General features: G+C 60.5%; 58 protein-coding genes and 1 tRNA gene (1 of these 59 only partly in view). 22 read left to right on the top strand and 37 right to left on the bottom strand.

Annotated features, from left to right (window positions below; genetic code table 11):
• From AC4IHP_RS04020 to AC4IHP_RS04010, 3 genes are all read right to left on the bottom strand, one after another.
• Positions 1–511 carry the 5' portion of a 5-oxoprolinase subunit B family protein gene (locus AC4IHP_RS04020; RefSeq protein WP_490830926.1) on the bottom strand. The gene continues 194 nt to the left of window position 1, outside the view, so only the first 511 of its 705 coding nucleotides appear in the window; its start codon is at positions 509–511; its stop codon lies off the left edge, out of view.
• Positions 508–1,260, bottom strand: coding sequence for a 5-oxoprolinase subunit PxpA (locus AC4IHP_RS04015; protein ID WP_490830925.1), 753 nt, complete (start codon positions 1,258–1,260; stop codon positions 508–510). Before AC4IHP_RS04015 ends, AC4IHP_RS04020 begins: the two co-directional genes overlap by 4 nt.
• Positions 1,261–1,322: 62 nt before the next feature.
• Positions 1,323–2,609, bottom strand: coding sequence for an MFS transporter (locus tag AC4IHP_RS04010; protein ID WP_460124998.1), 1,287 nt, complete (start codon positions 2,607–2,609; stop codon positions 1,323–1,325).
• Between the two features lie 159 nt (positions 2,610–2,768).
• Between AC4IHP_RS04010 and AC4IHP_RS04005 the strand changes: the two genes are divergently transcribed.
• Positions 2,769–3,683: a LysR family transcriptional regulator gene (locus tag AC4IHP_RS04005; protein WP_490830924.1), complete on the top strand. Its 915-nt coding sequence runs from the start codon at positions 2,769–2,771 to the stop codon at positions 3,681–3,683.
• A gap of 83 nt (positions 3,684–3,766) precedes the next feature.
• Here AC4IHP_RS04005 and AC4IHP_RS04000 read toward each other — a convergent pair whose 3' ends face one another.
• Genes AC4IHP_RS04000 through AC4IHP_RS03990 form a run of 3 tightly spaced genes read right to left on the bottom strand, consistent with a single transcriptional unit; the run spans position 3,767 to position 5,611 of the window.
• Positions 3,767–4,309 (bottom strand): DUF2937 family protein, encoded by a 543-nt coding sequence (locus AC4IHP_RS04000; RefSeq protein WP_490830923.1) that lies wholly within the window; start codon positions 4,307–4,309, stop codon positions 3,767–3,769.
• Positions 4,310–4,321: 12 nt separating this feature from the next.
• Positions 4,322–5,098 carry a class II glutamine amidotransferase gene (locus AC4IHP_RS03995; RefSeq protein ID WP_490830922.1) on the bottom strand — a complete coding sequence of 259 codons (777 nt, stop codon included), beginning with the start codon at positions 5,096–5,098 and terminating at the stop codon, positions 4,322–4,324.
• 15 nt (positions 5,099–5,113) lie between these two features.
• The gene (locus tag AC4IHP_RS03990) at positions 5,114–5,611 is read right to left on the bottom strand and encodes an MFS transporter (protein ID WP_490830921.1); all 498 of its coding nucleotides are present in this window, start codon (positions 5,609–5,611) and stop codon (positions 5,114–5,116) included.
• 236 nt (positions 5,612–5,847) lie between these two features.
• Here AC4IHP_RS03990 and AC4IHP_RS03985 point away from each other — a divergent pair, with 236 nt between their 5' ends.
• Positions 5,848–7,902, top strand: coding sequence for a S9 family peptidase (locus AC4IHP_RS03985; RefSeq protein ID WP_460124985.1), 2,055 nt, complete (start codon positions 5,848–5,850; stop codon positions 7,900–7,902).
• A gap of 195 nt (positions 7,903–8,097) precedes the next feature.
• Positions 8,098–8,571, top strand: a complete 474-nt coding sequence (locus tag AC4IHP_RS03980; RefSeq protein WP_016771227.1) for a cyclic nucleotide-binding domain-containing protein — start codon at positions 8,098–8,100, stop codon at positions 8,569–8,571.
• Here AC4IHP_RS03980 and AC4IHP_RS03975 read toward each other — a convergent pair.
• Positions 8,568–8,852: a hypothetical protein gene (locus tag AC4IHP_RS03975; RefSeq protein WP_490830920.1), complete on the bottom strand. Its 285-nt coding sequence runs from the start codon at positions 8,850–8,852 to the stop codon at positions 8,568–8,570. The two genes, AC4IHP_RS03980 and AC4IHP_RS03975, sit on opposite strands and share 4 nt — an antisense overlap.
• Positions 8,853–8,932: 80 nt before the next feature.
• On the opposite strand from AC4IHP_RS03975, the gene AC4IHP_RS03970 reads away from it, so the two are divergent.
• From AC4IHP_RS03970 to AC4IHP_RS03955, 4 genes are all read left to right on the top strand, one after another.
• A complete protein-coding gene (locus tag AC4IHP_RS03970; protein WP_016771229.1) occupies positions 8,933–9,619 on the top strand; it encodes a spermidine synthase in 687 nt (228 codons plus the stop codon).
• A gap of 49 nt (positions 9,620–9,668) precedes the next feature.
• A complete protein-coding gene (locus AC4IHP_RS03965) occupies positions 9,669–10,040 on the top strand; it encodes a YajD family HNH nuclease (protein ID WP_003222612.1) in 372 nt (123 codons plus the stop codon).
• A gap of 132 nt (positions 10,041–10,172) precedes the next feature.
• On the top strand, positions 10,173–10,643 hold the full coding sequence (locus tag AC4IHP_RS03960) for an RNA methyltransferase (RefSeq protein WP_007911337.1): 471 nt from the start codon (positions 10,173–10,175) through the stop codon (positions 10,641–10,643).
• A gap of 81 nt (positions 10,644–10,724) precedes the next feature.
• Positions 10,725–11,102 carry a YgaP family membrane protein gene (locus AC4IHP_RS03955; RefSeq protein WP_101158542.1) on the top strand — a complete coding sequence of 126 codons (378 nt, stop codon included), beginning with the start codon at positions 10,725–10,727 and terminating at the stop codon, positions 11,100–11,102.
• Positions 11,103–11,223: 121 nt separating this feature from the next.
• Here AC4IHP_RS03955 and AC4IHP_RS03950 read toward each other — a convergent pair whose 3' ends face one another.
• Entirely contained in the window at positions 11,224–11,673 is a 450-nt protein-coding gene (locus AC4IHP_RS03950) for a YcgN family cysteine cluster protein (RefSeq protein WP_016771232.1), read from the bottom strand.
• Positions 11,674–11,838: 165 nt separating this feature from the next.
• Here AC4IHP_RS03950 and AC4IHP_RS03945 point away from each other — a divergent pair, with 165 nt between their 5' ends.
• Positions 11,839–12,432 carry a nitroreductase family protein gene (locus AC4IHP_RS03945; protein WP_460124976.1) on the top strand — a complete coding sequence of 198 codons (594 nt, stop codon included), beginning with the start codon at positions 11,839–11,841 and terminating at the stop codon, positions 12,430–12,432.
• Between the two features lie 123 nt (positions 12,433–12,555).
• On the opposite strand, the gene AC4IHP_RS03940 is transcribed toward AC4IHP_RS03945, so the two are convergent.
• From AC4IHP_RS03940 to AC4IHP_RS03925, 4 genes are all read right to left on the bottom strand, one after another.
• On the bottom strand, positions 12,556–13,488 hold the full coding sequence (locus AC4IHP_RS03940; RefSeq protein ID WP_490830919.1) for a D-2-hydroxyacid dehydrogenase: 933 nt from the start codon (positions 13,486–13,488) through the stop codon (positions 12,556–12,558).
• A 105-nt stretch (positions 13,489–13,593) separates the two neighbouring features.
• Entirely contained in the window at positions 13,594–13,887 is a 294-nt protein-coding gene (locus AC4IHP_RS03935) for a YcgL domain-containing protein (protein WP_016771234.1), read from the bottom strand.
• Entirely contained in the window at positions 13,884–15,017 is a 1,134-nt protein-coding gene (gene rnd, locus AC4IHP_RS03930; RefSeq protein WP_460124969.1) for a ribonuclease D, read from the bottom strand. The genes AC4IHP_RS03935 and rnd overlap by 4 nt, the downstream gene beginning before the upstream one ends.
• 163 nt (positions 15,018–15,180) lie before the next feature.
• On the bottom strand, positions 15,181–16,830 hold the full coding sequence (locus AC4IHP_RS03925; RefSeq protein ID WP_490830918.1) for a phosphoethanolamine transferase: 1,650 nt from the start codon (positions 16,828–16,830) through the stop codon (positions 15,181–15,183).
• A gap of 403 nt (positions 16,831–17,233) precedes the next feature.
• Here AC4IHP_RS03925 and AC4IHP_RS03920 point away from each other — a divergent pair, with 403 nt between their 5' ends.
• Positions 17,234–18,406: a cyanate transporter gene (locus AC4IHP_RS03920; protein ID WP_490830917.1), complete on the top strand. Its 1,173-nt coding sequence runs from the start codon at positions 17,234–17,236 to the stop codon at positions 18,404–18,406.
• A 176-nt stretch (positions 18,407–18,582) separates the two neighbouring features.
• Entirely contained in the window at positions 18,583–19,518 is a 936-nt protein-coding gene (locus AC4IHP_RS03915; protein WP_024012014.1) for a LysR family transcriptional regulator, read from the top strand.
• A 3-nt stretch (positions 19,519–19,521) separates the two neighbouring features.
• On the opposite strand, the gene AC4IHP_RS03910 is transcribed toward AC4IHP_RS03915, so the two are convergent.
• From AC4IHP_RS03910 to AC4IHP_RS03885, 6 genes are all read right to left on the bottom strand, one after another.
• Positions 19,522–19,887, bottom strand: a complete 366-nt coding sequence (locus tag AC4IHP_RS03910; protein ID WP_041478855.1) for a 5-carboxymethyl-2-hydroxymuconate Delta-isomerase — start codon at positions 19,885–19,887, stop codon at positions 19,522–19,524.
• A 153-nt stretch (positions 19,888–20,040) separates the two neighbouring features.
• A complete protein-coding gene (locus tag AC4IHP_RS03905; protein ID WP_460124959.1) occupies positions 20,041–20,970 on the bottom strand; it encodes a LysR substrate-binding domain-containing protein in 930 nt (309 codons plus the stop codon).
• Between the two features lie 90 nt (positions 20,971–21,060).
• Positions 21,061–23,166, bottom strand: a complete 2,106-nt coding sequence (locus tag AC4IHP_RS03900; RefSeq protein ID WP_490830916.1) for a DUF6311 domain-containing protein — start codon at positions 23,164–23,166, stop codon at positions 21,061–21,063.
• Entirely contained in the window at positions 23,163–23,549 is a 387-nt protein-coding gene (locus AC4IHP_RS03895; protein ID WP_460124953.1) for a GtrA family protein, read from the bottom strand. The genes AC4IHP_RS03900 and AC4IHP_RS03895 overlap by 4 nt, the downstream gene beginning before the upstream one ends.
• A complete protein-coding gene (locus AC4IHP_RS03890) occupies positions 23,546–24,256 on the bottom strand; it encodes a class I SAM-dependent methyltransferase (RefSeq protein WP_490830915.1) in 711 nt (236 codons plus the stop codon). The genes AC4IHP_RS03895 and AC4IHP_RS03890 overlap by 4 nt, the downstream gene beginning before the upstream one ends.
• A gap of 3 nt (positions 24,257–24,259) precedes the next feature.
• A complete protein-coding gene (locus AC4IHP_RS03885; RefSeq protein WP_460124947.1) occupies positions 24,260–25,225 on the bottom strand; it encodes a glycosyltransferase family 2 protein in 966 nt (321 codons plus the stop codon).
• A 274-nt stretch (positions 25,226–25,499) separates the two neighbouring features.
• On the opposite strand from AC4IHP_RS03885, the gene AC4IHP_RS03880 reads away from it, so the two are divergent.
• The gene (locus tag AC4IHP_RS03880) at positions 25,500–25,691 is read left to right on the top strand and encodes a YegP family protein (protein WP_016771242.1); all 192 of its coding nucleotides are present in this window, start codon (positions 25,500–25,502) and stop codon (positions 25,689–25,691) included.
• A gap of 115 nt (positions 25,692–25,806) precedes the next feature.
• On the opposite strand, the gene AC4IHP_RS03875 is transcribed toward AC4IHP_RS03880, so the two are convergent.
• The 3 genes from AC4IHP_RS03875 to AC4IHP_RS03865 form a co-directional block, all read right to left on the bottom strand.
• Complete coding sequence (locus AC4IHP_RS03875) at positions 25,807–26,784, bottom strand: SDR family oxidoreductase (RefSeq protein WP_490830914.1); 978 nt, start codon at positions 26,782–26,784, stop codon at positions 25,807–25,809.
• A 19-nt stretch (positions 26,785–26,803) separates the two neighbouring features.
• Positions 26,804–27,034, bottom strand: coding sequence for a hypothetical protein (locus tag AC4IHP_RS03870; protein ID WP_460124941.1), 231 nt, complete (start codon positions 27,032–27,034; stop codon positions 26,804–26,806).
• Between the two features lie 91 nt (positions 27,035–27,125).
• Positions 27,126–28,703: a histidine kinase famiy protein gene (locus AC4IHP_RS03865; RefSeq protein ID WP_490830913.1), complete on the bottom strand. Its 1,578-nt coding sequence runs from the start codon at positions 28,701–28,703 to the stop codon at positions 27,126–27,128.
• A gap of 217 nt (positions 28,704–28,920) precedes the next feature.
• Between AC4IHP_RS03865 and AC4IHP_RS03860 the strand changes: the two genes are divergently transcribed.
• Positions 28,921–29,892 (top strand): ribonuclease Z, encoded by a 972-nt coding sequence (locus tag AC4IHP_RS03860; protein ID WP_490830912.1) that lies wholly within the window; start codon positions 28,921–28,923, stop codon positions 29,890–29,892.
• On the opposite strand, the gene chrA is transcribed toward AC4IHP_RS03860, so the two are convergent.
• The 6 genes from chrA to dapA all read right to left on the bottom strand — a co-directional run bounded on the left by chrA (position 29,889) and on the right by dapA (position 35,059).
• Positions 29,889–31,244 carry a chromate efflux transporter gene (gene chrA, locus AC4IHP_RS03855; protein WP_490830911.1) on the bottom strand — a complete coding sequence of 452 codons (1,356 nt, stop codon included), beginning with the start codon at positions 31,242–31,244 and terminating at the stop codon, positions 29,889–29,891. The two genes, AC4IHP_RS03860 and chrA, sit on opposite strands and share 4 nt — an antisense overlap.
• 119 nt (positions 31,245–31,363) lie before the next feature.
• Positions 31,364–31,453 (bottom strand) — tRNA-Ser (locus AC4IHP_RS03850).
• 84 nt (positions 31,454–31,537) lie between these two features.
• Positions 31,538–32,251, bottom strand: coding sequence for a phosphoribosylaminoimidazolesuccinocarboxamide synthase (purC, locus tag AC4IHP_RS03845; RefSeq protein ID WP_016771262.1), 714 nt, complete (start codon positions 32,249–32,251; stop codon positions 31,538–31,540).
• Positions 32,252–32,279: 28 nt separating this feature from the next.
• Positions 32,280–33,041, bottom strand: coding sequence for an MBL fold metallo-hydrolase (locus AC4IHP_RS03840; protein ID WP_024012002.1), 762 nt, complete (start codon positions 33,039–33,041; stop codon positions 32,280–32,282).
• Positions 33,042–33,047: 6 nt separating this feature from the next.
• Positions 33,048–34,163 (bottom strand): NlpB/DapX family lipoprotein, encoded by a 1,116-nt coding sequence (gene bamC, locus AC4IHP_RS03835; protein ID WP_460124929.1) that lies wholly within the window; start codon positions 34,161–34,163, stop codon positions 33,048–33,050.
• A 17-nt stretch (positions 34,164–34,180) separates the two neighbouring features.
• Entirely contained in the window at positions 34,181–35,059 is an 879-nt protein-coding gene (gene dapA / locus AC4IHP_RS03830; protein ID WP_490830910.1) for a 4-hydroxy-tetrahydrodipicolinate synthase, read from the bottom strand.
• A gap of 327 nt (positions 35,060–35,386) precedes the next feature.
• Here dapA and AC4IHP_RS03825 point away from each other — a divergent pair, with 327 nt between their 5' ends.
• Positions 35,387–35,947, top strand: a complete 561-nt coding sequence (locus AC4IHP_RS03825) for a glycine cleavage system transcriptional repressor (protein ID WP_042607411.1) — start codon at positions 35,387–35,389, stop codon at positions 35,945–35,947.
• 10 nt (positions 35,948–35,957) lie between these two features.
• Positions 35,958–36,431: a peroxiredoxin gene (locus tag AC4IHP_RS03820; RefSeq protein WP_041478861.1), complete on the top strand. Its 474-nt coding sequence runs from the start codon at positions 35,958–35,960 to the stop codon at positions 36,429–36,431.
• Positions 36,432–36,551: 120 nt separating this feature from the next.
• Here AC4IHP_RS03820 and AC4IHP_RS03815 read toward each other — a convergent pair whose 3' ends face one another.
• Together AC4IHP_RS03815 and AC4IHP_RS03810 are read right to left on the bottom strand one after the other, a co-directional pair.
• On the bottom strand, positions 36,552–37,622 hold the full coding sequence (locus AC4IHP_RS03815) for an AI-2E family transporter (protein ID WP_016771268.1): 1,071 nt from the start codon (positions 37,620–37,622) through the stop codon (positions 36,552–36,554).
• Between the two features lie 32 nt (positions 37,623–37,654).
• On the bottom strand, positions 37,655–37,894 hold the full coding sequence (locus AC4IHP_RS03810) for a sulfurtransferase TusA family protein (protein ID WP_041478863.1): 240 nt from the start codon (positions 37,892–37,894) through the stop codon (positions 37,655–37,657).
• Positions 37,895–37,992: 98 nt separating this feature from the next.
• Between AC4IHP_RS03810 and AC4IHP_RS03805 the strand changes: the two genes are divergently transcribed.
• Entirely contained in the window at positions 37,993–39,426 is a 1,434-nt protein-coding gene (locus AC4IHP_RS03805) for a M48 family metalloprotease (RefSeq protein WP_024011999.1), read from the top strand.
• Positions 39,427–39,505: 79 nt separating this feature from the next.
• Here the strand turns inward: AC4IHP_RS03805 and AC4IHP_RS03800 are convergent, their stop codons facing one another.
• The 4 genes from AC4IHP_RS03800 to rpoE all read right to left on the bottom strand — a co-directional run bounded on the left by AC4IHP_RS03800 (position 39,506) and on the right by rpoE (position 43,321).
• Positions 39,506–40,939 (bottom strand): DegQ family serine endoprotease, encoded by a 1,434-nt coding sequence (locus AC4IHP_RS03800; RefSeq protein ID WP_039760902.1) that lies wholly within the window; start codon positions 40,937–40,939, stop codon positions 39,506–39,508.
• Positions 40,940–41,147: 208 nt separating this feature from the next.
• Positions 41,148–42,113 (bottom strand): MucB/RseB C-terminal domain-containing protein, encoded by a 966-nt coding sequence (locus tag AC4IHP_RS03795; protein ID WP_490830909.1) that lies wholly within the window; start codon positions 42,111–42,113, stop codon positions 41,148–41,150.
• A gap of 8 nt (positions 42,114–42,121) precedes the next feature.
• The gene (locus tag AC4IHP_RS03790; RefSeq protein WP_008077804.1) at positions 42,122–42,709 is read right to left on the bottom strand and encodes a sigma-E factor negative regulatory protein; all 588 of its coding nucleotides are present in this window, start codon (positions 42,707–42,709) and stop codon (positions 42,122–42,124) included.
• A gap of 30 nt (positions 42,710–42,739) precedes the next feature.
• Complete coding sequence (rpoE, locus tag AC4IHP_RS03785; RefSeq protein WP_003172477.1) at positions 42,740–43,321, bottom strand: RNA polymerase sigma factor RpoE/AlgU; 582 nt, start codon at positions 43,319–43,321, stop codon at positions 42,740–42,742.
• A 557-nt stretch (positions 43,322–43,878) separates the two neighbouring features.
• Between rpoE and nadB the strand changes: the two genes are divergently transcribed.
• On the top strand, positions 43,879–45,495 hold the full coding sequence (gene nadB / locus AC4IHP_RS03780) for an L-aspartate oxidase (protein WP_490830908.1): 1,617 nt from the start codon (positions 43,879–43,881) through the stop codon (positions 45,493–45,495).
• Here nadB and AC4IHP_RS03775 read toward each other — a convergent pair.
• Both AC4IHP_RS03775 and AC4IHP_RS03770 read right to left on the bottom strand, forming a co-directional pair.
• On the bottom strand, positions 45,464–45,916 hold the full coding sequence (locus AC4IHP_RS03775) for a protein YgfX (RefSeq protein ID WP_490830907.1): 453 nt from the start codon (positions 45,914–45,916) through the stop codon (positions 45,464–45,466). The genes nadB and AC4IHP_RS03775 overlap by 32 nt on opposite strands.
• Positions 45,900–46,154, bottom strand: coding sequence for an FAD assembly factor SdhE (locus AC4IHP_RS03770; protein WP_007911418.1), 255 nt, complete (start codon positions 46,152–46,154; stop codon positions 45,900–45,902). The genes AC4IHP_RS03775 and AC4IHP_RS03770 overlap by 17 nt, the downstream gene beginning before the upstream one ends.
• Positions 46,155–46,304: 150 nt before the next feature.
• Between AC4IHP_RS03770 and ygfZ the strand changes: the two genes are divergently transcribed.
• Both ygfZ and AC4IHP_RS03760 read left to right on the top strand, forming a co-directional pair.
• On the top strand, positions 46,305–47,246 hold the full coding sequence (gene ygfZ, locus AC4IHP_RS03765; protein ID WP_490830906.1) for a CAF17-like 4Fe-4S cluster assembly/insertion protein YgfZ: 942 nt from the start codon (positions 46,305–46,307) through the stop codon (positions 47,244–47,246).
• A 34-nt stretch (positions 47,247–47,280) separates the two neighbouring features.
• Positions 47,281–48,102, top strand: a complete 822-nt coding sequence (locus AC4IHP_RS03760; protein WP_460124904.1) for an HDOD domain-containing protein — start codon at positions 47,281–47,283, stop codon at positions 48,100–48,102.
• A gap of 99 nt (positions 48,103–48,201) precedes the next feature.
• On the opposite strand, the gene AC4IHP_RS03755 is transcribed toward AC4IHP_RS03760, so the two are convergent.
• Together AC4IHP_RS03755 and AC4IHP_RS03750 are read right to left on the bottom strand one after the other, a co-directional pair.
• On the bottom strand, positions 48,202–49,587 hold the full coding sequence (locus AC4IHP_RS03755; RefSeq protein WP_460124901.1) for a sensor histidine kinase: 1,386 nt from the start codon (positions 49,585–49,587) through the stop codon (positions 48,202–48,204).
• On the bottom strand, positions 49,580–50,251 hold the full coding sequence (locus tag AC4IHP_RS03750; protein WP_034153139.1) for a response regulator: 672 nt from the start codon (positions 50,249–50,251) through the stop codon (positions 49,580–49,582). The genes AC4IHP_RS03755 and AC4IHP_RS03750 overlap by 8 nt, the downstream gene beginning before the upstream one ends.
• 444 nt (positions 50,252–50,695) lie before the next feature.
• Between AC4IHP_RS03750 and AC4IHP_RS03745 the strand changes: the two genes are divergently transcribed.
• Genes AC4IHP_RS03745 through AC4IHP_RS03730 form a run of 4 tightly spaced genes read left to right on the top strand, consistent with a single transcriptional unit; the run spans position 50,696 to position 54,730 of the window.
• Positions 50,696–51,673 (top strand): Bug family tripartite tricarboxylate transporter substrate binding protein, encoded by a 978-nt coding sequence (locus tag AC4IHP_RS03745; protein WP_129998891.1) that lies wholly within the window; start codon positions 50,696–50,698, stop codon positions 51,671–51,673.
• Between the two features lie 55 nt (positions 51,674–51,728).
• On the top strand, positions 51,729–52,187 hold the full coding sequence (locus tag AC4IHP_RS03740) for a tripartite tricarboxylate transporter TctB family protein (RefSeq protein WP_415763400.1): 459 nt from the start codon (positions 51,729–51,731) through the stop codon (positions 52,185–52,187).
• 1 nt (position 52,188) lies between these two features.
• Positions 52,189–53,703, top strand: a complete 1,515-nt coding sequence (locus AC4IHP_RS03735) for a tripartite tricarboxylate transporter permease (RefSeq protein WP_016771277.1) — start codon at positions 52,189–52,191, stop codon at positions 53,701–53,703.
• Positions 53,696–54,730, top strand: a complete 1,035-nt coding sequence (locus AC4IHP_RS03730; RefSeq protein WP_460124893.1) for an AbrB family transcriptional regulator — start codon at positions 53,696–53,698, stop codon at positions 54,728–54,730. Before AC4IHP_RS03735 ends, AC4IHP_RS03730 begins: the two co-directional genes overlap by 8 nt.
• Positions 54,731–54,803 lie beyond the last annotated feature (73 nt).

Raw genomic sequence — 54,803 nt, 5'->3', positions numbered from 1 at the left:
GCCGCTCGGCGATACCGACGCTGCCGGCGGCGACTTTCTTGCGCGGTGTGTTCAAGCGCGGCGCGGCGAGCATTTCTTCGACCAGGCCCATGAAGGCAAAACCCGGCGCAAAGCCAAGGGCGAACACCTGATATTCCCGTGCGCTGTGGCGACGAATCACCTCCTTCACCGCCAGCCCGCTGCGTTCGGCCAACAGGCTCAGTTCCGGGCCGACACTCAAGTCGTACCAGACCGGCAAGACGTGACACTGCCCAGCGCTTCGCGCATTCGGCGCCAGATCGACCAGCGCTGCGGCGATCAATTCCCGCGCCTGCGCCGGACTCAACAGCGTCAGATCATAATGCACCATCAGCGTCGTATAGGACGGCACCAGATCGATCAGCTGTGCACCAAACACCTTACGCAAACGCTCGCTGGCGGCGAGCATCCACGGCATGTTGGTTTCGGCGATTTCATCGAACAGACGCAGCATCAGGCAATCCAGCGCCACCACTTCTACCCGTGGATTCATGACGCACTCGACGGCTGCAAGGCCTGGCGAATGCGCTGCACGGCAGCCACCGAACTGGCGTTGTCGCCGTGGACGCACAAGGTGTTGGCGCGCAGGATCAGGGCGCTGCCATCGCTGGCGGTGAGCGCGCCGCCATTGGCGATGGTCAGCGCTTGCTCGACGATTGTCTCGGCATCGTGATGCACCGCACCCGGCAGTTGCCGCGAGACCAGCCGGCCAGCACTGTCGTAGGCGCGATCGGCGAAAGCTTCGAACCACAGCGTCACGCCATATTCAGCGCCGATCTGCTGCGCTGCGGCGTTGTCTCGGGTCGCCATCAACATCAGCGGCAGGCTGCGGTCATAAGCGGCCACGGCCTGCACTACCGCGCGCAATTGCGCCGGGTTGGCCATCATGTCGTTGTACATCGCGCCGTGAGGTTTGACGTAACTCACGCGCCCGCCCTGCGCCTTGCAGATGCCATCGAGGGCGCCGATCTGGTAATGCAGGATGTCTTGCAGTTCCTGCGCGGAATAGGCCATGGAGCGCCGGCCGAATCCGACCAGATCCTGATAGGCCGGGTGCGCGCCAATCTGCACGCCGTGCTCAAGGGCCAGCGCCACGGTTTTGCGCATGATGCTCGGGTCGCCGGCATGGAAACCACAGGCAACGTTGGCGCAATCGATGAAGGGCATGACCTCGGCGTCCAGACCCATGGTCCAGCTGCCGAAGCTCTCGCCAATGTCGCAATTCAATAGCAGGCGGCTCACGGTGAACACTCCTGTAGCTGCTGGTCTTTTTATCTGTAGGACATTGCTGCGCAGGTTATCAGTTACTGCGCGTCGAGTTGCTTGCCACGGGTTTCCGGCAGGCTCAGCGCCGCCAGAATCACCACACCGTAGGACACCGCTGCGAAGGCACCGATGCCCATGCTCAGCGGGACTTTCTGGCTGAGCAGGCCGATCAGCAGCGGGAACAACGCCGCCAGCGCGCGGCCGATGTTGTAGCAGAAACCCTGACCCGAGCCGCGAATCCGCGTGGGAAACAGTTCGGTGAGAAACGCGCCCATGCCGCTGAAAATTCCCGAGGCGAAGAAGCCCAGCGGAAAGCCCAGCCACAGCATCACGCCATTGCTGACCGGCATCTGCGTGTAGAGCAGGACGATGGTGAACGAGCCGACCGCGAACAAAATGAAGTTCCTTTTCCGCCCGAGCAGGTCGGTCAGATAAGCGCTGATCACATAACCGACATAGGAACCGACGATCACCATCGCCAGATAACCGCCGGTGCCGAGCACGCTCAAACCGCGTTCGTTCTTGAGGAAGGTTGGCAGCCAGGAGGTAATTGCGTAGTAACCGCCCAGCGCACCGGTGGTCAGCAATGACGCCCGGAACGTGGTGAAGAGCATGCCGGGGGCAAAGATCTCGTAGAACTTCGCCGGGTTCTCCGGGGTTTGCGCGGCTTTGGCTTGGCGATAGATTTCCGGATCTTTCACCAGACGGCGGACAAAAATCACAAATATCGCCGGCACGATGCCGAGAATGAACAGCGCCCGCCAGGCATCTTCCGCTGGCAACACCGAGAACAACAGCGCATATAGAATCGCCGTCAGGCCCCAGCCCAGCGCCCAGCCGGATTGCACCATGCCCACTGCTTTGCCGCGATCCTTGGCGCGGATCACTTCGCCGATCAACACCGCGCCGGCGGTCCATTCACCGCCGAAACCGAAGCCCATCAACGTGCGGGCGATCAGCAGTTGTTCGTAATTTTGCGCGAAGCCGCAGAGGAAGGTGAAGAAGGCGAACCACAGCACCGTCAGTTGCAGGGTGCGCACTCGGCCGATGCGGTCGGAGAGAATCCCGGCGACCCAACCGCCGATGGCCGAGGCGATCAGGGTGCTGGTGTGAATCAGCCCCGCTTCGCCCGTGGTGATGCCCCACATCGCGATCAGCGTCGGCACTACGAAGCTGAGCATCTGCGTGTCCATGCCATCCAGGCCGTAGCCGATCTTGCAGCTCCAGAACGTGCGGCGCTCCTGCTGGTTGATGTTGCGATACCAGTCGAAAGGCCCGGGGCGCGCCGCAGGCTTGGATAAAGGAAGGGTGTCGGGAGCACTCATGGCAAATCTCCGCAGGGCTTTTATTGGTCTTGTTCGAAGCTCCGACGACGCCTATCGTGGGAACCGGATGCGCCGATTTTTCGTCGCCCTGCCCTGCGCCGTCCAACGAATAAAAACCCGCCTTAGGCATAAGAAAAATTTGTCAGCCGAGCCTTGCCCATGAATCTGAAGTTTCTCGAGACCTTTGTCTGGGTCGCGCGCCTGAAGAGTTTTCGCCTGACCGCCGACAAGCTGTTCACCACCCAGGCGTCGATTTCCAGCCGCATCGCCGTGCTCGAAGGCGAGCTCGGCGTGAAGCTGTTTCTGCGCGATTCACGCGGCGTCAGCCTGACCCCGGAAGGCTTGAAGGTGCTCGATTACGCTGAACAGATGCTCGACACCATGGCGGCGCTGAAACAGTCGATCGAGACCCGCTCGAGCAAGGTCGGGCGGGTGCGTATCGGCGTGATGGACACGGTGATCCATACCTGGCTGAGCCCGCTGGTGGCGCAGATGACCGATCTGTATCCGCGCGTGGAAATCGAATTGGTCGCCGATACTGCGCTCAACCTCTGCGATCAGTTGCAAAAAGGATTTCTCGATCTGGTGTTGCAAACCGACCTGATCCGCCACGAAAGCGTGCGCAGCCTCGAGCTGGCCAGCCATCCGCTGGGCTGGATCGTCGCCAGCAATTCGATCTACAACCGCGACTACGCCGACCTTGCCGAACTGGCGCAGGAGCGGATCATCACCTACTCGAAAAACTCACGACCGCATCAGGATATCGTCGCGCTGATGCAGGCCAGCGGCGTCATGGCGCCACGCTTGAATTGCGTGAACTCGGTGTCGGCGATTACGCGTTTGTTGCGCGACGGCTTTGGGATCGGCGCGCTGCCACCGGTTCTGGTGGCCGAGGAACTGGCGCGCGGCGAATTGACTTTGCTCGACATCGAGCAGCGCCCGGCGAATCTGCCGGTGGTGGTGTCGTGGCGGGTCGGGGTTGAGTGGGTTGAGGAGATTGTGACGTTGTGTCAGCAGGTCCTGGCGGGGTATGCAGATAAAGTGGGCGACAGTTACATTTTCTTGAACGCCTGAAAAGCAAAAGAGCGCCGCCTTCGGCAGCGCCTACAGGGGGCAGTGCAGGAGCTGCCGAAGGCGGCGATCTTTTGATCTTCGGTTTACAAACCGCGTACGTCGCGATCTTCAATCGGCCGGCTCTGGCGCAGACGCCGGCCGCCGAGCACCACCCAGTCAATCAGGCGGAACAGGCATTCGACGCCGAACGACAGCAGCAACGCGCAGCTCATGCCCCAGATCATCGCCTCTGGCGTCAGCAGGATCTGATAGCTGTAGCCGTTCCAGGTTTCCTTGCGAATATCCGGATCAGCCGCCAGCACCACTTGCAGGAAACGCACATACCACGGCCCTTGCATCGCCTGGAACTGCTTGTCCAGCGCAACCTGGCGAGTAAGCAAGGTGTTCAGGCTGTCAGCATCGCTGCGGAAAATCGGGTCTTCGCTGGCCCGGTAATGCGCGACCAGCGCCTGCATATCGCCTTTGAAAAACTGATCGGCCGTGCCCTGGAAACCACGCAACCCGGTCTGCGCTTCGATCAGGTGCGCTTCGACCCGCTGGGCGTAATCGTTGATGAACCCCGGCACCTGGACACCGATCAACAGGCCCGCCGCAAACAACACCAGCCGTAGATAACTGAGCAACATGGGTGCAAATCCTTATTCGGTCTTGCCCTGGCTGACGCATTCGCCGCGTCGCCACAGGCTCCATTGGCCCGGTTCGTAGCGGGTCCAGGTTTCGTTTTCGGTCAAAGGCTCAGTGGCGATCACCGTGACCAAGTCGTTGGGCGTGGTTTCGGCCTGGAAGTCGACAATCACATCGACATCCTTGAGCCGCGCCGGGCCGAACGGGGCGCGCCGAGTGATCTGCGCCAGTTTGGTCGAGCAGTAACAGAACAGCCAGTCGCCGTCGCTGAGCAGGCAATTGAACACGCCCTTACTGCGATATTCGGCGCAGGCCGCGACGAGGTCCGGCAGCAGCACTTCGATATCGACCGGTTCCGGAAAGGCTGCGCGCACCCGGTTGAGCAAATCGCAGAACGCCGCTTCGCTGTCGGTATCGCCGACCGGGCGGTAGAAACTCTTGATCGGGGTGAAGTCGGCGAGCTGACCGTTGTGCGCGAAACACCAGTTGCGCCCCCACAGTTCGCGGACGAACGGATGGGTGTTGGACAGGCAGACCTTGCCGACGTTGGCCTGGCGAATATGGCCAATGACCACTTCGCTCTTGATCGGATAACGCTGCACCAGATTGGCCACTTCCGACTCGCTGCTCGCCGCCGGGTCCTGAAACAGACGCAAGCCGCGCCCTTCATAAAAAGCGATGCCCCAGCCGTCGCGGTGCGGGCCGGTGCGGCCGCCGCGTTGCATCAGGCCGGTGAAGCTGAACACGATGTCGGTCGGCACGTTGGCACTCATGCCCAGTAATTCACACATGTGCGGACTCTCGGGTTACAGACGCGGCTCGACCCGCATGCGCTGCGGATTGTTCGGCACTGGCGGGCGACCGTAACGGTCGTCACCGGCGCCGCCGAACGGTTGATCATCGTCGCGCTCTTCGGCACGGGCGGCGGCCTTGGCGGCCTCGGCGCGTTCACGCCGCGCTGTCGAGGCACGCTCGATCGGCAGGCGGACCAAGACGAAAACCAGATAAACGCCGAAGGCGATCATGCCGTACATGAACAGATCGGAAACCGCACGCCAGGCGTTGTTGCCGACCTTGAACAGCATGTCCAGGGCGGTGATGGCGATGGCCGGTGCAACTTTGGCTTTCACCGGATCGACGATGGTCGGGCTGAACAGTAACACCGCCATCAGTACACGCAGCGGCTCGCGCAGCCAGCGCCACATCCAGGTGGTCAGGCGCATCCATACCAGCAGGCAGCCCACGGCGGCAAAGGCGTAAAGGCCCCAGGCGATCAGATAGTCGTTCTCGGTCATGATGTCCATGGCAAGGCAGGCAAAGAGGCGCTTATAGTAACGACTTTTCGCCCATGCGGCTTGTCCCAATACCAGACGGCCAGCAGTCGACCCTGTGGGAGCGAGCCTGCTCGCGAATACGGACTGTCAGTTGCAACAGCGTTGCCTGACACACCGCATTCGCCAGCAGGCTCGCTCCCACAAGGGCTGCGGCGCTTTCAAGACCTGCGAAAAACCCAATTCCGAATATTGTCCGAGAGCCTTCCATGCCCGAATCCGCCAATGTCATGACTGCCCCGATTGCCCAGCGGGCGCCCGGCGCCGACCCGTATGCCTGGCTGCAGGAGCGCGACACCGACGCGGTGCTCGACTACCTCAAGGCTGAAAACGCTTATCAGGAAGCGCAAACCGCCGATCAGGCCGAGCTGCGCGAAAACCTGTTCAACGAGATCAAGGGCCGGATCCTCGAAACCGACCTGTCCCTGCCCTCGCCTTGGGGCCCGTATCTGTATTACACGCGCACCACCGCCGGTGACGAATATGCCCGGCACTACCGCTGCCCGCGCCCGGCAGACGACAGCCTGACCCTCGATGAAAGCCGCGAGCAACTGTTGCTCGACCCGAATGCGCTGGCCAATGGCGGCTTCTTCTCGCTCGGTGCTTTCAGCATCAGCCCTGATCACCAGCGCCTGGCCTACAGCGTCGATACCTCGGGCGACGAGGTCTACACGCTGTTCGTCAAGGAGCTGTCCAATGACAAGGTCAGCGAACTGGAATTCGAGGACTGCGACGGCAGCATGACCTGGGCCAACGACAGCCTGACCCTGTTCTTCGGCGTGCTCGACGACACCCATCGCCCGCACAAACTGTTCCGCTATCGCCTTGATGGCACTGCCGCCGAAGAGGTTTTTCACGAGCCGGACGGGCGTTTCTTCCTGCATTGCTACCGCGCCAGCTCCGAACAGCAATTGCTGCTGTCGCTGGGCAGCAAGACCACCAGCGAAGTGTGGGCGCTGGACGCCAATCAACCGCACCTGCCATTCAGCTGCCTGGCGCCACGGGTGGAGGATCACGAATACGACGTCGACCACGGCCTGCTCGATGGCGTCTGGACCTGGTTTATCCGCACCAACCGCGACGGCATCAATTTCGCCCTGTATCAGGCTGCGGACACCGGCGTACCGCCGAGCGAGGCCGACTGGCAGAACCTGATCCCGCACAACGAAGACGTGATGCTCGACGGCGTCAGCCTCAATACCGAGGCGATGACCTTGAGTCTGCGCGAAGGTGGCCTGCCGATCATCGAGGTTCACCCGCAGGGCTTGGCGCCGTATCGCGTGCAATTGCCCGATGCAGCCTACAGCCTGCATGTGCAAAACAGCCTGGAATTCGAGAGCGATCGCATTCGTCTGCGTTACGAAGCGTTGAATCGTCCGGCTCAGGTGCGCCAGTTGATTCTCGCCAGCGGCGAGCAAACGGTGCTCAAGCAAACCCCGGTGCTCGGCCCGTTCGATGCCGACGCCTATGTCAGCCAACGTCTGTGGGCGACCGCCCCGGACGGCACGCAGGTGCCGATCAGTCTGGTGATGAAGCGCGAGATGGTCGGCAAACCAGTGCCGCTGTATCTGTACGGTTATGGCGCTTACGGCTCCAGCCTTGATCCGTGGTTTTCCCACGCGCGCCTGAGCCTGCTCGATCGCGGCATGGCCTTCGCCATCGCTCATGTTCGTGGCGGCGGTGAATTGGGCGAAGCCTGGTATCGCGCCGGCAAACAGGAACACAAGCACAACACCTTCAGCGACTTCATCGCCTGCGCCGAATTCCTGATCCTCAACGGCATCACCACTGCAGAAAAACTGGCAATCAGTGGCGGTAGCGCCGGTGGCCTGTTGATCGGCGCGGTGCTCAACCAGCGCCCGGACCTGTTCGGCGTGGCGATTGCCGAAGTGCCGTTCGTCGACGTGCTCAACACCATGCTCGACCCGGATCTGCCGCTGACCGTCACTGAATACGACGAATGGGGCAACCCGGAAGAACCGGACGTCTATGATCGGATCAAGGCTTACGCGCCGTACGAAAACGTCACCGCGCAGGCGTATCCGCCGCTGCTGGTGATCGCCGGCTACAACGACAGCCGTGTGCAGTATTGGGAGGCGGCCAAGTGGGTGGCGAAATTGCGCGCAACCAAGACCGATGACAACGTGCTGCTGCTCAAGACCGAACTGGGCGCCGGGCATGGCGGCATGAGCGGGCGCTATCAGGGATTACGTGACGTAGCGCTCGAATACGCATTTGTGTTCAAGGTTTTGCAGATTGCCTGAGGAACTCTGAGGGTGGCTTAGGTCTTAACAGCAGACCAAAAGCCTCCACCGATTCCCTGTGTAGGAGCTGCCGAAGGCTGCGATCTTTTGATCCTGGTTTTGAACGACAAGATCAAAAGATCGCAGCCTTCGGCAGCTCCTACATGGGGACCGTGTGCTCCTTGGAAACAGTGATAACAAAAAGACCGCATCGACATGTCCGAACCGACCTTCCTGAACAACGAAATCCGCGACTGGCTGATGGACTGTGGCCTGTTCGATCAATTGCAGCTGGCCGACTTCGCGGCCGCTTCCGGTTACTTCAGCATCAGCACCGTGGCTGAGGGCGAGGCGATTTTTCGCGAGGGTGATGCCGGCAGTTTCATGTGCATCATCCACACCGGCCAGGTCGCCGTGCAGAAAACCGGCGCTGACGGCCAGGTGATCACCATGGCCACCCTGCGCAGCGGCCGCGCCTTCGGTGAAATGGCCGTGCTCGACGGCGAACGCCGCTCGGCCACGTGCATCGCGGCGAGCAATTGTCAGTTGCTCAATCTGGGCAAGGACTCGCTAGAGAAAATGCTCAACGACGCGCCGAAAATCGCCGCGAAGATCATCCGCGCCCTCGCCGTCTCGCTGTCCAAACGCCTGCGCATGGCCGATGGCCAACTCGCCGCGCAACAGGTTTAGCCGCCGGGGGATTTGACCCTGTTGCCGTTCGGCTCGATGCCCGGCACCGGTTGATCCTTGCTCGGCGGGCTGGGCATTTCGATCGGTACCAGCGGCGGGCTGCCGCTGCCGGCGCCCGACTTGGGCAGGGTGATCGGGGTGATCTGCGGATACGGTGTCGGCGTCGCGGTGCCGGGCGAACCGGGCTGCGGCGTCGGGCTGACCGGAACGCTCTGCTGGGCCTGCACTGCAGTAATCGCGAGCGCGGCCAGGGTAATGACCGTTAGAATGGTGCGCTTCATCAAGGGCTCCGTTTGGCCTCTAGTCTGTACTCAGGCTACTCCCAACGCGCCTGCTTGCCTTCCCCCCTTTAGAGATTTCCATGAAACGTTTCGTTCTGCTCGACACCACCCCGATCCCCGAAAACGGCGGTGCCCTGTGCCTGTTCGAGTATGGCGAGGATTTCGTCATCAAGATTCAGGGCGGCGATGGCGGGCAGTTGATGAACACGCGCATGCACGGTTCCGAAGATGCACTGGCCGAGATTCCCTGCCGCAAGGTCGCCGGCCGGCCGAACTCGCGGGTATTGATCGGCGGCCTGGGCATGGGTTTCACCCTCGCCTCGGCACTCAAGCATCTGGGCAAGTCCGCCGAAGTGGTAGTCGCTGAGCTGGTGCCCGGCGTGGTCGAGTGGAATCGCGGCCCGCTCGGGGAAAAGTCCGGTCGGCCATTGCTCGATCCGCGCACGGTGATCCGCATGGAAGACGTGGCCAACGTCCTGCAAAGCGAGCCGAACGGTTTCGATGCGATCATGCTCGACGTCGACAACGGCCCCGAAGGCCTGACTCAAAAGGCCAACAGTTGGTTGTACTCCGCTGCGGGTCTGAATGCCTGCGCCAAAGCCCTGCGCCCCAAAGGCGTGCTGGCCGTGTGGTCGGCCAGCGCCGACCGGCAGTTTTCCGACAAATTGAAGAAGGCCGGTTTCAAGGCCGAAGAAGTCCAGGTTTTCGCCCACGGCAACAAGGGCACCCGTCACACGATCTGGATTGCCGAGAAGCTCAAGGGCTGAGCTAAACTCTGCGCATAACCGTCATCAGTCTTTCTGCAAAGGTGAACCCATGAGTTCGTCCACCCCCACCAACACGTCGAAGCTGGACCGCATTCTCGCCGACAACCAGCGCGACAAGGAAATGGGCTACCGCGACAAGGCCCTGAAGATGTACCCGCACGTCTGCGGCCGCTGCGCCCGCGAGTTTTCCGGCAAGCGCCTGAGCGAACTGACCGTGCACCACCGCGACCACAACCACGACAACAACCCGCAGGACGGCTCCAACTGGGAGCTGTTGTGCCTGTATTGCCACGACAATGAACACTCGCGTTACACCGATCAGCAGTATTTCGGCGACGGCTCGCTGAGCACACCAAAAATCGCCAAAGCCACGCATAACCCGTTTGCCGCGCTGGCCGGGTTGATGAAGAAAGAAGATTAAAAAGCAAAAGATCGCAGCCTTCGGCAGCTCCTACAGGGTGTACGCCATTCAACTGTAGGAGCTGCCGAAGGCTGCGATCTTTTGATCTTATCCCCGTATAATCGCGCTCTTTTTCCCGAAGGCACCCCGCTCGTGGCAGACAAACGGTACAGCTGCATTGGTTTGTATAACCCCAAATCACCGGAGAACGTCGGTTCGGTGATGCGCGCCGCAGGCTGCTACGGCGTGGCATCGGTGTTCTACACCGGCAAGCGTTATGAACGCGCCGCCGACTTCGTCACCGACACCAAACGCGTGCACTACGACATCCCGCTGATCGGCATCGATGACCTGAAAAAAATCCTCCCGCTCAACTGCGTGCCCGTCGCTGTGGAACTGGTCGAAGGCGCCCGTCCATTGCCGGAATACACCCACCCCGACCGCGCGCTGTACATCTTCGGCCCGGAAGACGGTTCGCTGGATAAGGAGATTCGCGACTGGTGCGAAGACGTCGTGTACATCCCGACCACGGGCTGCATGAACCTCGCCGCCACCGTCAATGTCGTGCTCTACGACCGCATGGCCAAAGGGCTGAATACCCGCTCCGGGCCGAAATTCCGCTGAAGCGTCGCACATTCGATGGAACAAGCTGACCGCCACGGCAGTCAGCTTATCTATCAATCGCACCCTGCCTGGAGATAGATCATGAGCGAGCTCAAACGCGTAGAACGCATCGAATCCACCCCGTTCCAGTCGCCTGCGCACAAGAACGTGCACGGCTGGGAGCGCGTCGGCTCGTTGACCGGCGGCGTGCTGATGGTCGGGAAGGGCCTGCGCCGTGGCGGCGTGTTCGGCCTGATTCAAGTGGCGCTCGGCGGCATGGCCGTGGCCCGTGGCATTACTGGCCACTGCTCGGCGAAAAGCCTGCTGGAAAAAGGCCGTCAGGACATGAACAACGTGCGGGCGAAGATCGAACGCGCCGGGGAAGAACTGAGCAAGCTGAAAACCAATGCCGAAGTGGCCACCGAAACAGCCACCGTCACCGGCAATGATTCGCTGGTCTCGCCGAAAGCCGGCGTCTGAGGCTTCAAAGCAAAAGATCGCAGCCTGCGGCAGCTCCTACACGGAATCACGTTTTCCATTGTAGGAGCTGCCGAAGGCTGCGATCTTTTGATCTTTACGGGTTCAACAACCCACCACCTCATCAGCCCGCGCGAAAAATCAGATGATCTTCCCAGTCATCCTCCGGCACGCTGCCTTCGGCGAGCATGCGCCCGGATTGGGAAATCCGCTCGTGGTGCACCGCATCACGGTCGCCACACACCAGGTGATGCCATAGCGGCAGATCCTTGCCCTCGCTGACCAGACGATAACCGCAGGTCGGCGGCAGCCATTTGAACTCTTCCGCCTGACCCGGTGTGAGCTGGATGCAGTCAGGAACAAACTTGATCCGGTTCGGATAATCGCTGCACTGACAGGTTTTCAGATCCAGCAGTTTGCAGGCGATGCGCGTGTAATAGACGCTGTTGTCTTCTTCATCCTCGAGCTTTTGCAGGCAGCACAGACCGCAGCCGTCGCACAGCGATTCCCACTCCTCATGATCGAGTTGATCGAGGGTTTTGCGTTTCCAGAACGGTTCGACTATGGCGGCCATGGCTCAAGCATCAACATCAAGGTGGTGAAAAGGCCGCCAGTCTAGTGCCAGCGGACGCAAGGGCCAAGCGCTGGCGACTGTCGGTAAATCCGCTTGTCAGCCCCAGCGCCGCCCAGTAGGGTTTTGCAGCGAACTTCTTCCCCATCCGTTGCAAGGAATCCGTGCATGAGTGCCAACCCTCGCGTTGCCGATTACGCCATTCACCCGCAGTTCACCGAGCGCTGGTCGCCCCGCGCTTTTACGGGCGAAGCGATCCCTGAAGAAACCCTGCTGAGCTTCTTCGAAGCCGCGCGCTGGGCGCCGTCGGCGTACAACTCGCAACCGTGGCGTTTTCTCTATGCACGACGCGACACGTCGAACTGGGAACGTTATCTGGGCCTGCTCAACGAGTTCAACCGTAGCTGGGCGCAGCATGCTGCGGCGCTGGTGATCGTGATTTCGAAAACCACTTTCGTCGCACCGGGCGCCAGCGAGGAAACGCCGGCGCTGTGGAGCACCTTCGACACCGGTTCGGCATGGGGTCATCTGGCGCTGCAGGCGAGCCTCAGCGGCTGGCACACCCACGGCATGGCCGGCTTCGATCAGGAATTGACCCGCAAGGAACTGAACATCCCCGAAGAATACGCCCTGCATGCGGCGGTCGCAGTGGGCAAACTGGGTGACAAGGCAACCCTGGCCGAGTACCTGCAAGCCCGCGAAACACCCAGCCCGCGTCGCCCGCTAAGCGAGCTGGTGGCTGAGGGCGATTTCACCTTATAAGCCACAATGCAAAGCAAATGTGGGAGCGGGCTTGCTCGCGAAAGCGGTGGTTCAGGCAACATTGATATCGACTGAACCGGCGCCTTCGCGAGCAAGCCCGCCCCCACAGTGGTTGGATGCGAATCAATATCCGCGGGTGAAATCCACTTCCCCACGCAACGCCTCACCCGCCTCGTACGCCTTCAGGTTCTGCACAAACAGATCCACCATCAGCGCTGGCGAGGTCGGTGCCGAACTGTGCCCGGTCAGCAGCAAGCCCCACGCGGTCCAGAATGGGTGGCGTTGCGGCAATGGCTCCTGACGGCAGACGTCGATCACCGCGCCGGCCAAGTGCCCTTCTTTCAAAGCCTCGACCAGATCGGCATCGACCACCGCGACACCACGTCCGGCGTTGATGAACAAGCCGGTCGGTTTGAATTGCCTGAACAGCGCTGCGTCGTAGATATCGTGGGTGTGCTCGGTGTTCGGCAGCAGATTGACCACGTAGTCCACTTCGCCCACCAACCGTGGCAGATCGGCCAGCGCGCCGACTTCGACAAACGGCGCCTGTTCGCGGGCGGTGCTGGCGACGCCGTACAGCTCGACGCCGAACGGCAGCAGAAATTGCGCGACACTCTGGCCAATGTCACCGGTGCCGACGATCAGGACCTTGCGCCCGACCAGACTCTGGCCGCTGCGGTTGTCCCACTTGCGCTCGACCTGGCTGACCAGCCGCGCCAGCACTTCGCGCTCGTGGCCAAGGATATAGGTCAGGACGTATTCGGCCATGACCTGACCGAAAATCCCCACGGCGCGGGTCAGGCGATAATCGCGGCGCAGGCCGTCCGCGAGCAGCGGCGTGATGCCGGCCCAGGTCGATTGCAGCCATTGCGGTTGATGGCCCTGGCGCAACAGGGTCGCCAGCAGATCCGGCTGGCCCAGCCACACCGGGCAATCGGCGGCCTGCCGCGCCAGTTCGGCAGAGTCGCCGCTGGTCAGGACTTCGAGCTCGGGCAGTGCCTGACACAGCAGGCGGGCGTATATCGCGTGGTCGTGTTCAGCAATCAGAACGCGCATCTTCAAACCTTTCGCAAACCGTGCAGACGGCCGCCGGGTTGGGGCCGGCCATCGCGGTAAAAACAGTTCCAGGGTTAACCGAGGCCCAGAACAGGGCCTCGCGGGTCAGACCGGGTCGTTGCGTCGCAGCAACTCTTCGGGCAGGTGCTCGATGTACTCGTCCTCGGCCGGCGGCATTTGCAGGTGGTAGCCCTGCTTGTCGAGGTTTTCCAGGACCACGGTGATGTCTTCGCTGGCCAGTTTGCGCTCGGGCGACAGCACCAGATCGAAGGAATGCTTTGCTTTGCCGAAAGCCGTCATCAGCGCATCCGGCACGCGCTCGAGCGCATCGCTCTTGAGCACGTAGAGATACATGCCGCTGCGCTTGGAGCTTTGGTAGATGGAGCAAATACGTTTCAAGGCTGTTCTCCGGCGGTGGCCAGGCTGTCGAGCAGCTTCTGGCCGAGCAATTCGCGGCGCCAGCCACGCAGCGAATCGGGCAATTGGTAAGGACCCTCGGGGAAACCGCTTTTGACCAGGGCTTCGAGGGTTTTCTTGCGTAGCATCAGTTCCGGGGCAATACCCAGGCGCTCGGCCTCAGCCTGACCCAGTGCGCGCAATTGTTTGATCAGCGCAGCGGCTTCGATCGGCAACGGCTCGGGCACTGCCGGCGGCCATTGGTCAGGGCCCACACTGCCAGAGCGCTTGATCAGATCAAGCAGAAACTGACCGTCCTGACGTACGGTACGCGGGTGCATGTCTTCGATCTTGCCCAGCGCCGCGAGGTTATCCGGCTGCGTGCGGGCCAGGGGCCACAGCGAGTGTTCACGGACGATGCGGTTGCGCGGCAGGTCGCGGGCGCGGGCTTCTTTTTCGCGCCAGGCGCACAGCTCACGCAGCACGGCGAGTTGCGCACGAGACAGCTTCCACGCCAGTTTCGCGTCGCGATAGACCTCGTACGGATCGGTCTCGCGGCGCAGGTTGGCAACCAATTCGGCGCCATCCTCCAGCACCCAGGCGAACTTGTCGGCGGACAGCTTGGGCCGCAACTCGACGAACACCTCGGCCAGATGCACGGCGTCTTCGGCGGCATAGCTGATCTGGGTTTCGGACAGCGGACGCTGCAACCAGTCGGAGCGGGTTTCGCCCTTGGGCAGGTCGATGCCGAGCACTTCCTGCACCAGACGCGAGTAGCCCATCGAGAAACCGAGATTCAGATAAGCGGCGGCCAGTTGCGTGTCGAACAACGGCGCCGGCAGGCTGCCGGTCAGGCGCAGCAGCACTTCGAGGTCCTCGCTGCAGGCGTGCAAGACTTTCAGCACTGCCGGGTTCTCGAGCAACGCGGCCAGCGGTTGCCAGGCGTTGATGGTCAGCGGATCGATCAAGTAGGCGCGTTTGCCGTCGCCGATCTGCAACAGGCCGGCAATCGGGTAGAAGGTGTCGACCCGCATGAATTCGGTGTCGAGGGCAACGAACGGCAGCTGCTGCCACTCGGCGCAAAACTGCGCGAGGCTTTCGTTGTCGCGAATCCAGTGAATATCGATAGCCACACGGCTCTCCCTTGAAGAATGGCGCGCAGTATATATCGCTACCGACGATTTACGCGCCTTTGCAGGGCAAGAGCTGTAAGGAAATGTCTTGCCTGTCAGCAAGAATAGTCTGACAGCAGAAACAGAAAGGCCCGTCGCATCGACGCGACGGGCCGCAAACGCTTTACTCCTTGGCCAACACACCGTCGATCACCGCGCCACGACAGCCGGCAAACATGTCCAAGGCAGGTTGATAGACGCTGCTGCGCACTTCCAGCAGGCCGAGCATCGAGTGAAACAGATTGTCCTGGCTCAGCGGTTTGTCACGGCTCATTTGCAGGCAATGGGTGTCGACCGAGTAGGCCTTCTGATAGCTGTCGGAGAACCACGCCAGCATCGCGACATGCTTTTGTTGTTCAGGCGCCAGCATGTACGGCGTGCCGTGCAGAAACAGGTTGTACTCGCCCAGCGATTCACCGTGATCCGACAGATAGAGCATGGCGGTGTCGACTTTGTCCTGATTGCTGCGCAGCACATCGATCAGGCTCGCCAGCACATGGTCGGTGTACACCAGCGTGTTGTCGTAACCGTTGACGATACTTTCGCGGCTGCAATTGTTCAGCGCGTTACTTTCACAGACCGGAGTGAAGTGTTCGTACGCCTTGGGATAACGTTTGAAGTAGTCCGGGCCATGACTGCCCATCTGGTGCAGCACCAGCACGGTGTCCTTGTCCAGATGATCGATAAAACTTTGCAGCCCTTGCAGGAGGATTTCATCGCGACATTCGCTGTTGGCGCACAATGCCGGGTCCTGCAACTTGCTGACATCCTGCACCGTGACGCGGTCGCAAGTGCCTTTGCAGCCGGACTGGTTATCGCGCCAGATCACATCGATGCCGGCGCGCTTGAGCACATCAAGCAAACCTTCTTCGTTCCTGGCCTTGCTGGCGTTGTAATCCTTGCGGCCCATGTTGGAGAACATGCACGGCACCGAGACCGCCGTTTCCGTGCCGCAGGAATGCACATCGGTGAAAGCGATCAGCCCGGCCTCCTTGTCCAGTTGCGGTGTGGTGTCGCGGTCATAACCGAGAATGCCGAAGTTCTGCGCCCGCGCACTCTCCCCCACCACCAGCACCGTGAGGGATTTGCGTGGCTGGAACTGCAAGTCGGGATTGCGCTGGGCATCTTCGCCGATCTTGATGAACGGCTGCTGCGCCGAGACCACTTGCTCCTGCAGATAACCAATGGATGCGCCGATGTAATTGCTCGGCACCAGCATCAGGCGAATTTCGTGGTGATTGCGAAACAGCGACGACAAGCCTTGATAGTTGGCCAATGCCACAACACCGATCACCGCCGCCGAGGCAACACTGACAATAACTTTACTGAACAACTCACGATGCCAGCGCCGATAATTGACCGGCACTTTCCACAACAACAAACATGGCAAAACACCCAGCAAGAGAATATAAGCGAATAATTTCAACGAGAGCAGATCACGCACTTCCGTCGCATTGGTTTCGGCAAAGTTGCGCAACATGCCGGCATCGATCATCACGCCATATTGGCTCATGAAATAAGCCACGCCGGCGCTGACTAAAAACAAGAGAGTCAACAGTGGTTTAAGCACTGGCCGGAAAGCGAATAATGTAAGAACAATGTTGAACGCGGCAAAGATCATCACGCCGAACGCCACGCGCATGGCGATGCCCTTGCCGTCGGCAGCGGTGATCTCGAACAGATGTTGCCAAAGCACCAGATTGAAACCGAGCAACAAAAAGGCGCTGGCAAACAACGTCACCCATTCCGGGCGCACGGCTTTTAACTTCAACATGATGAGTGACAGTTCCTGAAAGAAGAGCCTCGTCAATTGTGAAAATTTCATTCACCGAGGCATGACAAACTTTAGGCAGCCACGGATCAATTTTTCGTGAAAAAGATGCTAATGATTAGTTGCTTCGGACTACGAAAGTGAAAGTTTGTGAGTATTTGAGAATGGTTCAGGTTTTATTCAGTTTCAGGCATTGCGCAATTTCCTCTGTGGGAGCGAGCCTGCTCGCGAAAGCGGAGTGTCAGCAAATGATTGTTGGTCTGGAGTAACGCATTCGCGAGCAGGCTCGCTCCCACAGGGGAACATGGGTGTTATCGAGTTTTTAGGTCTGGCCCCGTGTTTTCTGATTTGCCGATGCGGGGGACGCCACGCCTAATCATCAGCCCCTGGACTCGAAGGCCCGCCGATGAATCACACCCGTCCCGCCGCTTGGCTGATGCTCGCAATCATTCTTGTCGCACTTAATCTGCGCCACTCAATGGCAGCCATCGGGCCGCTGCTGTCGGCGATCCGTAGCGATATCCCGTTGAGCTTCACCCTTGCCTCTCTGTTGACGATGCTGCCGGTGATGGCCATGGGGCTGGCGATGTTTTTCGGCCTGAGCATCAGCCGGCGCCTGGGCGAACAACGCACGGTGCTGCTGTCGCTGCTGGTCATCGGGCTGGCGAGCCTGTCACGGCTGTTTATCTATTCGGCGAACGAGCTGATCGTCAGCGCGATACTGGCTGGCATTGGCATAGCCCTGATTCAGGCATTAATGCCGGCGCTGATCAAATCGCGCTTTCCTGACAACGTGGCGTGGTGCATGGGCGTCTACGTCACTTCGATCATGGGCGGTGCCGCAATTGCCGCCTCGTTCGCGCCACTGGTGACAGCGCAGGCCGGGAGTTGGCGCGTGGGACTCGCTGTTTGGGCAGGGCTGGCATTGCTCGCATTGCTGGTCTGGTGCTTGCAGCTTGCGCCAGCCATAACAACGGTGACCAAACGAGAGTCTTTCATCACCCGCCCTCGCGCCTGGTTGCTGGCGATTTTCTTTGGCCTCGGTACGGCGTCCTATACCTGCGTCCTCGCTTGGCTCGCTCCGTACTACATGGAAAAGGGCTGGAGCGAACAAAACGCCGGGTTGCTGTTGGGTTTTCTTACAGCAATGGAGGTTATTTCCGGGCTGGCAGTGCCAGCGATCGCTAATCGCAGTCGTGATCGGCGTGGGATATTGGCGGTTCTGCTGTTGCTGATCATCGGCGGTTTCTGCGGGCTGATTCTCGCCCCGCCACACCTTGCGCTGCTTTGGCCGTGTCTGTTGGGGCTGGGGATTGGCGGTCTGTTTCCGATGAGCCTGATTGTCGCGTTGGATCACTGCGACGAGCCGCAGCGCGCCGGTGGCCTGACCGCGTTTGTACAGGGGATCGGTTATCTGATCGCAGGACTGTCGCCGCTGTTGGCAGGGATGATTCGCGATCGCCTGGGCAATTTCGAAGGCGCGTGGTGGACGCTGACAGCGGTGATGGTGATCATGCTGCTGATGGTGATGCGCTTCGACCCTCGCCACTACGCACGCCACTTGCCCGGCCCGGACTAGAGGCCTCTGGCCATCTTTTCCACACGGAATCGGCTACGTCGTGTTGCTAAAAGTTTCTGTCCCACATGTGTCCGTGAAATGCCCTACAAGGGTTTCTCCTGGCACCATCGTTCCGTTAGGATCGTACGCACACGTTTGCGCGAATTCTGCGCAAGGGGCACAGCGAGACGGAACTCATGCTGAACAGTAATTTGCTTCGCAAGCTCGACATGCAGGACTTGATGGTATTTGTCGCCGTGTACGAGCAGAGCAGTGTCACCGATGTCTCGGAAACCCTGTTCGTCAGTCAGTCCACCGTCAGTTATTGCCTGAAGAAACTGCGCACCAGTTTCGAAGACGAACTGTTCATCAACACCCGCACCGGCATGCGTCCGACCTACAAGGCCTGCAGCATGTACGGCCATGTGCAGAAAATCCTCGAAAGCATCAACCTCTGCCACGCCGGTGCCCCGGCTTTCGACCCGAGCCGGCAGGCGGTGACTTTCAACATCTGCGCCCCGGAATATTTCGAGCAGTTGATTCTGCCGCGTCTGTTGAAGCGCTTCGACTTCGACGACTTGCCGGTGATGGTCAACATGCACAAATTCGAAACCGATGTGCCAGCCGAAGAGTTGCGCGACGGCAGCCTCGATCTGGTGATCAGTTTCGGCCCGCACTTTCACCGCCAGCATGCGGATCTGAAATCACGGATGCTGCTTGAAGATGACCTGGTCTGCGTTTTCGACAAACGCGCCACGCCGCTGGAGCCGCGCCTGAGCCTGCAAGCATTCACCGAACGTCGGCATGTGTTCCCGACGCCGTGGACTTCGAGCACCAACATGGTCGACGGCTGGCTGGCACGGCAAGCGCAGAAACGTCAGATAGTGGCGCGCTCGAACAGCTACAGCGCCGCGTTGAAGATGATCACCGGCACCGACTTCATCCTCACCCTGCCCCGGCGTATCCAGCGTTTGCTGACCAACGACGCGGTGTTCAATCACTGCGAGGCGCCCAATGGCTTGCCGGGGTTTACCCTCGACATGCAATGGAGCCAGAACGCCGATCAGGACAGCGCCAACGTCTGGCTGCGCGAGCAGGTGATTCAGGTGTGCAGCGAGCTGGAAAACGCCTGAGCATCAGATGCCGATCGCGGCCTTGCTGTAGGACTCGCGATCGATGTCGAGCAGTTCGACACACAGCTGGACCTCGAGCCCGGCCGGCCATTCGCAGAGTTCCTGCAACACTGCCAGCAGACTTTGCGAGAGCTGCTTCTTGATCTCCGCCGAGCGCCCGCTGAGCAAGGCCAGTTTCACATGGACAAAGGCACGCTCGCCCTGCGCCGTGCCAACCTTGAAGTTGTCGATCTTGATCGCGCGGCTCTTGATATCGAACTCCGCGCCGAACTGACCGGAACCGACCAGGGTGTTGTTGAGCCGGATCAGGGCGATGTCAGCGTTCAACTGCGTCAGGTTGGCGGTGTATTCCATGTGCAGGTGTGGCATTGCGGATCTCCAGTCGGCGGATGCGGGGGCGTACATATACCACAGTCGGCTCAACGCATTACCTGTAGGAGCTGTCGAGTGAAACGAGGCTGCGAGCTTTTGATTTTGTCTTTCTTACAATCAATATCAAAAGATCGCAGCCTTCGGCAGCTCCTACAAGGGTTCGTGGTGCTCAGTTGGCCTTTCACTCATGAACGCTTCCAGCCGCGAGCGCAACCAGCGTTCGGCCGGGTCGCTGTCGACGTGGCTGAGCCAGACCATCGACAGGTCCAGCGTCGGCGTCTTGAACGGGAACGGTTCCTGGAACAGCGCCCCGGACGCCGCCATCGCCGCTGCGGTGTAATCCGGCAGGCTGGCAATCAGGTCAGTGCCGGCCAGTAACGCCGGCAGTGCGCTGTATTGCGGTACCGACAACACCACCTGCCGCGTGCGCCCCAGTTCCGCCAGCCACTCATCGGCGTAGCCACTGACATTGGCCGTGTGCGAAACCAGCACATGCGGGCGAGCGCAATATTCGTCGAGGGTCAGCGGCGTAGCAGAGGCATCGGCGCGCAGGATGCTTGGCTGGATATGTCGCAGCAGTTTGCGTTTGGCGTTGGCCGGCAGGCCACGGGTCTGGCTGATGCCGACGGTGATATCGCCGGCAGCGAGCAGGTCGGGAATACGCCAGTAATCGACATGTTGCACCACGAACACCACGCTCGGCGCTTCCTGGCGCAGCGCACGCAACAGCGGCGGCAGCAGGCCGAATTCGACGTCGTCGGACAGGCCGATGCGAAAGGTCATGGTGCTGGTGGCGGGGTCGAAATCGCGGGTCAGGCTCAGCGCCGCCGACAGTGAATCCAGTGCCGGTTTGAGATGGCGGTAAATGTCTTCGGCACGAGCCGTCGGCTCCATGCGATGGCCGACGCGGATGAACAGCGGGTCGTTGAGCATCGTGCGCAAACGGTTGAGTGCCGAACTGATGGTCGGCTGGCCGAGGAACAGCTTCTCCGCCGCGCGGGTCACGTTGCGTTCGAGCATCAGGGTCTCGAACACCACCATCAGGTTGATGTCGGCCTTGCGTAGTTCATTGCGGTTCATCCTTTGCCCCTGCTCCCCGGAATAGCGGCAGTGTAGAAAGGCCCATGAACCACGTCTATGGGCCCGTGCGCAGACATGCGCCGCGCAGATTCAATGCAGGGTCAGGGCTCGAATACCAATGGCCAGCTTGCGCGGATCGAGTCCCATGCCAAGGGCTCTAGGACTGATGGCGTCGGCGTACTGAAAACGAATCACCAACACGCCTTCACGCTCGATGCGCTGCTGGACTTCGGCTGGCAGTTCAACGCTGACAACGTTCGCTTCGGGCTTGAGCAAACGGGTGGAGAGCACCGGCACCTCGTTGACGATGACCTCCAGCCCCTGTTCGGTATGCGACGGCGCAATCAAAGCATTGGCTTCCAGCACAAATGACCTCACCGGGGCCTCGGGCCGCAGAATGATCTGCGATTCGCTGCCCTCGGACCACGTGCCCCACGGTTCGCTTTTCGACCATCCGCTGCCGAGGAAAAACGTCGCCAGGCTGGTAACGTTGAAGGTCACGCGCTCGTTCGACTTCAGCGGCGAGATCAGCGTCAGCGGATCAGCAGCGCTGATGGGCGAGCAATCGGCGCAACGCTTCCAGCCCGGTGCCAGCACGTTCAAACCGTCGATTCTGGCGAGCACGTCGGTCTCCCGGTTCAGGGTCAGCGCTGCCGGCAGCACGGTGCGGCTATCGAGTACGTACAGCGTATCGGCGGCGTATTGGCCAGAGCTGACCATCTGGTCGGACACAGCCTGAGCCGCCTCGGTCGCCTTGGTACTGGCGCGGCTGAGGTAGACCGCATTGGTCGGCAGATGATGGCGCCCGGCAAACTCGGCCAACGTTCGCCACTGCTCCGGATAATTCTCCGGGCGCAGCCAGCGCACTGCCTGATAATGGCGAGCCGCCTGATCCCAGAACGGATCAACCAGCGGCGTCTGCCATTGTGCCGCTGGTGTGACCATGAACAGGTTGCGCGACTCTCCCCAGCCGGACCGCGTATCCGCCACTTGCAGCACCAGAGCAATGCTCAGCAAAATTCGTGCGGTGCGCCGGGGGTGCCCATGAATCACCACGTACAGGACGGCGAAAATCGCCATGTACATGACCGGCCAGATCATCCGCCCCGAACCGCGAAAAATCGTCGCCACCGCCACCACTGCATCCGGCAGCGGGATGTGCAATTCGAATGGGCCGACACCGATGTTGTTGGAAAAGGCGAACAGCGCCAGGCCTGCCAGTGCGAGCAGCAGCCACGGGTAGCGACGCATCTTGCGACGAACATCGGTACCGCGTTGCAGCCAGGCCAGGAAAGCGCAGATGAGCAGAAACACCACACCCAGGCCAAGGAACGCAAAACCGTCGCCATCGCCCAATACGCCCGGCATGTCGCGCAGAGCAAACGACCAGGTGCCCGGGTCGAAAAAGCTCAGCACATTGGCGCGGAACAGACCGTAGCCCATCAGTGCCAGGCCGTCGTCGCCGACGCTGAAGTAGCCCGCCTGCCAGCAACACAGACTCACCAGCAAAAACAGACCGATCAGTTCGGCTACAGCTTTGCGCGGCGCCAAATGTCGCCGCAGGGTGTGCGCTGCGAGATCGGCGAGCCAGATCAGCGCAATCATCGCCAGCAAATAGGCGTGGACCAGCGCGGCCGCCGCCAGCAACGTGCCCCAGGCCAGACAGCGTTTTGGCGTGAATGGCCGCAGCGCCAGGTACAGCGCGGCCAGCAACATGAAATGCCCGCCCAGGGACAGGTGCACGCTCATGCGGACCAACATGGCCGGAACGAACAAAAACAGCCCGGTACCCAGCAACCGCAGTACCGCGTCGCGGCTCACCAGGCCGAGCAGTTTCCAGGCAAACCAGCTCTGCAGAATGAAGCAGGTCAGCAACCACAGTCCGAAGTACTGAAACGGCTCTGGCAACAACGCCGAAAACGGCTTGAACAGAAAGGCAAACAGCGGATTGGAATCGGAAAAAATCAAGCCGTTGGCCAACTCCAGTCCATAAGACGGATTGAGCCCCAGCGGAAAGCTCCATGGCGAGTGCCGGAAAAACACCCAACCCTGGTAATGGGTGGCCGGGTCGCCGTCGCCCAGCCAGGCAATGTTCATCGGGTTCAACGCCCGTGGGCCGACCACGATAAAAAACGCCAGAATGCCTAGCAGCACAGGCAACAGCGCAGCCGCCCGAGAGTTTGAGCAAAGCTTCATCGATACGTCCAGAAATTATGCAAAACGAAAGTGAACGCCGGCACCGTCAGGGCCACGGCGCCGATTCCGAGCAGATAATGCAACCCAGCCATTTGCGCCGCCCAGGCAACCAGCATCGCCAATAGGAAACCGCCCGCCGAGACCGACACAAAGCGCAGTAACGTGCGCCCGTGCAGGCGAGCTGAAAAGCTCCAGGTGGTATTGATCACATACGACACAACGGTCGCCACGGCAAAGGCGAAACCATTGGCCAGCGGCGGTTCGGGCGCGATGAACCGGATGAACATCACGGCCACCAGCGCATGCAGCGCAGTGACAAACAGCCCGGTCAGGGCAAAACGCAGACCACGGCGGACCAGTGCTGACCGTTCACTGCCGATCACGGTTTCTGCGCCAGCACGAAGACACTCAAACCGGCGAGCCGGTTTTTGCCCATCAGCGGCAACTCCAGTCGGCACAGAGTCTTGAGCACGCTGTTGACCAATGGATGATGACGTTTGAGCTGCGACTGTGGCGGTGCCTCTCTGGAACCCTGCGGCAGCAGGCGCAACGCAGCGGCGATCGGAAACACCGCACCGAAATAATAGGCGCCGCGCTGCACCGTCAAACCGGCATCGCCAGCCAGCGTTTCGAATTGCGCAAGAGTGTAGCGGCGCTTGTGCTCGAGAAAATCATCATGCCCGCTCCAGAGAAACTGGAACGCCGGGACAGTCATCAGAAAGCGACTGCCCGAAGGCACCTTATCAACATAGCTTCTGAGCAGGGCGAGGTCGTCGTCGACATGCTCGAGCACGTCCATCAGCAACACCAGATCGGCATCGATGTTGTCGATGCCGCGTCGGTAATGCACCGGTTTGCCAGCGGTGGTGGCGCTTGAATCGGCGGGATAACTGATGTCGACGCACCACGCCTCATGCGCGTCGGTGTGGGTCAGCAGATGATGCGAGAAAAACCCCGAGCCGGCACCGACATCGAGGATCCGCCGAATCGGCGCGTCACCCAGCAAACGCCGAGTCGCCGCTGCTTTGCAGCAGTAGTACCAATGCTCATCGATGCTGTCGCCGAGGATGTCGGTTTCCTTGAGATCCATCTGTCAGTCCTTCGGGTCGTAGACGCGACGCACCAGAAAAACCGGCCGGCGTTTGGATTCGATATAGGTGCGGCCGAGGTATTCGCCAAGTACGCCAATGCCGATCAATTGCAGACCGCCAAGGAACGTGACTGCGACCATCAGCGAGGCATAACCGGGCAAGTCGACGCCGTGGATCAGTGTGCGCAGGACGATGAACATGGCGAACGCAAACGACACCAGCGAAACTGTCGCTCCCAGGTAAGTCCAGACCCGCAACGGCTCGGTGCTGAAGCTGGTGATGCCTTCGAGGGCAAAATTCCACAGCCGCCAACCATTGAATTTGCTCTGCCCCGCTACGCGCTCGGGGCGTTCGTAGTCGACATGAGTGGTGCGAAAACCGACCCAGGCGAACAGACCTTTCATGAAGCGCCGCGACTCGGGCAGGGTCAGCAAGGCATCGACCACGCAGCGATCCATCAGGCGGAAGTCGCCAACGTTCTCCGGTAACGGCTGTTCGGCGATGCGGTTGTGCAGGCGATAGAACCAGTGGGCCGAGGTCGACTTGGCCCACGTATCACTGCGGCGGCTGATCCGATGGCCGAGCACCACTTCGTAACCATCGCGCCAGCGCTCGATCATCTGCAAGATGACTTCAGGCGGGTCCTGCAGATCGGCGTCGATCGGCACCACGATCTGCCCGCTGGCCATTTGCAGACCGGCCGAGAGTGCCGCTTCCTTGCCGAAGTTGCGACTCAGGTCGACGATCCGCAGCCGCGAATCCTGCTGCTGCCGTGCAAGCAAGCGCTCAAGGGTCGCATCGGTACTGCCGTCGTTGATAAAGACCAGCTCAAGATCGATCAGCGCTTGTGCGTGAAAGACCTCGTCGATGCGCGAAAGAAAGCTGTCGAGGCTGTCGGCCTCGTTGAAAACGGGGATCACCAGCGACAACGTCACCTGCCCGGCCTGTTGCGTTCCGTGCTCAGTCAAAGGAGTGCTCTTTTTATAGTTTGTCGGTCATCGAAAGTTTTTCGAGGCCATGAGCCGTCCCGTATTAAGCAGTAGCCGGCACCGGCACGCAAGCAGGACGCGGCGTCATATCGGCCAATTCGCCGGGCACACGCGGCGCTCTGGCCTGCGTCTTTCAGAAATATCCGCGAACGATTGGAAACAAATCCGCGATAGCCAAAAAACCCTGCTGCGCTAGGCTTGCGTCGATGCGCCGCAGAGGCTGGCGCGCCTATCTATCGCAAGGAGCGAACCCATGTATTTCGAAATCTACCGACAAACCCGCGGCACTCCGAGCACTGGCAAGGGCCAATGGCGCTGGCGACTGCGCGCACGCAACCACGAGACGGTGGCCAGTGGTGAGTCATATGTGAACAAGGCTGATTGCCTGCACGTGATCAACCTGATCAAAGCCGTACAGGGCGAGACGCCGATCAAGGAGATCTGAGCCAAACCACAATCATCAAAGGTGCATGTGCTGCATGTTTCGCTGCCATGCGCCCCACCGTCCCTGGCAGCGGGCGCACTGAAACGCGACGACAGTTGAGCGAACCAGGAAAGCATCAAAGCTGTAACAGAACTACGCCGACCAATAAGGCAATCACTGCGGATATCGCTATCACTTGAGTAGACGTCAACGCCAGCGCCGCGTCCCTGGAACGACCGACGAACCGGCCGCGAATCTGATGCAAACCCGGCTGCGCCTCGAACAGGTTGTCCGGGTGCTCGTTGTCCTCAGGCTCGTTGGTTTGCTGGCCAGACCAGGCGGCGCGTGCCATCAGACGGTCGAGCAAACCCGGCATGACCGATTGGCCAATAATCGCTTTGATCGTTGATCCACCGAGCCACAGCTCGCGAGGTGGATGCTTGACCACACTGAAAATCGCCCGCGCTGCCACGTCGGGGTCGTGGATCGGTGACACGGGTTGCGGGCGCTTGGGCAATTTGTTGCGCGCCCAGTCAAACTGCGGCGTGTTGATCGCCGGCAGTTGCACCATGCACACGCGAATACGGCTGCGCTCATGCAGCAATTCGCAGCGTAATGAGTCGGTGAACCCGCGCACGGCGAATTTTGCCCCGCAGTAAGCGGCCTGCAGCGGGATAGCACGATAGGCCAGCGCCGAGCCGATCTGGATGATCAATCCTTTGTTACGCGGACGCATCAACGACAGTGCCGCCAGGGTACCGTGGACGGTGCCGAGATAGGTCACCTGAGTAACGCGCTCGATCTCGGCGGCGGACAACTGTTCTATCGGCGAGAGTACCGTGACCATCGCTGCGTTGACCCACACTGCCAGCGGCCCGAGGTGGGCTTCCAGTTGCTGCGCGGCCTCCTGCACAGCCAGCGCATCGGCGACATCGACGCTGACCGTTTCCACCTGGCCCCCATACGCTTGCAGCTCCTCTTGCGTAGCGGCCAGTCCCGCCGGATCGCGCGCCAGCAGGCCGATGCGGTAACCGCCGGCGGCAAACCGGTGAGCCGCCGCGCGCCCGACGCCGGCACTGGCGCCGCAAATCACCACCACTGGTTGCTCCTGCATGGATCGTCCTCTCTGACGCTCAGTCAATCGGCCCGATATTGATCATCAGGTCTTCGCCCAGCCCTTGCACCTTGGCCAGCACATCTACTGGCGTCTCGCTGGAAAAATGCACGACATAACCCATGCCGCTGCCGTCCTCTTCGATTGCACTGACCCACGACTCCACCTCGTCAGCATCCAGCCCCAGGGCCTGGCCGAATTGGCCGTTGCGGTGATCGGAATCGGTTTCGTCCATCGGATAATCGCTCATTGCCAACATCTCCTCGGGGATCGTGCCCCTCACTGGTTGTTCAATGCGGTCTTTAGGATGGACGCCGAACGTGCGCCGTCAGTTCGTTTTTTCAGCCGAGCATCGAGCGCAGCTTGCGCAGCAGATCCACCGGTGCGTAAGGCTTGGCGATCAATTCGAATTCATTGTCAGCCAGCTCATTGGGCGTCGACTCGTCCGCGCAGTACCCGGTCGTCAGCAGGATCTGCATGGCCGGATAGCGCTGGCTGATTTCCCGCGCCAGTGCCAACCCGTTCATCTCACCGGGCATGACCAGATCAGTGAAGACCAGCTCATAGTCGCTACTCTGCAGTACTGCCAACGCCTCGCGCGCATCTGCAGCGATGTCGGTGCGGTAACCGTGTTCGGACAGAACCAGACGCGCCAGCTGAGCAACCTCCGGACGGTCCTCGACGATCAGAATGCGCTCGGTGCCTTTGAGATTTTCGGCATCGGGCGACGATTCCGACACCGCCGGCAGACTGTCGTCGGCCGCGAAGAACAGGCGCACCGTGGTGCCGAGTCCCGGCGTCGATTCGATTTTGACGACCCCGCCGGATTGCTTGACGAAGCCATAGACCATCGACAGCCCGAGGCCCGCCCCGCTGCCTTCTTCTTTGGTGGTGTAGAACGGTTCCATGACCTTGTCGAGATCGTCGGCGGCAATGCCCACGCCGTTATCGGCGATCGCAATGCAGACGTAACGCCCCGCCGCCAGTCCGCCCTGATGTGTATCGGTCGCGTCCGGGACAACGACGTTGCGGGTCTGCACGGTGATCACCGGCTGTTGCTGCTGCCCCAACGCATCGCGTGCATTGGACAGCAGATGATTGAGCGCCATCTCGGCCTGCGCCGGGTCGAGGCGGCAATTCCACAAGTCCTCGGCGAAGTCGAACTGCGGCTCCAGAGCGGCAGATTCCGGCGACGGCAGCGCTGACCGCTCAAGCAAGGCATTGAGATTGATCACCCGCCCCTCAAGCCGTTGTCGGCGGGAGAATGCCAGCAGATGCTGGGTCAGCAAACGTGCTTTTTCCGCCGCCGCGCGGGCGTGGCCTGCGCCGACGACAATGCGCTGCGGATCGATGCTCGGCCGTTTGGCGGTGTGCTGGATCAGCTCGATGTAGCCGATCATCACTTGGAGCAGGTTGTTGAAATCGTGGGCAATGCCACCGGTCAGCTGCCCCAGTGCTTCCATGTTCTCGCTATAACGCAAGCCGTCCTCGGCGTCGCGGCGGCGGCTGACGTCCATTTGCGAGGCGAAGAAATACACCAGTTGCCCGCGCTCGTTGAATAGCGGCGCGATAAACAGCTCGTTCCAGAACGACGAGCCGTCCTTGCGATAGTTGAGCACCTCCACGCAGGTTTCGTGTTGATGTTTCAGCGCTTGCTTGACCTGTTGCAACACCGCGCGATCAGTCTGCTCGCCTTGCAGAAACCTGCAGTTGCGCCCGAGCACTTCTTCCAGCTCGTAGCCGCTGAGTTCAAGAAACGCATTGTTGGCAAAAATGATGGGATCATCGGGCTGTGCAGGGTCGGTGACGATCATGGCCATGCGGCTGACCTGCACCGCCGCGAAGAACACATCTTTGCGCTCTGGCGAAAGGACCGCTGCATCGGCGCGGTCGACGATCGGCCTGGATTTTCTTGGCAAGTTGACCTCCGCTAAGTGACTCCGTTTCGCTGTGACCGTCATCAGCGAGCTAAGTGCCAAGGCCAGAAGCCGACAGCGCGGGTGTCCGATGAATTGTCCCGGTACTTCAATGGATCCGAATTAGCTCGCTGATTGTCGAAAGCACACCAAGAACTGCACGCAGTTATCGCGTCTGGCAGTCTGCATGTTCAAATTCGATCCGCCAGGGAGAACCACCGTGGATTTGTTGTTTCTGGGCACGTCTGCCGGCGTGCCGACCCGCCAGCGCAACGTCAGCGCGACGGCACTGATCGCGTCTGCCGGCAAGGGCTGGTACCTGATCGATTGCGGTGAAGGCACCCAGCATCAGGTGCTGCGCACGCCGCTGTCGCTGAGCGAGTTACGGGCGATTTTCATCACCCACGTGCACGCCGATCACTGCCTGGGCTTGCCGGGTCTGCTGGCGAGCACCGGCATGTCCGGACGCACGCGACCGCTGGACATTATTCTGCCGGCGGCGCTGCATCCGTGGCTGAGAATGAGCCTTGAGGTGACGCAATCGCATCTGCCCTTCGAGATCAACCTGCACGCTGTGGAAACGCTTACCGAATGGCGCAACCTCAATGTTCAGGTGCAGACCGTCGAGTTGTCCCACCGCGTGCCGTGCCACGGTTATGTATTTACCGAGTCCGATCCGGAACCGCGTCTCGATGTGCAGCGACTCGACGCTGAAGGCATCGAACGCGGCCCGCTCTGGGGTCAGTTGGCCCATGGTCAGGACGTGGAGGTTGACGGGCGGATGCTGCACGTTCGCGACTATCTGCTGAGCGCGCGACCTGATCGGCGCATCATCGTCTGCGGCGACAACGATCGACCGGCACTGCTGGCAGAAGTGGCGCAATCGGCGGATGTGCTGGTGCATGAAGCGACATTCGTGCAGGCAGCAATCGACCGTGCTCGTGCCAGTTACGGCCACAGTAGCGCCGCTGCGGTCGCCGGTTTCGCCGAATCCGCTGGGGTGCGCAATCTGGTGCTGACGCACTTCAGCGCACGCTATCAGGCCAACCCGGCGGTGAGTCCGTCGATCGAGGATGTGCGCAGTGAAGCGGCGGCGCTGTATAACGGCCAACTGATTCTGGCGCGGGACCTGCAACGCTATCACCTCGACCGCTTGGGGCATTTGCAGCCCGTGGTCTGCAGAGGTTTTTAACGCAGTAAATGCACCACCAACCCAACCAACGCACAGCCCAGCAACACCTGAATCACTCCGCGTTTGAAGCGAAACAGCGCAACGGCTGCCGCAATCGCGATCAACGCCGACGGCCAGTCCAGGCTGCCGCTGAAGCCCTGTGGCCAGAGCACGTGGTAGCCGAAGAAACACGCCAGATTGAGAATCACGCCGACCACCGCAGCGGTGATCGCGGTCAGCGGTGCGGTGAATTTGAGTTCGTCGTGCGTCGACTCCACCAGCGGGCCGCCGACGAGGATGAACACGAATGAGGGCAGAAAGGTAAACCACGTCACCAGCGCGGCGGCGACCGCTCCGGCCAGGAACACTTGATCGGCGCCGAACACCTGCGCCACATAAGCACCGACAAAACCGACAAAGGCCACCACCATGATCAGCGGCCCGGGCGTGGTTTCGCCCAGCGCCAGCCCGTCGATCATCTGCGTCGGGGTCAGCCAGCCGTAGTGACCGACCGCACCTTGGTAGACATAAGGCAACACTGCATAAGCCCCGCCGAAGGTAAGCAGCGCTGCCTTGGTGAAGAACCAGCTCATCTGCGTCAGCGTGCCCTGCCAGCCGAACAGCGCGGTCAGTACGCCCATCGGCAATGCCCACAGCGCGGCGCCAATCACGGCGAGCATGGCCAGTTTCGTCCAGCTGAAACGGGCATGGGCCGGGGTTGGCGTGTCGTCGTCGATCAACGCTGGGCCGAAAGACTTCTTCTCTGCGCTATGCCCGCCGGCCGTGAATTTCTCCGGTGCCAGTCGACCGCCGAAATAGCCAATCACCGCCGCACCCAGCACGATCAACGGGAACGGCACATTGAACGCAAAGATCGCCGTAAACGACGCTGCCGCAATCGCCCACAGCCAATTGTTCTTCAGTGCCCGCGAGCCAATGCGATGCGCCGCTTGTACGACGATGGCCGTCACCGCAGGCTTGATCCCGTAAAACAGCCCGGCCACCACCGGCACTTCACCGAAGGCGATATAGAGCCACGACAGGAAAATCAGGATAAACAGCGAAGGCAACACGAACAACGCCCCGGCCACAATCCCGCCCCGGCTTCGATGCATCAACCAGCCAATGTAGGTCGCCAACTGCTGCGCCTCCGGCCCGGGCAGCAACATGCAATAGTTCAAGGCATGCAGAAAACGCCGCTCGGAAATCCAGCGCCGCCGCTCGACCAGCTCCTGGTGCATGATCGAAATCTGCCCGGCCGGCCCGCCGAAACTGATAAAGCCCAGCTTCAACCAGAACCAGAACGCCTCGCGCAGACTCACGGCCTGCGGCCTAGCATCGTCATCACCCGCCAACGGCTGAACTTCACTCATCGAGCTGTTCCTTTATGCAGTCGGCAGGTTGTACCCGAAAAGCATCGCGAACAAAACGCCAGAAACGAAAAAGCCCCCGTAATCAGCAATGATTACGGGGGCTTTGTCTTGTTCAATAATGGCGGAGAGATAGGGATTCGAACCCTAGGTACCGGTGAAGGTACAACGGATTTCGAATCCGTCCCATTCGGCCACTCTGGCATCTCTCCAACGGCGCGCATCATAACAACACTTTCGTTGGTTGCGAACCCCCCAAACGAAATTTTTTCCGTGCTATCAGATGCTTGCGTCGATTAAAGCGGTACGCCCAGACGAGCGGCGACTTCTTCGTAGGCTTCGATGACATCACCGAGGCCCTGGCGGAAGCGGTCCTTGTCCATCTTCTTCTTGGTGTCCTTGTCCCACAGACGGCAGCCGTCCGGGCTGAACTCGTCGCCAAGGACGATGGAGCCGTCGCTGAACACGCCGAATTCAAGCTTGAAGTCGACCAGCAGCAGGCCGGCGTCGTCGAACAGTTTGCTCAGGACTTCGTTGACCTTGAGCGACAGTTCTTTCATGCGTGCCAGTTGCTCGGCGGTGCCCCAACCGAATGCCACGACGTGAGATTCGTTGATGAACGGGTCGCCCTTGGCGTCGTCCTTCAAGAACAGTTCGAAGGTGTACGGGTTGAGCTTCATGCCCTCCTCGACGCCCAGACGCTTGACCAGGCTGCCGGCGGCGTAGTTACGCACGACGCACTCGACCGGGATCATGTCGAGCTTTTTCACCAGGCATTCGTTGTCGCCCAGCAGTTTGTCGAACTGGGTCGGCACGCCGGCCGCTTCGAGCTTCTGCATGATGAAGGCATTGAACTTGTTGTTCACCATACCTTTGCGATCAAGCTGTTCGATGCGCTTGCCGTCGAACGCCGAAGTGTCGTTGCGAAACAGCAGGATCAAGCGGTCAGCGTCGTCGGTCTTGTAAACCGATTTGGCTTTGCCGCGGTAGAGTTCTTCACGTTTTTCCATGATGGGCTCCGCTTGCTAAGTAGGTGGGCTAGGCGATGTGACGCCAGTCGAGCCCTGAATCTTGATCGGCCAGTTGCAGCCAGTCCGGGTCGCACCCGAGGGTGTCGACAAAACATTGCCGGGCCAGCTGCGGCAGGTTGTTCTTGCTGCTCAGATGGGCCAGGACCAGGTGTTGCAAGCCCTGCCAGCCCAACTCGGCCACCAGGAATGCCGCCTGATGGTTGTTCAGATGTCCGCGTTCGCCGCCCACCCGCTGCTTGAGAAAGTACGGGTAGTGACCACGGGCCAGCATGTCGCGGCAATGGTTCGACTCGATCATCAATGCATCGAGGTCCCGATAGCCGTCCAGCACCCGCTCGCAGAACGATCCCAGGTCGGTCAGCAGGCCGAAGCGCCGCTGTTCCTGATCGCTGAAAACGTACTGGGTCGGCTCCTGCGCGTCATGGGCCACGGCAATGACCCCGACGTTCAGTGCGCCAATCTGCAGTTGCTCGCCGCCGGCCAGAAAGCCCGCCGGTTCCAGCGGTTTGCGCATCCCGCGCAGCGTGCCGCGACTGAGGTAGACCGGCAGATTGTAGCGCCGAGACAGCAAACCCACGCCATGCACGTGGTCGGCATGTTCGTGGGTCACAAGTATCGCGCTCAGTTGCGCCGGGTGCACACCCAGGCGCAACAGACGTCTTTCGGTTTCCCGCAGGGAAAAACCACAATCCACCAGCACGTACGTATCAGCACTGGCGATCAGCGTGCCGTTCCCTTGGCTACCGCTGCCGAGAACGGCAAAACGCATATCGGATCAGCCCAGGTTGTCCTGAATCACGCTCAACACTTTACGCGCGACATCGGCCGGTGCGACGGTGTTGATGTTCTTTTCGACGGTGACCTGGATGTTCTCGCCCACCTTGCTCAGGCGAACCTGATAACGCTCGGCGCGGGCTTCGACTTCTTCCTTGCTCGGCGCGCTGCCGAACAGACTGCTGAGGAAGCCAGGCTTGTCGTCTTTCTTCTCGGCTTTTTCGGCCAGGTTGATGTAGTACAGGCCCAGACTGCGGTTGATGTCTTCAACGCGCCATTCGCCCTGTTCCAGCGCACGGCCGACGCTCGACCAGGCGCGATCCAGATCGGTACCGACGTTCAACACCGGGTTGCCGCTACCGTCTTCGCTGAGGCTGACGCGGCTCGGCGCATCGAAATCACGCGAGGCCAGCATCGACACCGAACCGCCCTTCTCGGAAGTACGGCTCATGCTCGCGAGCATGTCGTCGACCAGCGCAGCGTCCAGGCCAGTGTTGACCGAACGGTTGGTGAAGGCCACGTCGGCAGTGCTGCCGGCAGGACGTTCGGCGCTGACCACGTAGATTTCACTGGTGTTGCGCTGCACGCCCGGCTCGATGCGTACACGCACGCGGGTCTCGCTATCGCTGGCGATACCGGCCGCGCTCAGGCGCTTGGCCATCGAAGCGGACAACTCGTCGGAGTGCTGCCAGGTGGTGGTAAATTCACCGGTCTGCGGACGCTGTTCATCCAGACGGAAACCGTTGTCCTGGAAAAACTGCAGCGCCACTGGCCAGACTTCGGCCGGTGGGTGCTGGGCCACGACCCAACGCGTATCACCGCTCTTCTGCAGCGAATAATCCGTGGCATCGGCAACCGCCGACAACGGTTGAGGACGCGGAACAATGTATTCGCCCGTCGCGGTGTCATCGGCCACGTTGCGCGGGATCGGCAACAGCGGATCGAGACGCTTGGCAGTGCTTACATCCGGTGGCAATTGCATCGGTGCAGTCTGTTGCGCTTGCAGGTAATCGCTTCCACGGTCGCGGAAATAACCTTCCGGCCCCCAGACCCATCCGCAGCCACTGGTGCTGGAGATAATCAAGGCAAGTGCGGAAAGTCCGGCCATTCGCTTCATGCGTTGTACTTCCTCAATTAAACCAGGACGCTGCACTGGCGCAGGGCCGTGCGCAGCGTTTCATGACAAGGGGTGCTCAGCCAGGTCAGTGGCAGGCGGATGCCTTCGTGCATCAGGCCCATTTCAACCAGAGCCCACTTCACCGGAATCGGGTTGGCTTCGATGAACAGGTCCTTGTGCAGCGGCATCAGTTTTTCGTTGATTGCGCGTGCGGTGCCGGCGTCGCCTTTCAGCGCGGCCTCGCACAGGTCAGCCATTTCGCGCGGGGCGACGTTGGCGGTGACCGAGATGTTGCCTTTGCCGCCCAGCAGGATCAGCTCGACAGCGGTCGGATCATCGCCGGACAGCACGATGAAATCCTTGCTCACGCCATCGATGATTGCTTTGGCGCGCTTGAGGTCGCCGGTGGCTTCCTTGATGCCGATGATGTTCGGCACGGTGGACAGGCGAATCACCGTCTCGGCCTGCATGTCGCAGGAGGTGCGGCCGGGAACGTTGTAGAGAATCTGCGGAATGTCGACCGCTTCAGCGATGTGCTTGAAGTGCTGGTACAGGCCTTCCTGGGTCGGCTTGTTGTAGTAAGGAACCACCAGCAGGCAGGCATCGGCGCCGGCGGCCTTGGCATTGCGGGTCAGCTCGACGGCTTCGCGGGTCGAGTTGGCACCGGTGCCGGCGATGACCGGGATGCGTCCGGCAACCTGTTTGACCACGGCTTTGATGACGGCGATGTGCTCTTCTACATCAAGGGTGGCCGACTCGCCGGTAGTACCGACGGCGACGATGGCATGGGTGCCGTTCTTGAGGTGGAAGTCCACGAGTTTGCTGAGGCTGTCCCAGTCAAGACGCCCTTGTGCATCCATGGGAGTGACCAGTGCCACCATACTGCCCGCAATCATGAAACCGCTCCTGCCGGAAAAAGAGAGCGGTAATGGTACTGGCGCCAAGATGCTTGCACAAGCGAAGTACTGCGCCGCCGCCATTCCCCTTGGCGCCGCTTTTCGCTACCCTTCAGACTTTGATCGGTACAGATCAGCTTGTACGCCGGGTTTCAGCCTCCCTTTTCGGCCTCCCAGGCCCCGTTCCTGCGTCGCATCGACGCGCTCCCGCACAGAGGAGCGAGCCGCGAGCGCCGGCCGGGGCTCTTTATACGGAGCGCCAGAACAGGCACTCCCGGCCGCCAACGCCGTCAACCTACCGACCGCTCATCGCTTTAGGAATGCTGCATGTCCACCCCCACAGTTCGCGAACAATTCCTTGTCATCAGTGCCCTCGGCGCCAACCCCATGGAGCTGACCAACGTCCTGTGCCGCGCCAGCCATGAAAACCGCTGCGCCGTCGTCACCTCTCGCCTGACTCGCCACGGCGAGTGCAGCGCTCTGGTGCTGGAAGTTTCCGGCAGCTGGGACGCCCTCGCGCGCCTCGAAGGCAGCCTGCCATTGCTGGCCAAGCGTCATGCTTTCACCGTAAACGTGGTGCGCAGCGCCGCTCTGGAAAATCGCCCACAGGCGCTGCCTTACGTGGCTTACGTCAGCTCGGCGTATCGCCCGGACATCATCAATGAGCTGTGCCAGTTCTTCATGGACCACAACGTCGAACTGGAAAACCTCACCTGCGACACCTATCAGGCGCCACAGACCGGCGGCACCATGCTCAACGCCACGTTCACCGTGACCCTGCCGGCCGGTACCCAGATCAGTTGGCTGCGCGATCAATTCCTCGACTTCGCCGACGCGATGAATCTGGATGCGCTGATCGAGCCTTGGCGCCCACAAAACCCAATGTAAGGAAGCTTTCATGGCCGTTGTCATCGACCAACCGGTTGCGGATTTCACCGCGCCTGCGACCAGCGGGCAGACCGTCAGCCTGTCCGAACTCAAGGGCAAGCAAGTGGTGATCTACTTCTACCCGAAGGACAGCACCCCGGGATGCACCACTCAGGGCCAGGGCTTTCGCGATCAATATGCGGCGTTCAAGGCTGCCAACACCGAAGTCTTCGGCATTTCCCGCGACAGTTTGAAGTCGCACGAAAACTTCAAAGGCAAACAGGAATTCCCCTTCGAACTGATCAGTGACAAGGACGAAGCGGTTTGCCAGCTGTTCGACGTGATCAAGCTGAAGAAGCTGTATGGCAAGGAATACCTGGGCGTTGATCGCAGCACTTTCCTGATTGATAAGGACGGTGTCCTGCGTCAGGAGTGGCGTGGTGTGAAAGTGCCGGGGCATGTTGATGCCGTGCTGGCGGCGGCTGAGGCTCTGAATAAAGCCTGATGGGTCTGTTGCGTCTTTAAAGACCCCTTCGCGAGCAGGCTCGCTCCCACAATTGAAATGTAATCACTGTGGAAGCGAGCCTGCTCGCGAATAGCCTCTCTGCAAAATCCGGATCAACCGCTAAAGCAACGGCGCCACCACCGGCTCCTTGCGCGGCCACGCATCCAGCACAGCCTTGAACAGCGTCGCCAGCGGGATCGCAAAGAACACACCCCAGAATCCCCACAACCCGCCAAACAACAACACCGCGCAGATGATTGCCACCGGATGCAGATTCACTGCTTCCGAAAACAGCAACGGCACCAGCACGTTGCCGTCCAGCGTCTGAATGATTCCGTAGACCGCCATGAGGTAGATGAACTGATCGCTCCAGCCCCACTGGAACAGCGCAATCAGCAGCACCGGCACGGTCACCACTACTGCACCGACATACGGCACCACCACCGACAACCCCACCAGCAACGCCAACAGTGCCGCGTAGTTCAGGCCCAACGCAATGAAGGCGATGTAGGTCACGCCGCCACAAATCACAATCTCGATGCCTTTGCCCCGAATGTAATTGGCGATCTGCCGGTTCATTTCCTGGGCGACACGGGTGATCAGGGCGCGCTCGCGAGGCAGATAGCCGCGCACCCACTCGCCGATCATCGCCCGATCCTTGAGGAAGAAAAACACCAGAATCGGCACCAGCACCAGGTAGATCATGATGTTCACCAGCAGCGGCAAACTCGACAACGAGAAAGTCAGTGCCCACTGACCGAACTTGCCAATCTCGCCCCGCGCCGCTTCGATTGCTTGCAAGACCTGCTCGTCAGACACCAGATGCGGATAGCGCTCCGGTAATAGAAGTAGCAGCGATTGCCACTTGGCGAGCATGCCTGGCAACTCGTTGAACAGCGTGATCAATTGATGCCACAACAGCGGCAGGACCACGACGATGAACAGCATCAGCGCACCCATGAACAGCGCAAACACCAGCCCGACCGCCACGCCGCCCGGCACGCGCAGCCGCTCGAGCGTCACCACCAGGCCCTGCATCAGATACGCCAGCACCATGCCCGCCAACACCGGCGCAAGCATGCCGCCGAGGGTGAGCACGGCGGTGAAGGCGAGAAACAGCAGCACTGCCAGCACCACGGCTTCTTCATCGGAGAAGTAGCGCTGAATCCAGTCGCGTAACACTTTGAACATCAATAATCCCTTCGATTGTTAACGCGCTCGCGTCAGGCTTTTTTCAACCAGTAACGGTAGACGCCAGCCTCGTCTTCTTCGCGCAACAGCGCATGACCGGCCAATTTGGCAAAGGTGCGGAAGTCGCGTTGCGAGCCGGCATCGGTAGCGATGACCTTGAGTACAGCGCCGCTGTGCAGTTTATTGAGCTCCATTTTTGCCTTTAGCAACGGCAACGGACAGTTCAGGCCACTGGCGTCCAGTTCCACGTCGTGGGCTACAGCGTCAGTCATTGCGTCACTCCGGTTCGGGTTGTCGAGCTGCCTAGAATATCTGGTCGCGGCTTCGGTGTCCGGCTACAGTAAGGTCTTTGTCCTCCAAGGCTTTGTGCATGACTTTTCTGCGCCCTACCCTGCTGACGCTCGCTTGCCTGCTCGCCTCACCAGGCTTTGCCGACGATCTGCCGTCACTCGGCGACGCCAGCTCTGCCATTGTCTCGCCGCAACAGGAATACCAGCTCGGCCGTGCCTGGCTGGCCATGCTGCGCAGTCAGGTTTCCCAGCTCAACGATCCGCAACTCAAGGATTATGTCGAATCCAGCGTCTATAAACTGGTGGAGACCAGTCAGGTCTCCGACCGACGTCTGGAATTCATCCTGATCAACAGCCCGCAGCTCAACGCCTTCGCTGCACCGGGCGGCGTAGTCGGGGTCAACGGCGGCCTGTTCCTCAATGCGCAAACCGAAGGTGAATACGCCTCGGTGCTCGCCCACGAATTGGCGCACTTGTCGCAACGTCACTTTGCTCGCGGGGTGGAAGCCTCACAAAGAATGCAGGTGCCGATGATGGCCGCGTTGCTGGCCGGCATTGTCATTGCGGCGGCCGGCGGCGGTGATGCCGGCATCGCCACCATCGCTGGCACCCAGGCTGCGGCGTTGCAGGAACAACGGCGCTTCTCGCGACAAAACGAACAAGAAGCGGATCGCATCGGCATCCTCAACCTGGAAAAGGCCGGCTACGACCCGCGTTCGATGCCGACCATGTTCGAACGCCTGATGCGCCAGTACCGCTTCGACGCCAAGCCGCCGGAATTCCTCCTGACTCACCCGGTCACCGAATCGCGTATCGCTGACACTCGCAACCGCGCCGAGCAGGCGAAACCGGGCGGCATTGAAGACAGCATGCGCTACCAGTTGATCCGCGCGCGGGTGCAGTTGATCTACGAAGAAACCCCGGGGCTGGGCGCCAAGCGTTTCCGCGCCCTGCTCGATGAAAACCCGAAAAACGATGTCGCGCGTTACGGCCTGGCCATCGCGCAAATCAAGGGCGGCCAGCTCAACGAAGCGCGAGAGAACCTGAAGCAGTTGTTGGCCAAGTCGCCGAACGAGATCATTTACAACCTCGCTCAGGTCGATCTGGACATTACCAATAATCGTCTGCCTGATGCGCAATCGCGGGTCGACCGCATGCTCACGCAGTTCCCGGGCAACTATCCGCTGAATCAGGTGCGGGTCGATCTGCTGCTGAAACAGAATCGCGCCGCCGATGCCGAGAAGGCGCTAGACAGTTTGCTCAAATCCCGCCCGGATGATCCGGACGTCTGGTACCAGGTTGCCGAAACTCGCGGCCTGTCGGGCAATATCATCGGTCTGCATCAGGCGCGCGCCGAGTACTTCGCACTGGTCGGCGATTACCGTCAGGCCATTCAGCAGCTGGACTTCGCCAAGCGCAAGGCCGGCAACAACTTCCCGCTGTCCTCGCGCATCGATGCCCGCCAGCGCGAACTGATGGAGCAGGAGCGCATGGTCAAGGACATGATGGGCTGAGTTTTCCAGCAAGACAGAAGATGTAGACATAAAAAAACCGCCTCTTTCGAGGCGGTTTCTTTTTTACCTTGCTGCTGGCTTATTCAGCCAGTTTGAAGGTGATGAAGCTGGCACGGCCCTGACGCAGCACGCGCATCGACACCGAACGGTTCTTCGGCAACGCCTTGGCGATGTCTGTGAACTCCTTGGCCGAGCCGATGGCCTGGTTGTTCAGGTGCGTGATCACATCACCCGGTTGCAGACCGATCAAGGCCGCAGGACCGTCCTGCACTTCCTTGATCACCACACCACCTTTGAGGTCGTAGGTTTTCTTCTGCTCGGCGGTCAGTTCACCGACCGCAACACCGAGACGGTTGCTGCTGCTTTCAGCGCCGGATTTCGGCAGCGCGTCCAGCTCTTTGTCTTCGTCCGGGATCGCGCCGACGGTCAACTCGACGTTCTTGCGCTTGCCTTCACGAATCACTTCCAGATTGGCTTTGGCGCCAGCCTTCAGCGCGCCGACCAGATGCGGCAGATCTGCGGACATGACGATCGGCTGACCGTTCATGCTCAGAATCACGTCGCCAACCTGCAGGCCGCCCTTGGCCGCAGGACCGTCATCCTGGATCTGCGCAACGAGGGCGCCGGCCGGCTTGTCCAGGCCGAACGACTCGGCCAGGTCCTTGTTCACTTCCTGAATGACCACGCCCAGCCAGCCACGGCTGACTTTGCCACCGCTCTTGAGCTGGTTGGAAACATCCATCGCCACGTCGATCGGGATGGCGAACGACACGCCCATGAAGCCACCGGAGCGGGTGTAGATCTGCGAGTTGATGCCGACCACTTCACCGTTCAGGTTGAATAGCGGACCACCGGAGTTGCCCGGGTTGATCGGCACGTCGGTCTGAATGAACGGCACATAGTTTTCGTTCGGCAGGCTACGACCGACGGCGCTGACGATGCCTTGGGTCACGGTGTGGTCAAAGCCGAATGGCGATCCGATTGCCACCACCCACTGGCCGGCCTTCAGGTCTTGGGATTTGCCGAGCTTGAGCACCGGCAGATCCTTACCTTCGATTTTCAGCAAGGCCACGTCGGAACGGGGGTCAGTGCCGACCAGCTTGGCTTTCATCTCACTGCGGTCAGCCAGACGGACGAGGATTTCGTCGGCATCGGCGATCACGTGGTTGTTGGTGAGGATGTAGCCATCCGGCGAAATGATGAATCCCGAGCCCAGCGATTGGGCTTCACGCTGGCGCCCGTCGCCACGCGGCGAGCGCTGCTGAGGCGGCATGCCACGCTCGAAGAATTCACGCAGCATCGGTGGCAGGCCTTCCAGATCCGGCATCTGCTGATTCACGCGACGGTCCGGCAGTTTCTGCGTGGTACTGATGTTCACCACCGCGGGCGACGCTTGTTCGACCAACTGGGTGAAATCAGGCAGATCGGCCGCTTGCGCAGCAGGGACCGCCTGACCGAGCAACAGCACAGTGGCGAAGATGGAAAGATAAGACTTCAAACTTGGTATCGACATACAGCTCCCGTTACGACGAGCAGGGTTAAGCGATATGGAGCAAAGGAACACCGGAAACCACAGACCGGCATTTTTGTTCCGGGAACAACAAACAAGGCCAGAGCCGTGAGGCTCTGACCTATAAAAAATTTTCAGGGGTTTTGCAAATGAAAATGCTCAGCAAACATTTCGACGTCTCGACGACGAAGTGGAAATGACTGAAATCAGCTCACTGCTTGCTGGTCGCAGCGCCATCGTTGTTACGCATCGATAGAGCGATTCGTTCGGCGGTGCCGATCGGAATTTCGCCGACCACCGTGACCATCATTTCACCTTGCGGCGTGGTCAGGCGACGGGATACCGCGACGGTCGGGCCCAACTGAGTACGGGTGTCGGTGACGGTTGCACCGTTCAAGGGTTCAAGGAACACCGAGAAACGCGCCAGACCATCGTCATACATCAGGCTGCTGACCTGGGTCTTGGTCTGCGCATCCTTGTGCGAACTGCTGCTGGTCAGCTCGAAGCCCGGCGGCAGCCAGTCCGAACGCCAGTTCTGCACGGTCTTGGCTGCAGAAGCCTTGTCGTTGCCGATGTTGATCGGCTTGCAATCGGCGTCCGCCAGCAAATCCTTGTCCGACGGAATTTCATCAGTGTCGAGGCTGGTGAACTGAAAACGCTCAAGCAACTGACCTTTATCGTTCAACAGCAACGACTTGAGCGGCAATCCGGTCATCTTGTCCAGATGCAGCTCGAAACCGTAGCGATGCTGATCACGAGGCGTCAGAGCCACGATCACTGCATCACGGCCGGCCACGCGCGACTTGCCAATGACGGCAAGGTCATACCAATTCTTCAGCTTTTTGGGATCCAGCGCACGGGCGGCAGCGTTGGGTGAGTCACCCAATCCCGCAATCAGGGTGCCGCTGACGCATTGAGTACGTCCATCAATGCGCACGACTTCCTGAGCCGAGCCGTCGAGCTGCAATAACCGCTCGCGGACCTGGCCATTCTGGACACGATGCCAGATGTTGTGCGTGGAAAAACTGCCGTTGCGCTCGTAAACGAAAGTACCGTGGAAGCTTTGCTGCTGCTCGGCCTGACCCATACGGGTCAACCAGTCCTGGGCCTCGTCAGCGTGGGCTGGAACGATGAACCAGCCACTGAGCAGAAGCGAAAGTAGAGGGATGGCGCGCATGATCCTCCTTAACGGTTTTCCAGGCTTGCGGCACGTGCGTATGGCAGCGCGCTTTCAGTTCCCTTGAGTGCAGCCTGCTGAGCGTGCTGACGCAGGTAGCCTGGCAGACGCTGATCATGCCAGCCTGGCTGACCTTGCAGAACGCCGTTAGCCATAGGGCCAGTCGCTTCCGAGCTTTCGCTGTAGCCTGCCAGAACTGCCGGACCCTTGACCTGTGGAGTGGCCAGAGTTGGCTGATTCGACTGCTGTGCCAGTTCAACACCAGCGATTTCGTCCTGATTGTACAGACGAACACCGGCCAGAACGGCCACGGTTACCGAAGCGGCAACAGCGAGGCGACCCAGGTTACGCCATGGGCTGCGGGATACTTTGGCCGGAGCCGTTTCGTCTTCCAGCGCAGCAGACACTGCCGCAGCGATATCCAGACGCGGAAGCAGCAGATCCTTGTGCATGGCTGCCCGAGCGATCTGGTAACGAGCCCAGGTCTCACGGGTATCAACATCATCCAGTGCACTGAGCACTCGACGCAATTCCAGTTCGTCCGCTTCGTTATCCATCACTGCGGACAGCGATTCCTGCAGGGCTTCACGACTCATGGCGTTCCTCTCTTGGCTGTCGCCGCTGTCTCAGTTTTCCTGCAACAACGGTTGCAGGGCTTTGTCGATGGCCTCCCGAGCGCGGAAAATCCGGGAGCGCACGGTACCCACCGGACATTGCATGACGCTCGCAATGTCCTCGTAACTCAGACCATCGAATTCACGTAAAGTTAAAGCCGTACGCAAATCCTCTGGTAGTTGCTGGATGGTTCGATGGACAGTGCCTTCGATCTCATCCCGCAGCAATGCACGTTCCGGTGATTCGAGATCCTTGAGGCCGTGATCGCCATCGTAGAACTCCGCATCCTCTGAACTTACATCGCTATCCGGCGGCCGACGGCCGCGGGAAACCAGGTAGTTCTTTGCCGTGTTAATGGCAATACGGTACAGCCACGTATAAAACGCACTGTCACCGCGGAAATTTCCAAGTGCCCGATACGCCTTGATAAAGGCTTCCTGAGCAACGTCCTGGGCTTCATGGGTGTCGTGCACAAAACGCACGATCAACCCGAGAATTTTGTGCTGATATTTCAGCACCAGCAGATCGAAAGCTCGCTTGTCGCCACGCTGAACGCGTTCGACCAGCTGCTGATCCTCTTCCTGGGTTAGCATGAACACTCCTCGATAAGCCCGGAGGAGACTTGCATTACTAAACGACCAGACTTGCAAACATAGACTCGGGCTTTTCGCAAAAGTTCTCCCCCTCCAAGCAAGTTTCCTGCGGGCTCTGATTTGGCACGCACGAAAAACGCAGCGCGGGATAAACCGGCTGCGCGAATAATCTTGTTATCGGTTTCGCCGGCAGGAATCCAAACGCAGATTCCGCACTGAAGCCGACACTGTCCGTGGTTTCTGGCACCGTCTATTGATCTTGGCCCTTTGGCAAAAGTTCCAATTATTTATAGCCGTACCCACCTGACATTGCGCAACCGTGGGCGGAAAAGTCTGTTTCAGCGCCGATACAGGTGTCTTTTCCCACACCTGCAAAAAAAATCTTCCGACGAAGCACAGCGCTTTTTACCGCGCAGTAGTCTCACAATGCCATCTGGGCCCGGCTATTGTGCCGCCCAACCCCTCTATATACTAGTGGGCTGTGTGGCTGTCTTGACTCGCCGATCCAGCTGTCTTGCGCCAACCCCGACCCGGGTCGCTTTGAGCGGAATCCTGAAATGAGCCAACAGTTCCAACACGATGTTCTGGTGATTGGCAGCGGTGCTGCCGGTTTGACTCTCGCTTTGACCTTGCCCGGTCATCTGCGCATTGCCGTATTGAGCAAAGGCGATCTCGCCAACGGTTCGACATTCTGGGCCCAGGGTGGCGTCGCTGCGGTGCTCGACGATACCGACACTGTCGAATCCCACGTCGACGACACGCTCAACGCTGGCGGCGGTCTTTGCCACGAAGACGCGGTGCGCTTCACCGTCGAGCACAGCCGCGAAGCCATTCAGTGGCTGATCGATCAGGGCGTGCCGTTTACCCGTGACGAACAATCCGGCACCGAAGACGGCGGTTTCGAATTTCACCTGACCCGCGAAGGCGGCCACAGCCATCGGCGGATCATCCACGCAGCCGATGCCACCGGCGCTGCGATCTTCAAAACCTTACTGGCCCAGGCCAAGGAGCGCGAGAACATCGAACTGCTGGAACAGCGCGTCGCCGTCGATCTGATCACCGAACGCCGCTTGGGCATGGAAGGCGATCGCTGCCTGGGCGCTTACGTGCTGAACCGCGCCACAGGCGAAGTCGATACCTACGGCGCACGTTTCGTGATTCTGGCATCGGGTGGCGCGGCCAAGGTCTACCTTTATACCAGCAACCCCGACGGCGCCTGCGGTGACGGCATCGCCATGGCCTGGCGCTCCGGCTGCCGGGTGGCGAATCTGGAATTCAACCAGTTCCACCCGACCTGCCTGTATCACCCGCAAGCCAAAAGCTTCCTGATCACCGAAGCCCTGCGTGGCGAAGGCGCGCATCTGAAGCTGCCCAATGGCGAGCGCTTCATGTATCGCTTCGACAAACGCGCCGAGCTGGCGCCTCGTGACATCGTCGCGCGGGCCATCGACCATGAGATGAAGCGCCTGGGTGTCGACTGCGTTTATCTCGACATCAGTCACAAGCCAGAATCGTTCGTCAAAAGCCACTTCCCGACTGTTTATGAGCGCTGCCTGGGCTTCGGCATCGACATCACCAAGCAACCGATCCCGGTGGTTCCCGCCGCGCACTACACCTGTGGCGGCGTGATGGTCGATCAGCACGGGCGCACCGACGTGCCCGGCCTCTATGCTATCGGCGAAACCAGTTTCACCGGTCTGCACGGCGCCAACCGCATGGCCAGCAACTCGCTTTTGGAATGCTTCGTTTATGCCCGCTCGGCGGCGGCGGACATTCTCGCGCAGCTGGATCATGTCGCGGCGCCAAGCGCCCTGCCCGCCTGGGACGCCAGCCAGGTCACCGACTCGGATGAAGACGTGATCATCGCGCACAACTGGGACGAATTGCGCCGATTCATGTGGGACTACGTTGGCATCGTGCGCACCAACAAGCGCCTGCAACGGGCGCAGCACCGCGTGCGTCTGCTGCTGGACGAGATCGATGAGTTTTACAGCAACTATAAAGTCAGCCGCGACCTGATCGAACTGCGCAACCTGGCGCAAGTCGCCGAGCTGATGATCAGCTCAGCCATGGAGCGCAAGGAAAGTCGCGGGCTGCATTACACCCTCGACTACCCGGATCTGCTGCCCGAAGCGCTCGACACTATTCTGGTGCCGCCCACCTACGCCGGCTGAACTTGAGCCGCACTCGCAGGCGTCGGTGCAGATCCGCCGCCTGCGAGTCACGTGGCACGCAGATCGACCTGACCCGCCGCTCACCGCGCAAACGAAAGCGCAACACCACGATCAGCGGCAGCGCCAGGCTGTCCGGGCGCAGTTGCACCGCTTGCCAGCCTTGCGCCTGATTCCATAACTGCCAACCATCGCCGTCGCGCCGTAATCCGCAGAATGCTTTCGGATGACTCAGCAGAATCTGCCGCGGAATCACCCAGAAGCCATGCAACAAACAGCCGAAAACCCCAGCCATACTGGCCCAGAGCGGAATCGACAGCAGAATTAAAGAACCCGTGGCGAATGCCTGGGCCAACAGATACGCCGCCAGCAACTGCCGTGAGGCATGCCAGCGGCATTCGAACGTGTTACTTGGGCTGGACACGATCCAGAATCATCCGGACCATGCGTTGCAACTCGGGATCTTCCGACTCGCTGCGCTCCATGAACCAGCCGAACATGTCCTGATCCTCACAGGTCAGCAAACGCACGTACAGATCGCGATCCACTTGATTCAACGTCGCGTAAACCTCCTGCACGAACGGCACCAGCAACACGTCAAGCTCAAGCATGCCGCGACGGCTGTGCCAAAAGAGGCGATTCAGTTCAACTTGTTCGACCATGGAGCCCTCCTCGAATTTGCCCGGCAGTATACAGCCCCGGCGCGGGCCGCACAGTCGGCTTTGGTCGGCCACCCCTGATCCTTTATCAACTACCCATTTCAACCCTGCCCCCTTATGATGTGCCCCAGTCTATTTACCCTGCGATGACCCATGGCCGATTCTGCTTTTTTCTGCACCCTGTCTCATGAAGGCGTACTCGCGGTTCGCGGTGCGGACGCCGGAAAATTCCTGCAAGGCCAGTTGACCTGCAATATCAATTACCTGAGCGATACCCGCGCCAGCCTCGGCGCCCGCTGCACGCAGAAAGGCCGGATGCAGTCGAGCTTCCGTATTCTGCTCGAAGGAGACGGCGTGGTGATGGCGATGGCCAGCGAGCTGCTCGAGCCGCAACTGGCCGACCTGAAAAAGTACGCAGTGTTCTCCAAATCGAAACTGACCGATGAAAGCGCCGCCTGGGTGCGCTTCGGTCTGGAACATGGCGACGCAGCCTTGAACAGCTTCGGTCTGGCACTGCCTGGCGAAACCGACAGCGTTGTGCGTAATGAAGGCCTGATCGCAATTCGCGTTTCGCCCGATCGCGCCGAGCTCTGGGTACCCGCCGCTCAGGCGCAAAACATCAAAAGCCAGTTGTCCACCACACTGCCCGAGGGCGGGCTGAATCAATGGCTGCTGGGCCAGATCCGCGCCGGTATCGGTCAAGTCATGCCTTCCACCCGCGAGCTGTTCATCCCGCAGATGCTCAATCTGCAGGCGGTCGGCGGCGTGAGTTTCAAGAAAGGCTGCTACACCGGCCAGGAAATCGTTGCGCGCATGCAGTACCTGGGCAAGCTCAAGCGGCGCCTGTACCGCTTGCGTCTCGATGCGGCCGAGTTGCCGGAGCCCGGCACTCAACTGTTCGCACCCAGCCACAACAGCTCGATCGGCGAAGTGGTGCTGGCTGCCAATGCCGAGGGAAACATTGAACTCCTGGCCGTGTTGCAGGCCGAAGCTGCCGAAGCCGGTGATTTGCGTCTGGGCGCCCTTGAAGGCCCCGCGTTGCACGTGCTCGACCTGCCTTACGAACTGGATCGCGACCGCGAAATCCAGCGCTGATCGCAGCATTGTTGCAAGACCCTAGAGAGTCCAAATGAGCGAACTGGCGGAAAAGGTCCAAGAGGATTTGGCTGCGGCCATCGATAACGATGACCTGGTTCTGCCAACGTTGCCGGAGGTGGCCCTGCAAATTCGCAAGGCCGCCGAAGATCCGGAAGTCAGCGTCAGCGATCTGAGCAAATTCATCGGTCGCGACGCCGCGCTGTCGGCGCGCCTGATCAAAGTGGTCAACAGCCCGCTGCTGCGCGCCGCGCAGGAAGTCACCGACCTGCACACCGCCATTACCCGTTTGGGCATCAACTACAGCAGCAACCTGGCGATCGGTTTGGTGATGGAGCAGATCTTCAACGCCCGCTCCGAGGTGGTCGAACAGAAGATGCGCGAAGTCTGGCGCAGCAGTCTGGAGATCGCCGGCGTCAGCTATGCGCTCTGTCGTCGCCACACCCAGCTCAAACCGGATCAGGCGGCACTCGGCGGGCTGGTGCATCAGATTGGCGTGTTGCCGATTCTGACTTACGCCGAAGACCACAATGAACTGCTCTCGGATGCGGTCAGCCTGACCCATGTGATCGAGAAAATTCATCCAGTGCTGGGCGAAAAGTTGCTGCGGGTCTGGGAATTTCCCGAGCGCCTGGTGCAACTGCCGTTGCTCTATGAGGATTTTAAACGCGACTCGGCCCGCATCGATTACGTGGACGTGGTGCAAGTCGCGAACCTGTACTGCCGCAAGGGCACCGATCATCCGTTTGCGCGAATTGATCCGCTGAGTGTGCCGGCGTTCAGAAAGCTGGGGATTGACCCGGAGAACAAGCAATTTTGCGCGGATCTGGAAGAATCGCGGTCGATGTTCTACTGACCCGGGACCGAGGCGCGGCTTTCGCAAGCACGCTCGCTCCCACATTGAAAATGCATCGCTGCAGTGGGAGCGAGCCTGCTGGCGAAGAGGACACCACCATCACCCGGCAATAAAACTGACCCGCACCTTCAATCCCGCCTGCTCACCATCATGCAAAGTGATCTGCGCCAGATGCGCGCGGCAGATCTCACCGACAATCGCCAACCCCAGGCCTGAACCGGCGACCTGCTGATTACGCCGGTAAAATCGCTCGAAGACCCGATCACGCTCGTGCAGCGGAATCCCCGGCCCGTCGTCCTCAACCTCAAGCACCGCCGGGGCCGTCACGCGCAAAATCACGTTGCCGCCCGGCGGCGTATGCGCCAGCGCGTTGTCGACCAGATTGCTCAGCAGTTCATTGAGCAACGTCGGTTCGCCACGCAGCCACACTGGCTCATCGGCTTCCAGCGCCAGCGCCACACCACGTTTGTGCGCCAACGGCGCCATGGCCATGCCCAGCTCCCGCGCCAATTGGCTCAGATCGAGCAATTGCGCGCCGCCCTCGGCGATCGCCCGCGCACCGTTTTCAACGCGGGCCAGCGACAGCAGTTGATTGGCCAGATGGGTCAGGCGATCGGTACTTTGTGCCGACGATTCGAGGGTGGAGCGCCAGGTCTCGGCCTCGGTTGAACGCAGGCCCAGCTCCAGCCGCGCCTTCAGCGCCGCCAACGGCGTGCGCAATTCGTGAGCGGCATCGGCGATGAACTGCGCTTGCCGTTCGAACTGGCCGCGCAGGCGCTCGGTGAAATGGTTGAGTGCACGAACCAATGGCCCGAGTTCATGCTGCACTTCCACCAGTGGCAGTGGCCGCAAATCGTCGGGCTGGCGTTCCTCAACAGCGGTTCTTAACCGCTCCAGCGGGCGCAACGCCGCGCTGACTGCAAACCACACCAGCAACAACGCGCCCACGGCCAGCATGCCCAGACGCAACAAGGTATCGGCGGCAAGGCTACGCGCCATGCTGACCCGCGCTTCGTCGGTTTCGGCCACGCGGATTTCCGCCATGCCGTTCATGTTCGGCTCACTCACGGCTTTGAGCAGGCTGACCACGCGTACGTTCTGGCCGTTGTACTTCGCGTTATAAAAACGTGCCAGCGCCGGATAGCTGTCGGTGCGTGGCGTGCCGGGCGGCGGTCCGGGCAGATTTTCGTAGCCGGAAATCAACGTCTGATGAATGTCGTTGACCTGGTAATAGATGCGCCCGGCGCTGTCGTAGGCGAAAGTGTCCAGCGCCACGTAAGGCACGTCGGCGCTGAGGCTGCCATCGCGCTGCGACAATCCCGCCGCGATAGTCCGTGCCGAGGCCAGCAGCGTGCGGTCATAGGCGGTATCGGCAGCTTCGCGACCGTTCCAGTAAGCGCTCAAGCCACTGGCGAGCATCAGCACCACCAACAACCATCCGAGGTTCCACAGCAAGCGCCAGCGCAGGCTGCTGGGCTTATGCATCACGGCTTTCCAGCAGATAGCCGAGGCCACGGAAGGTCACAATGGCCACGGGCTGACCGTCGAGTTTCTTGCGCAAGCGGTGCACGTAGATTTCGATGGCGTCGGGGCTGGCTTCTTCGTCGAGGCCGAACACCTGCGCGGCCAGTTGCTCTTTGCTCATCACCCGCCCCGGTCGCGCGATCAACGCTTCGAGAACGGCTTGCTCGCGCGAAGTCAGGGTCAACAGTTCTTCGCCGAGGGTGAAGCGCCGCGTATCGAGGTCGTAAGCCAGCACGCCACAGCGCTGCTGACGCTCGCCGCCCAGGACACTGCGGCGCAACAGGGCTTTGACCCGCGCCTCCAGCTCGGTGAGTTCGAACGGTTTGGCCAGGTAATCGTCAGCACCGAGATTGAGCCCATGCACGCGATCTTTCACGTCACTGCGCGCGGTCAGCATCAACACCGGCAGGTTCTTGCCCCGCGCACGCAGCCGCGCCAGCACCTCGAAACCGTCCATGCGCGGCAGGCCGACATCGAGGATCGCCACGGCGTATTCCTCGCTGCCCAAGGCCAGGTCAGCGGCCACGCCATCGTGCAACACATCCACGGTCAGACCGGTGCTCTTGAGCGCCTGAGCCACGCTTTCGGCCAGTTGCAAATGGTCTTCGACGAGCAGGACACGCATGGATTTGTACCTCGTTCAGGGTTGGCCGACGCCGCGCTTTGCCGCGGAGTTTACAGCCGCAACCGCCGCTGTGAAGCCCGAAAACCGTGAAAGACAACTGAAAGGTTGTTGAAAGGTTAGCCGGTTAGAGTCGGCCCACGGACAGTTTCGACTGTCGCCGCTGCCGCCACACAGCGCAACGAAAAACGCCACGAAGCGTTTTCGACTCATAAGAACAATAACGGAGTACCCCAGCATGCCGTCCATGCGCACCGAGGCTGTAATGCCTGCTCGCCTTGCTCGATTCCATCCTTGCACCGTCGGTTTCTCACCGCAGTCCTGTTTCCCCTCCGTTGTTTCAGTCGTTGCGCTCGCGCCGCGAAAAAACTGCGCCTGCCGCTAAGCTTTCGCGCTGCTCTCTGGTCATTCAGTCCATCCATAACAACAACTCCTCTGGAGACTCAAATGAACGTATCACTGCGTAAAGTTGCTCTCGCCGCTGGCGCGATGCTGTTTGCCGGCCAACTCATGGCCGAGCCGAAACGTCCGGAATGCATCGCCCCGGCCTCCCCCGGCGGCGGTTTCGACCTGACCTGCAAACTGGTGCAGAGCGCACTGGTCAACCAGAAGCTGCTGAGCAAGCCGATGCGCGTGACCTACATGCCCGGCGGTGTCGGCGCGGTGGCGTACAACGCGGTGGTCGCGCAACGTCCGGCGGACGCCGGCACGCTGGTCGCGTGGTCGAGCGGTTCGCTCTTGAACCTGGCCCAGGGCAAGTTCGGGCGCTTCGATGAAACCAACGTGCGCTGGCTCGCGGCGGTTGGCACCAGCTACGGCGCCATCGCAGTGAAAAGCGATTCGCCCTACAAGACTCTCGACGATCTCGTTCAAGCCCTGAAGAAAGATCCAGGCTCGGTAGTCATCGGCTCCGGCGGCACCGTCGGCAGCCAGGACTGGATGCAGACCGCACTGATCGCCAAAGCCGCCGGGATCAACCCGCGCGAGCTGCGTTACGTGGCACTCGAAGGCGGCGGTGAAATCGCCACGGCCCTGCTCGGTGGTCACATTCAGGTCGGCAGTACCGACATCTCCGACTCCATGCCGCACATCCAGAGCGGTGACATGCGCCTTCTCGCAGTGTTCGCCGACAAGCGTCTCGACGAGCCGGAAATGAAGGACATCCCGACCGCTCGCGAGCAAGGCTATGACATCGTCTGGCCGGTGGTGCGTGGCTTCTACCTCGGGCCAAAAGTCAGCGACGAAGACTACGCCTGGTGGAAAGATGCGTTCGACAAACTGCTGGCTTCCGACGAGTTCGCCAAGCTGCGTGATCAGCGTGAGCTGTTCCCGTTCGCCATGACCGGCCCGGAACTGGACACCTACGTGAAGAAGCAGGTCGCCGACTACAAAGTGCTGGCCAAAGAGTTCGGCCTGATCCAGTGATCGTCTCTGTCTAGTGGCTGCGTCTCCTACGCGGGGACGCAGCACAGGAGCTCCCATGCTAATTCAACGCATTTTCGCCTCGGTGTTGCTGCTGGTGTGTGCCGGCCTGGCACTGATGGCGTGGCCGTACCAAGCGGCCTTTTCCTACGAACCGGTCGGCCCGCGCGCCTTCCCGCTGCTGATGCTCGGCCTGATGGGCCTGGCGCTGCTGTACATGGTGTTTCGTCCGGCACCGATCAAACACAGTGAAGACGAGCCGCCGCTGGATCGCGAAACCCTGACCAAGATCGCTATCTGCGTCGCGCTGTTGCTGGTGTTCGCCGGCACCTTCGAACCACTGGGTTTCATCGTTGCCAGCATTCTTACCGGCGTACCGATGGCCCGTCTCTACGGCGGTCGCTGGCTGCCGAGCGTGGTGATCATCAGCCTGATGGCGGTTGGTCTCTATCTGCTGTTCGATCGCTTGATGGATGTTCCGCTGCCCCTCGGCCTGCTCAGCGTCCTGGAGAACTGATATGGATACCCTTGGCTATTTGGGTCAGGGCTTCGGCGTCGCGCTGAGCCCGTACAACCTGGTGACCGCACTGTGCGGCACCCTGATCGGCACCGTCGTCGGCCTGCTGCCGGGCCTGGGCCCGATCAACGGCGTAGCGCTGCTGATCCCGATCGCGTTCGCACTCGGTCTGCCGCCGGAGTCGGCGCTGATCCTGCTGGCAGCCGTCTATCTCGGCTGCGAATACGGCGGGCGAATCAGCTCGATCCTGCTGAACATTCCAGGCGAAGCTTCCACCGTCATGACCACCCTCGACGGCTACCCGATGGCCCGCAAAGGTATGGCCGGTGTGGCACTGTCGCTGTCGGCGTGGAGTTCGTTCATCGGCGCGTTCATTGCAACTTGCGGCATGGTGCTGTTTGCGCCGTTGCTGGCGAAATGGGCAATTGCGTTCGGACCGGCGGAGTACTTCGTGTTGATGGTGTTCGCGATTGTCTGTCTCGGCGGCATGGCCGGTGATCGACCGCTGAAGACCTTTATTGCCGCGCTGATCGGTCTGTTCCTTTCCACCGTCGGCATCGATGCCAACAGCGGCGTGTACCGTTTCACCGGCGACAACATTCATCTGACCGACGGCATCCAGTTCGTCGTGCTGGTGCTGGGTCTGTTTTCCATCAGTGAAATCCTTCTGCTGCTGGAAAAAACCCACCACGGCCAGGAAGCGGTGAAAGCCACCGGCCGGATGATGTTCAACTTCAAGGAAGCGGCGTCGGTGTTCGTCGTCAACGTCCGCTGCGGCGTGCTCGGGTTCATCATGGGCGTGCTGCCGGGTGCCGGCGCAACGCTCGCCAGTGCCGTGGCCTACATGACCGAGAAGCGTATCGCCGGCACCAGCGGCAAATTCGGTGAAGGCGATCCCCGTGGTCTGGCCGCGCCGGAAACCGCTATCGGCGGCGCGGCGTGCGGGGCACTGGTACCGATGCTGACCCTCGGCGTGCCGGGTTCGGGCACCACCGCAGTGATGATCGGCGCGCTGTCGCTGTACAACATCACCCCGGGCCCGCTGCTGTTCCAACAGCAACCGGACATCGTCTGGGGCCTGATCGCATCGTTGTTCATCGCCAACGTCATGCTGGTGATCCTCAACATCCCAATGATCCGCGTATTCACCCGCATCCTCGCCGTGCCGAACTGGGCGCTGGTGCCGATCATCGCGATCATCACCGGGATTGGCGTTTACGCTGTGCACGCCACCACCTTCGATCTGTTCCTGATGATCGGTATCGGCATCTTCGGTTACATCCTGCGCAAGCTGGATTTCCCGCTGTCGCCGCTGCTGCTGGGCTTCATCCTCGGTGGCCTGATGGAGCAGAACCTGCGCCGCGCCCTGTCGATCTCCAATGGCGCGCTGGAGATTCTCTGGTCGAGTCCGATCACCTTCGGTTGCTGGATCCTCACCGCGATCATGCTGCTGATGCCGCTGATTCGCATCTGGCGCAAACGTTCGGCGGCACGGCGCGTCATCGCCGATGTCTGATCGCTTGTCCCTCAAAGCCTGGTGGGGTACCCCGCTGGTCGGTCTGCTTGGCGGTTTCATCGCCAGCCAGATCGGCTGGCCGCTACCGTGGATGGTCGGCTCGTTGCTGGCGATCATCCTGGTGCGCTGCCTGACGCCGTGGCAACTGGCGGAAATCCCTGGCGGGCGCAAATGCGGCCAGTGGATCGTCGGCATCGGTATCGGCCTGCACTTCACCCCGCTGGTGATGGAACAGGTGCTCAGTCATTTCGGTTTGATCTTCTTCGGTGCATTGGTCACCAGTCTGTCGGCGGTAGTCGGCGTGTGGCTGATGCGCCGCACCGGCGAGGACCGTGCCACGGCATTTTTCTCGAGCATGCCCGGTGGTTCCGGGGAGATGGTCAACCTCGGCGCGCGCAACGGTGCACTGCTAAGCCATGTCGCGGCCGGGCAGAGCTTGCGGGTGTTGGTGGTGGTGTTGTGCGTGCCGGCGGCGTTCAAGTATCTGCTCGGTGACGGCACGCCGATTTCTCACGCCGGCAGTGTCGATTGGCGCTGGCTGGCGATTCTGTTTCCGGCGGGCGCCCTGCTCGCCTGGATCTGGCAGCGTTTGCGCCAACCCAATCCATGGTTGTTCGGGCCGTTGCTGGTCAGTGCGGCGGTGAGCATTACTTGGGATCTGCACATCGGTTTGCCCAATGGCGGCAGTCAGATCGGCCAATGGCTGATCGGCAGCGGTCTGGGCTGTCACTTCAATCGGCAGTTCTTCCGCCGCGCGCCGTCGTTCATGGGCCGGACGTTGATCGGCACGGCGCTGACCATGTTGATCGCGTCGCTGGCGGCGCTGGGCTTGAGTGCGCTGACCCATCTGGATCTGCGTTCGCTGACCCTGGGCATGATGCCGGGCGGGATTGCCGAAATGAGTCTGACGGCGGAGACCCTGCAATTGTCGGTGCCGCTGGTGACGGCGATGCAGGTGATGCGGCTGTTGTTTGTGCTGTTTCTGGCAGAGCCGTTGTTCAGGTATTGGAATCGTCATCCCGCCTGAGTCTGCGAGATCGAGTTGCTCTTTTCGCGAGCAGGCTCGCTCCCACAGGGGGTTTGTGGCTTGCACACATTTC

This window comes from Pseudomonas sp. UF-293 (genome assembly GCF_058245595.1).
This window is presented reverse-complemented; position numbering and strand designations above follow the sequence as displayed.

What these genes read in the sequence shown, in the direction of transcription:
- AC4IHP_RS04010 (WP_460124998.1), bottom strand. Translation starts at nt 2,609, where the DNA reads ATGAGTGCTCCCGACACCCTTCCTTTATCCAAGCCTGCGGCGCGCCCC.
- AC4IHP_RS04005 (WP_490830924.1), top strand. Translation starts at nt 2,769, where the DNA reads ATGAATCTGAAGTTTCTCGAGACCTTTGTCTGGGTCGCGCGCCTGAAG.
- AC4IHP_RS04000 (WP_490830923.1), bottom strand. Translation starts at nt 4,309, where the DNA reads ATGTTGCTCAGTTATCTACGGCTGGTGTTGTTTGCGGCGGGCCTGTTG.
- AC4IHP_RS03995 (WP_490830922.1), bottom strand. Translation starts at nt 5,098, where the DNA reads ATGTGTGAATTACTGGGCATGAGTGCCAACGTGCCGACCGACATCGTG.
- AC4IHP_RS03990 (WP_490830921.1), bottom strand. Translation starts at nt 5,611, where the DNA reads ATGGACATCATGACCGAGAACGACTATCTGATCGCCTGGGGCCTTTAC.
- AC4IHP_RS03985 (WP_460124985.1), top strand. Translation starts at nt 5,848, where the DNA reads ATGCCCGAATCCGCCAATGTCATGACTGCCCCGATTGCCCAGCGGGCG.
- AC4IHP_RS03980 (WP_016771227.1), top strand. Translation starts at nt 8,098, where the DNA reads ATGTCCGAACCGACCTTCCTGAACAACGAAATCCGCGACTGGCTGATG.
- AC4IHP_RS03975 (WP_490830920.1), bottom strand. Translation starts at nt 8,852, where the DNA reads ATGAAGCGCACCATTCTAACGGTCATTACCCTGGCCGCGCTCGCGATT.
- AC4IHP_RS03970 (WP_016771229.1), top strand. Translation starts at nt 8,933, where the DNA reads ATGAAACGTTTCGTTCTGCTCGACACCACCCCGATCCCCGAAAACGGC.
- AC4IHP_RS03965 (WP_003222612.1), top strand. Translation starts at nt 9,669, where the DNA reads ATGAGTTCGTCCACCCCCACCAACACGTCGAAGCTGGACCGCATTCTC.
- AC4IHP_RS03955 (WP_101158542.1), top strand. Translation starts at nt 10,725, where the DNA reads ATGAGCGAGCTCAAACGCGTAGAACGCATCGAATCCACCCCGTTCCAG.
- AC4IHP_RS03950 (WP_016771232.1), bottom strand. Translation starts at nt 11,673, where the DNA reads ATGGCCGCCATAGTCGAACCGTTCTGGAAACGCAAAACCCTCGATCAA.
- AC4IHP_RS03945 (WP_460124976.1), top strand. Translation starts at nt 11,839, where the DNA reads ATGAGTGCCAACCCTCGCGTTGCCGATTACGCCATTCACCCGCAGTTC.
- AC4IHP_RS03940 (WP_490830919.1), bottom strand. Translation starts at nt 13,488, where the DNA reads ATGCGCGTTCTGATTGCTGAACACGACCACGCGATATACGCCCGCCTG.
- AC4IHP_RS03925 (WP_490830918.1), bottom strand. Translation starts at nt 16,830, where the DNA reads ATGTTGAAGTTAAAAGCCGTGCGCCCGGAATGGGTGACGTTGTTTGCC.
- AC4IHP_RS03920 (WP_490830917.1), top strand. Translation starts at nt 17,234, where the DNA reads ATGAATCACACCCGTCCCGCCGCTTGGCTGATGCTCGCAATCATTCTT.
- AC4IHP_RS03915 (WP_024012014.1), top strand. Translation starts at nt 18,583, where the DNA reads ATGCTGAACAGTAATTTGCTTCGCAAGCTCGACATGCAGGACTTGATG.
- AC4IHP_RS03910 (WP_041478855.1), bottom strand. Translation starts at nt 19,887, where the DNA reads ATGCCACACCTGCACATGGAATACACCGCCAACCTGACGCAGTTGAAC.
- AC4IHP_RS03905 (WP_460124959.1), bottom strand. Translation starts at nt 20,970, where the DNA reads ATGAACCGCAATGAACTACGCAAGGCCGACATCAACCTGATGGTGGTG.
- AC4IHP_RS03900 (WP_490830916.1), bottom strand. Translation starts at nt 23,166, where the DNA reads ATGAAGCTTTGCTCAAACTCTCGGGCGGCTGCGCTGTTGCCTGTGCTG.
- AC4IHP_RS03890 (WP_490830915.1), bottom strand. Translation starts at nt 24,256, where the DNA reads ATGGATCTCAAGGAAACCGACATCCTCGGCGACAGCATCGATGAGCAT.
- AC4IHP_RS03880 (WP_016771242.1), top strand. Translation starts at nt 25,500, where the DNA reads ATGTATTTCGAAATCTACCGACAAACCCGCGGCACTCCGAGCACTGGC.
- AC4IHP_RS03875 (WP_490830914.1), bottom strand. Translation starts at nt 26,784, where the DNA reads ATGCAGGAGCAACCAGTGGTGGTGATTTGCGGCGCCAGTGCCGGCGTC.
- AC4IHP_RS03870 (WP_460124941.1), bottom strand. Translation starts at nt 27,034, where the DNA reads ATGAGCGATTATCCGATGGACGAAACCGATTCCGATCACCGCAACGGC.
- chrA (WP_490830911.1), bottom strand. Translation starts at nt 31,244, where the DNA reads ATGAGTGAAGTTCAGCCGTTGGCGGGTGATGACGATGCTAGGCCGCAG.
- purC (WP_016771262.1), bottom strand. Translation starts at nt 32,251, where the DNA reads ATGGAAAAACGTGAAGAACTCTACCGCGGCAAAGCCAAATCGGTTTAC.
- AC4IHP_RS03840 (WP_024012002.1), bottom strand. Translation starts at nt 33,041, where the DNA reads ATGCGTTTTGCCGTTCTCGGCAGCGGTAGCCAAGGGAACGGCACGCTG.
- bamC (WP_460124929.1), bottom strand. Translation starts at nt 34,163, where the DNA reads ATGAAGCGAATGGCCGGACTTTCCGCACTTGCCTTGATTATCTCCAGC.
- dapA (WP_490830910.1), bottom strand. Translation starts at nt 35,059, where the DNA reads ATGATTGCGGGCAGTATGGTGGCACTGGTCACTCCCATGGATGCACAA.
- AC4IHP_RS03825 (WP_042607411.1), top strand. Translation starts at nt 35,387, where the DNA reads ATGTCCACCCCCACAGTTCGCGAACAATTCCTTGTCATCAGTGCCCTC.
- AC4IHP_RS03820 (WP_041478861.1), top strand. Translation starts at nt 35,958, where the DNA reads ATGGCCGTTGTCATCGACCAACCGGTTGCGGATTTCACCGCGCCTGCG.
- AC4IHP_RS03815 (WP_016771268.1), bottom strand. Translation starts at nt 37,622, where the DNA reads ATGTTCAAAGTGTTACGCGACTGGATTCAGCGCTACTTCTCCGATGAA.
- AC4IHP_RS03810 (WP_041478863.1), bottom strand. Translation starts at nt 37,894, where the DNA reads ATGACTGACGCTGTAGCCCACGACGTGGAACTGGACGCCAGTGGCCTG.
- AC4IHP_RS03805 (WP_024011999.1), top strand. Translation starts at nt 37,993, where the DNA reads ATGACTTTTCTGCGCCCTACCCTGCTGACGCTCGCTTGCCTGCTCGCC.
- AC4IHP_RS03800 (WP_039760902.1), bottom strand. Translation starts at nt 40,939, where the DNA reads ATGTCGATACCAAGTTTGAAGTCTTATCTTTCCATCTTCGCCACTGTG.
- AC4IHP_RS03795 (WP_490830909.1), bottom strand. Translation starts at nt 42,113, where the DNA reads ATGCGCGCCATCCCTCTACTTTCGCTTCTGCTCAGTGGCTGGTTCATC.
- AC4IHP_RS03790 (WP_008077804.1), bottom strand. Translation starts at nt 42,709, where the DNA reads ATGAGTCGTGAAGCCCTGCAGGAATCGCTGTCCGCAGTGATGGATAAC.
- rpoE (WP_003172477.1), bottom strand. Translation starts at nt 43,321, where the DNA reads ATGCTAACCCAGGAAGAGGATCAGCAGCTGGTCGAACGCGTTCAGCGT.
- nadB (WP_490830908.1), top strand. Translation starts at nt 43,879, where the DNA reads ATGAGCCAACAGTTCCAACACGATGTTCTGGTGATTGGCAGCGGTGCT.
- AC4IHP_RS03770 (WP_007911418.1), bottom strand. Translation starts at nt 46,154, where the DNA reads ATGGTCGAACAAGTTGAACTGAATCGCCTCTTTTGGCACAGCCGTCGC.
- ygfZ (WP_490830906.1), top strand. Translation starts at nt 46,305, where the DNA reads ATGGCCGATTCTGCTTTTTTCTGCACCCTGTCTCATGAAGGCGTACTC.
- AC4IHP_RS03760 (WP_460124904.1), top strand. Translation starts at nt 47,281, where the DNA reads ATGAGCGAACTGGCGGAAAAGGTCCAAGAGGATTTGGCTGCGGCCATC.
- AC4IHP_RS03755 (WP_460124901.1), bottom strand. Translation starts at nt 49,587, where the DNA reads ATGCATAAGCCCAGCAGCCTGCGCTGGCGCTTGCTGTGGAACCTCGGA.
- AC4IHP_RS03750 (WP_034153139.1), bottom strand. Translation starts at nt 50,251, where the DNA reads ATGCGTGTCCTGCTCGTCGAAGACCATTTGCAACTGGCCGAAAGCGTG.
- AC4IHP_RS03745 (WP_129998891.1), top strand. Translation starts at nt 50,696, where the DNA reads ATGAACGTATCACTGCGTAAAGTTGCTCTCGCCGCTGGCGCGATGCTG.
- AC4IHP_RS03740 (WP_415763400.1), top strand. Translation starts at nt 51,729, where the DNA reads ATGCTAATTCAACGCATTTTCGCCTCGGTGTTGCTGCTGGTGTGTGCC.
- AC4IHP_RS03735 (WP_016771277.1), top strand. Translation starts at nt 52,189, where the DNA reads ATGGATACCCTTGGCTATTTGGGTCAGGGCTTCGGCGTCGCGCTGAGC.
- AC4IHP_RS03730 (WP_460124893.1), top strand. Translation starts at nt 53,696, where the DNA reads ATGTCTGATCGCTTGTCCCTCAAAGCCTGGTGGGGTACCCCGCTGGTC.